The 57,671-nt window shown below is 48.0% G+C and carries 57 protein-coding genes (1 of these 57 running past the window's edge); 18 read left to right on the top strand and 39 right to left on the bottom strand.

The genetic code is table 11. From position 1 onward, the window contains the following. The 5 genes in view from HMPREF1534_RS04675 to HMPREF1534_RS04690 are tightly spaced (at most 32 nt apart) and all read left to right on the top strand, a layout consistent with a single transcriptional unit that may run on beyond the window. Positions 1–98 carry the 3' end of a DUF4121 family protein gene (locus HMPREF1534_RS04675; protein ID WP_005942842.1) on the top strand. The gene continues 724 nt to the left of window position 1, outside the view, so only the last 98 of its 822 coding nucleotides appear in the window; the start codon falls outside the window, past its left edge; it ends in the stop codon at positions 96–98. Continuing rightward, entirely contained in the window at positions 85–825 is a 741-nt protein-coding gene (locus HMPREF1534_RS04680) for an N-6 DNA methylase (protein WP_005840917.1), read from the top strand. Before HMPREF1534_RS04675 ends, HMPREF1534_RS04680 begins: the two co-directional genes overlap by 14 nt. A gap of 32 nt (positions 826–857) precedes the next feature. After that, a complete protein-coding gene (locus HMPREF1534_RS04685; protein ID WP_005636598.1) occupies positions 858–2,093 on the top strand; it encodes a hypothetical protein in 1,236 nt (411 codons plus the stop codon). A gap of 12 nt (positions 2,094–2,105) precedes the next feature. Beyond that, positions 2,106–2,987 carry a hypothetical protein gene (locus HMPREF1534_RS0119230; RefSeq protein ID WP_005828711.1) on the top strand — a complete coding sequence of 294 codons (882 nt, stop codon included), beginning with the start codon at positions 2,106–2,108 and terminating at the stop codon, positions 2,985–2,987. Positions 2,988–3,015: 28 nt separating this feature from the next. Beyond that, complete coding sequence (locus HMPREF1534_RS04690) at positions 3,016–4,170, top strand: hypothetical protein (protein ID WP_005828713.1); 1,155 nt, start codon at positions 3,016–3,018, stop codon at positions 4,168–4,170. A gap of 68 nt (positions 4,171–4,238) precedes the next feature. Here HMPREF1534_RS04690 and HMPREF1534_RS04695 read toward each other — a convergent pair whose 3' ends face one another. The 13 genes from HMPREF1534_RS04695 to HMPREF1534_RS0119225 form a co-directional block, all read right to left on the bottom strand. After that, positions 4,239–4,718, bottom strand: a complete 480-nt coding sequence (locus HMPREF1534_RS04695) for a glycoside hydrolase family protein (RefSeq protein WP_005828716.1) — start codon at positions 4,716–4,718, stop codon at positions 4,239–4,241. Then, entirely contained in the window at positions 4,715–5,176 is a 462-nt protein-coding gene (locus HMPREF1534_RS04700; RefSeq protein ID WP_005828717.1) for a DUF3872 domain-containing protein, read from the bottom strand. The genes HMPREF1534_RS04695 and HMPREF1534_RS04700 overlap by 4 nt, the downstream gene beginning before the upstream one ends. A gap of 21 nt (positions 5,177–5,197) precedes the next feature. After that, the gene (locus HMPREF1534_RS04705; RefSeq protein ID WP_005828719.1) at positions 5,198–5,785 is read right to left on the bottom strand and encodes a conjugal transfer protein TraO; all 588 of its coding nucleotides are present in this window, start codon (positions 5,783–5,785) and stop codon (positions 5,198–5,200) included. Continuing rightward, positions 5,782–6,696, bottom strand: a complete 915-nt coding sequence (gene traN, locus HMPREF1534_RS04710) for a conjugative transposon protein TraN (RefSeq protein ID WP_005828721.1) — start codon at positions 6,694–6,696, stop codon at positions 5,782–5,784. Before traN ends, HMPREF1534_RS04705 begins: the two co-directional genes overlap by 4 nt. Positions 6,697–6,745: 49 nt before the next feature. Then, on the bottom strand, positions 6,746–8,053 hold the full coding sequence (gene traM / locus HMPREF1534_RS04715; protein WP_005828723.1) for a conjugative transposon protein TraM: 1,308 nt from the start codon (positions 8,051–8,053) through the stop codon (positions 6,746–6,748). Further along, complete coding sequence (locus HMPREF1534_RS19960; RefSeq protein ID WP_005828724.1) at positions 8,004–8,303, bottom strand: TraL conjugative transposon family protein; 300 nt, start codon at positions 8,301–8,303, stop codon at positions 8,004–8,006. Before HMPREF1534_RS19960 ends, traM begins: the two co-directional genes overlap by 50 nt. Beyond that, the gene (gene traK / locus HMPREF1534_RS04720) at positions 8,300–8,923 is read right to left on the bottom strand and encodes a conjugative transposon protein TraK (RefSeq protein ID WP_005942832.1); all 624 of its coding nucleotides are present in this window, start codon (positions 8,921–8,923) and stop codon (positions 8,300–8,302) included. Before traK ends, HMPREF1534_RS19960 begins: the two co-directional genes overlap by 4 nt. Positions 8,924–9,045: 122 nt before the next feature. After that, on the bottom strand, positions 9,046–10,059 hold the full coding sequence (gene traJ / locus HMPREF1534_RS04725) for a conjugative transposon protein TraJ (protein ID WP_005656893.1): 1,014 nt from the start codon (positions 10,057–10,059) through the stop codon (positions 9,046–9,048). Positions 10,060–10,061: 2 nt separating this feature from the next. Beyond that, positions 10,062–10,691: a DUF4141 domain-containing protein gene (locus HMPREF1534_RS04730; protein ID WP_005656895.1), complete on the bottom strand. Its 630-nt coding sequence runs from the start codon at positions 10,689–10,691 to the stop codon at positions 10,062–10,064. Continuing rightward, entirely contained in the window at positions 10,688–11,044 is a 357-nt protein-coding gene (locus HMPREF1534_RS04735; protein ID WP_005636939.1) for a DUF3876 domain-containing protein, read from the bottom strand. Before HMPREF1534_RS04735 ends, HMPREF1534_RS04730 begins: the two co-directional genes overlap by 4 nt. Then, positions 11,041–13,575, bottom strand: a complete 2,535-nt coding sequence (locus HMPREF1534_RS04740; RefSeq protein WP_005828729.1) for a TraG family conjugative transposon ATPase — start codon at positions 13,573–13,575, stop codon at positions 11,041–11,043. Before HMPREF1534_RS04740 ends, HMPREF1534_RS04735 begins: the two co-directional genes overlap by 4 nt. Next, positions 13,572–13,898 carry a DUF4133 domain-containing protein gene (locus tag HMPREF1534_RS04745; RefSeq protein ID WP_005656899.1) on the bottom strand — a complete coding sequence of 109 codons (327 nt, stop codon included), beginning with the start codon at positions 13,896–13,898 and terminating at the stop codon, positions 13,572–13,574. Before HMPREF1534_RS04745 ends, HMPREF1534_RS04740 begins: the two co-directional genes overlap by 4 nt. Positions 13,899–13,903: 5 nt before the next feature. Then, complete coding sequence (locus HMPREF1534_RS0119225) at positions 13,904–14,290, bottom strand: DUF4134 domain-containing protein (protein ID WP_074668503.1); 387 nt, start codon at positions 14,288–14,290, stop codon at positions 13,904–13,906. 556 nt (positions 14,291–14,846) lie between these two features. Between HMPREF1534_RS0119225 and HMPREF1534_RS04750 the strand changes: the two genes are divergently transcribed. Together HMPREF1534_RS04750 and HMPREF1534_RS04755 are read left to right on the top strand one after the other, a co-directional pair. Beyond that, positions 14,847–15,857, top strand: coding sequence for a hypothetical protein (locus HMPREF1534_RS04750; RefSeq protein WP_005828735.1), 1,011 nt, complete (start codon positions 14,847–14,849; stop codon positions 15,855–15,857). Between the two features lie 32 nt (positions 15,858–15,889). Continuing rightward, positions 15,890–17,029 (top strand): AbiH family protein, encoded by a 1,140-nt coding sequence (locus HMPREF1534_RS04755; RefSeq protein WP_005828737.1) that lies wholly within the window; start codon positions 15,890–15,892, stop codon positions 17,027–17,029. A 466-nt stretch (positions 17,030–17,495) separates the two neighbouring features. Here HMPREF1534_RS04755 and HMPREF1534_RS04760 read toward each other — a convergent pair whose 3' ends face one another. Genes HMPREF1534_RS04760 through HMPREF1534_RS04770 form a run of 3 tightly spaced genes read right to left on the bottom strand, consistent with a single transcriptional unit; the run spans position 17,496 to position 19,404 of the window. After that, entirely contained in the window at positions 17,496–18,164 is a 669-nt protein-coding gene (locus tag HMPREF1534_RS04760; RefSeq protein WP_005828739.1) for a DUF4122 family protein, read from the bottom strand. Further along, positions 18,152–18,601 (bottom strand): DUF3408 domain-containing protein, encoded by a 450-nt coding sequence (locus HMPREF1534_RS04765; protein WP_005828741.1) that lies wholly within the window; start codon positions 18,599–18,601, stop codon positions 18,152–18,154. Before HMPREF1534_RS04765 ends, HMPREF1534_RS04760 begins: the two co-directional genes overlap by 13 nt. An 8-nt stretch (positions 18,602–18,609) precedes the next feature. Beyond that, a complete protein-coding gene (locus tag HMPREF1534_RS04770; RefSeq protein WP_005828742.1) occupies positions 18,610–19,404 on the bottom strand; it encodes a ParA family protein in 795 nt (264 codons plus the stop codon). 166 nt (positions 19,405–19,570) lie between these two features. On the opposite strand from HMPREF1534_RS04770, the gene HMPREF1534_RS19945 reads away from it, so the two are divergent. The 4 genes from HMPREF1534_RS19945 to mobC all read left to right on the top strand — a co-directional run bounded on the left by HMPREF1534_RS19945 (position 19,571) and on the right by mobC (position 23,847). Then, positions 19,571–19,780, top strand: a complete 210-nt coding sequence (locus tag HMPREF1534_RS19945; protein ID WP_005828745.1) for a hypothetical protein — start codon at positions 19,571–19,573, stop codon at positions 19,778–19,780. A 351-nt stretch (positions 19,781–20,131) separates the two neighbouring features. Next, positions 20,132–20,554: a conjugal transfer protein MobA gene (gene mobA, locus HMPREF1534_RS04775; RefSeq protein WP_005942826.1), complete on the top strand. Its 423-nt coding sequence runs from the start codon at positions 20,132–20,134 to the stop codon at positions 20,552–20,554. Next, on the top strand, positions 20,539–21,786 hold the full coding sequence (gene mobB / locus HMPREF1534_RS04780; RefSeq protein ID WP_008778751.1) for a conjugal transfer protein MobB: 1,248 nt from the start codon (positions 20,539–20,541) through the stop codon (positions 21,784–21,786). The genes mobA and mobB overlap by 16 nt, the downstream gene beginning before the upstream one ends. Before the next feature lie 36 nt (positions 21,787–21,822). Next, positions 21,823–23,847 carry a conjugal transfer protein MobC gene (mobC, locus tag HMPREF1534_RS04785; protein ID WP_005942820.1) on the top strand — a complete coding sequence of 675 codons (2,025 nt, stop codon included), beginning with the start codon at positions 21,823–21,825 and terminating at the stop codon, positions 23,845–23,847. A 118-nt stretch (positions 23,848–23,965) separates the two neighbouring features. On the opposite strand, the gene HMPREF1534_RS04790 is transcribed toward mobC, so the two are convergent. From HMPREF1534_RS04790 to HMPREF1534_RS04905, 23 genes are all read right to left on the bottom strand, one after another. Next, positions 23,966–24,532, bottom strand: coding sequence for a hypothetical protein (locus HMPREF1534_RS04790; protein WP_005942818.1), 567 nt, complete (start codon positions 24,530–24,532; stop codon positions 23,966–23,968). Positions 24,533–24,593: 61 nt separating this feature from the next. Continuing rightward, positions 24,594–26,582, bottom strand: coding sequence for a DUF4209 domain-containing protein (locus tag HMPREF1534_RS04795; protein WP_005942815.1), 1,989 nt, complete (start codon positions 26,580–26,582; stop codon positions 24,594–24,596). A 19-nt stretch (positions 26,583–26,601) separates the two neighbouring features. Next, entirely contained in the window at positions 26,602–26,967 is a 366-nt protein-coding gene (locus HMPREF1534_RS04800) for a hypothetical protein (RefSeq protein ID WP_005942813.1), read from the bottom strand. Between the two features lie 6 nt (positions 26,968–26,973). Further along, positions 26,974–27,864 carry a hypothetical protein gene (locus HMPREF1534_RS04805; RefSeq protein ID WP_005942810.1) on the bottom strand — a complete coding sequence of 297 codons (891 nt, stop codon included), beginning with the start codon at positions 27,862–27,864 and terminating at the stop codon, positions 26,974–26,976. A 7-nt stretch (positions 27,865–27,871) separates the two neighbouring features. Next, a complete protein-coding gene (locus HMPREF1534_RS04810) occupies positions 27,872–28,393 on the bottom strand; it encodes a DUF7691 family protein (protein WP_005942808.1) in 522 nt (173 codons plus the stop codon). 24 nt (positions 28,394–28,417) lie between these two features. Continuing rightward, positions 28,418–29,119, bottom strand: coding sequence for a PoNe immunity protein domain-containing protein (locus HMPREF1534_RS04815; protein WP_008778754.1), 702 nt, complete (start codon positions 29,117–29,119; stop codon positions 28,418–28,420). Positions 29,120–29,140: 21 nt separating this feature from the next. Further along, entirely contained in the window at positions 29,141–30,289 is a 1,149-nt protein-coding gene (gene tssD / locus HMPREF1534_RS04820; RefSeq protein WP_005942804.1) for a type VI secretion system tube protein TssD, read from the bottom strand. Positions 30,290–30,313: 24 nt separating this feature from the next. Continuing rightward, positions 30,314–32,806, bottom strand: a complete 2,493-nt coding sequence (gene tssR / locus HMPREF1534_RS04825) for a type VI secretion system protein TssR domain-containing protein (RefSeq protein ID WP_005942802.1) — start codon at positions 32,804–32,806, stop codon at positions 30,314–30,316. An 8-nt stretch (positions 32,807–32,814) separates the two neighbouring features. Further along, positions 32,815–33,720, bottom strand: coding sequence for a PKD domain-containing protein (locus HMPREF1534_RS04830; RefSeq protein WP_005942801.1), 906 nt, complete (start codon positions 33,718–33,720; stop codon positions 32,815–32,817). 1 nt (position 33,721) lies between these two features. Beyond that, the gene (locus HMPREF1534_RS04835) at positions 33,722–34,237 is read right to left on the bottom strand and encodes a type VI secretion system transmembrane protein TssO (protein WP_005942799.1); all 516 of its coding nucleotides are present in this window, start codon (positions 34,235–34,237) and stop codon (positions 33,722–33,724) included. 12 nt (positions 34,238–34,249) lie between these two features. Further along, on the bottom strand, positions 34,250–34,753 hold the full coding sequence (locus HMPREF1534_RS04840) for a type VI secretion system TssO (RefSeq protein ID WP_005942797.1): 504 nt from the start codon (positions 34,751–34,753) through the stop codon (positions 34,250–34,252). Between the two features lie 18 nt (positions 34,754–34,771). Next, positions 34,772–35,734, bottom strand: a complete 963-nt coding sequence (locus HMPREF1534_RS04845) for a type VI secretion system baseplate subunit TssG (RefSeq protein ID WP_005942796.1) — start codon at positions 35,732–35,734, stop codon at positions 34,772–34,774. Positions 35,735–35,754: 20 nt separating this feature from the next. Beyond that, entirely contained in the window at positions 35,755–36,915 is a 1,161-nt protein-coding gene (locus tag HMPREF1534_RS04850) for a hypothetical protein (protein ID WP_005942794.1), read from the bottom strand. Between the two features lie 11 nt (positions 36,916–36,926). Continuing rightward, entirely contained in the window at positions 36,927–37,805 is an 879-nt protein-coding gene (locus tag HMPREF1534_RS04855) for a TssN family type VI secretion system protein (RefSeq protein ID WP_005942792.1), read from the bottom strand. Positions 37,806–37,816: 11 nt separating this feature from the next. Next, on the bottom strand, positions 37,817–39,661 hold the full coding sequence (locus HMPREF1534_RS04860; protein ID WP_005942790.1) for a type VI secretion system baseplate subunit TssF: 1,845 nt from the start codon (positions 39,659–39,661) through the stop codon (positions 37,817–37,819). A gap of 7 nt (positions 39,662–39,668) precedes the next feature. Continuing rightward, positions 39,669–40,133 (bottom strand): GPW/gp25 family protein, encoded by a 465-nt coding sequence (locus HMPREF1534_RS04865; RefSeq protein WP_005942788.1) that lies wholly within the window; start codon positions 40,131–40,133, stop codon positions 39,669–39,671. Continuing rightward, positions 40,124–40,564, bottom strand: a complete 441-nt coding sequence (tssD, locus tag HMPREF1534_RS04870) for a type VI secretion system tube protein TssD (protein ID WP_008778759.1) — start codon at positions 40,562–40,564, stop codon at positions 40,124–40,126. Before tssD (HMPREF1534_RS04870) ends, HMPREF1534_RS04865 begins: the two co-directional genes overlap by 10 nt. Before the next feature lie 2 nt (positions 40,565–40,566). Next, positions 40,567–40,965, bottom strand: coding sequence for a type VI secretion system tube protein TssD (gene tssD, locus HMPREF1534_RS04875; protein ID WP_005942784.1), 399 nt, complete (start codon positions 40,963–40,965; stop codon positions 40,567–40,569). Positions 40,966–40,979: 14 nt separating this feature from the next. Continuing rightward, positions 40,980–41,273, bottom strand: coding sequence for a hypothetical protein (locus tag HMPREF1534_RS04880; protein WP_005942783.1), 294 nt, complete (start codon positions 41,271–41,273; stop codon positions 40,980–40,982). A 610-nt stretch (positions 41,274–41,883) separates the two neighbouring features. Then, the gene (locus HMPREF1534_RS04890) at positions 41,884–42,876 is read right to left on the bottom strand and encodes a hypothetical protein (RefSeq protein ID WP_005942780.1); all 993 of its coding nucleotides are present in this window, start codon (positions 42,874–42,876) and stop codon (positions 41,884–41,886) included. Positions 42,877–42,901: 25 nt separating this feature from the next. Continuing rightward, on the bottom strand, positions 42,902–43,312 hold the full coding sequence (gene tssD, locus HMPREF1534_RS04895; RefSeq protein WP_005942778.1) for a type VI secretion system tube protein TssD: 411 nt from the start codon (positions 43,310–43,312) through the stop codon (positions 42,902–42,904). 13 nt (positions 43,313–43,325) lie between these two features. Beyond that, entirely contained in the window at positions 43,326–43,748 is a 423-nt protein-coding gene (tssD, locus tag HMPREF1534_RS04900) for a type VI secretion system tube protein TssD (protein ID WP_005942775.1), read from the bottom strand. Positions 43,749–43,759: 11 nt separating this feature from the next. After that, positions 43,760–46,237, bottom strand: coding sequence for an ATP-dependent Clp protease ATP-binding subunit (locus HMPREF1534_RS04905; RefSeq protein WP_005942771.1), 2,478 nt, complete (start codon positions 46,235–46,237; stop codon positions 43,760–43,762). A 362-nt stretch (positions 46,238–46,599) separates the two neighbouring features. Between HMPREF1534_RS04905 and HMPREF1534_RS04910 the strand changes: the two genes are divergently transcribed. The 7 genes from HMPREF1534_RS04910 to HMPREF1534_RS04940 all read left to right on the top strand — a co-directional run. Further along, on the top strand, positions 46,600–48,042 hold the full coding sequence (locus tag HMPREF1534_RS04910) for an IS4 family transposase (protein WP_005936442.1): 1,443 nt from the start codon (positions 46,600–46,602) through the stop codon (positions 48,040–48,042). Positions 48,043–48,096: 54 nt separating this feature from the next. Next, on the top strand, positions 48,097–48,495 hold the full coding sequence (gene tssD, locus HMPREF1534_RS04915; protein WP_005942768.1) for a type VI secretion system tube protein TssD: 399 nt from the start codon (positions 48,097–48,099) through the stop codon (positions 48,493–48,495). A 117-nt stretch (positions 48,496–48,612) separates the two neighbouring features. After that, positions 48,613–50,421: a type VI secretion system Vgr family protein gene (locus HMPREF1534_RS04920; protein ID WP_005942765.1), complete on the top strand. Its 1,809-nt coding sequence runs from the start codon at positions 48,613–48,615 to the stop codon at positions 50,419–50,421. A gap of 11 nt (positions 50,422–50,432) precedes the next feature. Next, positions 50,433–51,791, top strand: a complete 1,359-nt coding sequence (locus HMPREF1534_RS04925; protein ID WP_005942763.1) for a hypothetical protein — start codon at positions 50,433–50,435, stop codon at positions 51,789–51,791. A 45-nt stretch (positions 51,792–51,836) separates the two neighbouring features. After that, the gene (locus HMPREF1534_RS04930) at positions 51,837–52,310 is read left to right on the top strand and encodes a hypothetical protein (protein ID WP_005942760.1); all 474 of its coding nucleotides are present in this window, start codon (positions 51,837–51,839) and stop codon (positions 52,308–52,310) included. Continuing rightward, positions 52,307–53,683, top strand: coding sequence for a DUF5458 family protein (locus tag HMPREF1534_RS04935; protein WP_005942757.1), 1,377 nt, complete (start codon positions 52,307–52,309; stop codon positions 53,681–53,683). The genes HMPREF1534_RS04930 and HMPREF1534_RS04935 overlap by 4 nt, the downstream gene beginning before the upstream one ends. Positions 53,684–53,766: 83 nt before the next feature. Then, on the top strand, positions 53,767–57,671 hold a 3,905-nt coding region (locus HMPREF1534_RS04940), incomplete at its 3' end, for a DUF6531 domain-containing protein (protein WP_005942753.1).

Here is a 57,671-nt window from a genome sequence, read left to right as displayed (position 1 = left end):
TCTTTTTCCTTGGCGTCTCCCCCGTCAAGATACGGACAGACCATAACGGACATACAGTAACCTTCTATAAAAAAACAGAACAATATGACACGCTATGAGACATCCCCAGAAGTCCGGCCACTTGAAAAGACAATCTGTGAGTTTGCAGGCTTGAACGGGTACGATCCGATGAACGTGTTCACAGATTTCCTGCGTTACGTCATACACGGATTCTCACCGGGCGCTCCTCCGCTGAAAGACTGGAGGTACAAGCGGCAGCAGAATGCCGCATTCATGAAAATGTTTGCGGAATGGGTGCGGCTCATGCAGAAGCAGCTGGAGGCCGCATCCTGGTATGACGCGTTAGGAGACCTTTCCATGGCGCTCAGTTCCAGAAAGGGACAACAGGCGCAAGGGCAGTTCTTCACTCCCGTACATATCTGCGACCTGATGGTAATGTGTACGGAAACGGACGGAAAAAAGACCGGGCAGAGGATAAACGACCCTACCTGCGGAAGTGGGCGTCTCCTGCTGGCATATCATGTACGCCACCTGGGTAATTATCTTGTCGCGGAAGATGTCAACCGTACCTGTTGCCTGATGACCATATGCAATATGCTCATTCACGGCTGCGTGGGGGAAGTCATCCACCATGACAGCCTCTGCACCGAAAACTTCATGGACGGCTGGATGGTAAACCATACACTGACCCAGACGGGCATTCCTTCCATTCGCCGGATGAGCGAGGAGGAATATCGGACAAGCAGGAACATGTCCGTTGACCTGCTCAGAAAGCGGAAAGAGAAATTGCGCCAAATGCAGCCGGACAAGAAACAATTGCCATAAAAACATGGCAGAATTTATAAACAATAAAACGAATGATTATGAAACTGAATGTTAGCAATGAATTGAAATCCCGCCTGGTGCATGCGGCGGAAAACGGAAGTGTGATAGCCAAAGACATCCTTTCGGAAGTAAAAAAGAACGTACCGGTGGAAGAGATCATACGCGGTACCTACAACTGCTTCTCCACCAAGCGCAAGCGGACGGAAGCGGGCACGTTCAAGAAAATCCGAATCGTGTTCACGGCCTGCAGCAAGGATCTGGCCCATCCCAGTTTCCCGGACCGGAACAACCCGCAGGCACCCTGGTTCCCGGAGAACCGGACAGACCTGGAACCCTCCACGTTTGTGGAACTGTTCAAGAACCTGCCCAAGTACTCACCCGACGAAATCAATTATTTCTGTAGTTCTCTCTCATTGGACAGCAAAGTCACGGTCAGGCTGCATGAAAGCATGAACGACTTCATGGAAGCCTATCTGGAAAGCAACTACAGCCCCATCTCCGACAGTGACACATCCAGCCTGCACAGTTCCTGTATGCGGTATGAGGACAAGGCACGCAACGCCGCTGACTTCTATACCAACTTCGCCGGCGCTAAAATCCTTGTGGCAAGGGACGAGAGCAACAACATACTCGGACGGGCTGTCGTATGGAACGAGGTAACATTGTGGAAATCAATAAACACACCGATTGCCGCCTCCCTGCTGGACCGCATCTATTCCTCACACGCATTCGTCGCCGAACTGATCCGCAAGCAGGCGCAGGAGGCGGGCATCCTGTTGCGACGCAGATACAACGATTATACACATACAACGGATTTCACCGTACTGAATCCCATTGAGGGGCAGGAATGGGCGGCCGGAGACAATATACAGGTTTCATTGACGGTGAAAGTGCCCGCCTGCAGGTGGCACAAGAAAGGGGTGCCTTACCTCGACACGTTCTACAGCCTCCATCTGACGGACGGTAACCTGGAACTGAGAAATACGGAGGGCGACACGAGCATAGCCACCTGCCGGAGCACGGAAGGGCGCGCAAACAGGAGAAAATATGTATGTCCCAAATGCGGAAAGATACATTCCTTTCCGGATACGGCATTCTGCAAGAATTGTCAGGACATGTTCTATATATCCACCGTATTCGGAAAAGTACTGAAAGGCACGTCCGCGGAATACAAGGGAAAGAAATATCCGTCCTTCCTCTTCAAGAAGGGACGTCCCGTACCGGAGTTCAGACGGTACCTGCAAATCGAAAAGTTGTTCATCTCCTGAAAAGTCAGTATCATGGAAAAATTAATGGCTCTTTACAACATCTCCTCCCCCTCCGGCAAGGAGGGGAAGATGGCCGGGTTCATCATCGGGGAACTCAGGCGGATGGGTATTCCTTTCCGGCAAGACCGGCACGGAAACATCTACGCGGTCAAAGGCAACCGGAAAAGCTACCCCTGTGTCGTGGCGCACATGGACGAGGTACACCGGCGCAAGACAGGCACCTATGCAGCCCATCTTGTGGCGGACTCGATGATTGTCGGCTATGACCGCAAGCGTAAACGGATGGCCGGAATCGGCGCGGATGACAAGAACGGCATCTGGATCTGCCTGAAATGCCTGGAGGATTTCAAGGCGGTGAAATGCGCCTTCTTCGTACAGGAGGAGATAGGATGCATAGGCAGCGGCCATGCCGACATGTCCTTCTTTTCCGACTGCCGTTTCGTCATCCAGTGCGACCGGAAAGGGAACGGGGACATGGTGACACAAATCAACGGAATGAGGCTCTGCTCCAATGAGTTCATTTCGGCAGTAGATCCCCGGAGGTACGGTTACAAGCCTGCACAGGGGCTGGCTACGGATGTGGCGGCATTGAAAAGGAACGGGCTGGAAGTATCCTGCGTCAATCTCTCCTGCGGATATTATGAACCTCATACGGACAACGAGTACACCATCCTGGCGGATCTTTGCAAGTGCTACCGGTTTGTCCGGCACATCATCTGTTGCCATAAGGAAACCAGCACGCATATACCGGAAACGGAAAGAAAACCCTTCCCCGGATATTATGAACTGTTCGGAACGGCCGGATATAGCGAAAAGGATTATATCCGTCTGTCAGAAGAGTACAGATCTGAATTTACTAAAACAAGCAGGACAAGCCATAAGAACAAATTGTAATTTATCAACGACTTTAAAAACAAGAAATATGGAAGCAACAGTCATGCCGGCCACTGCACCGGTACAGAAACAGCAGGGACTCAACCAGGTAGTCATCAACAAGGTACGGCGAATGATAGAAGGCAGGCAGGGGGATGTCATGGACACCATCAACCGTCTGCTCAGTGAGGGACGGATCGCGCAGGATTTCATCGCTCCCATCGGGGTAAGCCAACGTAGCAAGGAACGCCCCGTTATCTCTTTCAAAGCGGAAGGAAGGGTACAGATGGCAATGCCCGAAGGGAACTTCAACCTGCACGGCAACGCCATAAGCCAGATTTCGGAGAAGATGGGCATTCCCGCCAAATACCTGCGCGAGCTTTCCGCCGGGGATGTTTGGCAGAAACAGTTGTGCGCCACCATCCTGAACGAGCATTCGGGATGGACCGAGCGTACACGGGTACTGATACGGGCGGTAGGAATGGAAGTCCGGGGCGTATTGTCGGACTCCTACCGTCGGCTGAACTCGGTGGATATCCTGACCGCTTTCATCCGTGAGGCGGGAGGACAGGGGGCGGTCGTGTCCGATGCCTATATGAACGACACGAAAGTATGGTGTGAGACAATCCTGCCCACTCCGATAGAGATACCCACCCGTAAGAACGGAACGGTCATCATCTTCGCAGGAGCACGCTTCTCCACATCCGACTATGGCAACGGATCGGTGGACATGCGGTCGTTCCTGCTCAACGGGGCGTGCCTGAACGGGATGGTCAGGGAGTCCGTCATGCGGCAGATACACCTTGGAGGCCGACTGCCGGAATCCCTGTCCCTCTCCCAAAAGACCTACGAACTGGACACGCAGACCACCGTATCGGCTGTTTCCGACCTGACCAAAGGACTGTACAGCAAAGACACCATCATGCAGAAGGCCATCGAAATTCAAGGAGCATCGGAAATTGACGTGGATTTCGACAAGGAACTGAAGAATCTGGTGCAGAAAGGAGCCTTGTTGAAAAACGAAGGACGCGAGGTGGAAAAACTGCTGATGAACAACAATCCTGACGACGGAGTGACAGGCGGGGCCACGCTCTGGAAACTGACACAGGGAATCACCGCCTTTGCAAGGGAACAGCAGCCGGAACGCTGCCGGGAACTGCATGAAATATCGGGGCAGCTGATGAACCGGGTAAAGGTAAATTAAGAGTGGCTAAGACTAAAGCCGTGAACGGCGATGGCAAGCGTCCGTTCACGGCTTTGCATAATTTCAATCTACGGTATATAGAACAGTTCAAACTCCTCTTTTCTTCTTCTCTCTATGCCTGGAATGACTTTCCCCCGATAACAGCGGAACGATACATATTCCCTGTAAATATCCCGGTTGCCGCTGTCCAGTTTCTGAATCAGTCTGCTTTTAGGTATTTTGCCGTTTCCGATCAGACGGTAACAGCCTACATTAAAGCCTAACAGACTTAAAAGAAGCGAGTCTTTTCCATATTTACGGAATACGTTCAGGCACCGTTCAAGGTCGCATCTCAAAAGTGAGTCCGCCTGTGCCTCACTCAGGTTCTCGGTCAGCTTCTCATGGGGGAGCAGGCGGTGTCCGTAACCGATGTAAGGCATTTTCCCCCGGTGCCAGCCTTCCCACCGCTTGATGCAGGCTACCGCCTTATCCTTGTCAGACGGGGGATTTTCCGCCTTGCCATACAGAACAAGTGACAGAAAAATCATAATAACCGGTATTCTTTTCATGCGGCCTCCGTATTATTGTCTTCCTCCTCCGCATCCTTTCCATTGAAATCATATGTCAACTGTTGCAGATTTCCCCAATTGTCTTCAAAATAGAGGTCTATGGTCTGTGATTCCTTGCCGCTCTGCGAGGTATAGTAAAGACGGAATTTCCATTCGTTCAGCAAATAACGGTCATTGGGTTTCAGTACCGTTCCGTCCTCCATCTTCAGACTGCCCTTTCCGTCGGGCTGGAAATACCTCAGCGTATAGACAGTTCCGGAAAAGTTTCCTTCCGGCTTGATTTCCAGACGGATTTCCACCGTCTCACCGTTTACGATTTCGTCCGCCACCGGCATGGACTCCACCGTGAACGGGTATTCTTGTCTGATATCCAGCTCATTGTCACAGGCGACAAGGGCAAGAAAGGAAAATACCATGCAACAGGCTGTCATCATAAAATCAAGGATTCTTCTTTTCATGGGTATATGTTCTTTTTAAGGTTAGAAAATGTATTTGACTCCGGCTCCATACTGGAAATGGCAGCGGCCGGAAGCGCCACCCCATACAAAACGTTCACGCAGGCGTATCAGCAGGGCTATCCTGTCCGACAGGTATCCCTCCGCTTCCAGTGTCACCGCGCCTCCATAGATGAAGGACTCATACTTGCGCAAGGAAGCTCCGTCATCCAACAGGCGGTTTCCGTTGTTCACGGCCTCGTAGCCCAGCAAGGCGGAAGCGCCGAGGTTCAGAAAGAAAGACTTGCCGGATGTGGAAAGGATTGTATGATAATAACCGCCTTCCCCTGTATATTGCGACAGTGGGACATACGTGTTCCGGTAAGGGTTATTACGTTGTAGCATCTCACAGCCAAACACCCACTGGTTCCCTTTCTTTGTGTAAGTGGCAACAGCCAGCGAAAAGGCGTAGCCCGCATCATGGCGGTCTGCCCGGCTGTAAAAGCCGTCGGCCATTTCAGCGGTAAAGCGGACGGATTTCATCCCCGGCAGCCGGCGCTGGGCTTCCGCCTGCCCCGTAAAGAGGGCAAGCAGGAGGATAATAAAGATGAAGTTTCTTTTCATGGCACTCATCTTACTTTCAGTTCATTGACAGTCTCGGCGCGTACAAGGTCTTCGTTCTCCACCTCAAACGACTGATGGCGGCCACCCTGTTTCTCGTACATCTCCACGACCAGCTTCTTGCCGTCGGGGATGGTGAACTTGGGCAGGGCGAACACCGTCCGCTCGTTCTTCTTCCCGTCCACACGGGTCACATAGTTGAAGGCACGCAGCGGATAGATAACCTGCTCCTGCATGGCGGTACGCTTCACGATTTTCTTGTCTACAATCTTGAAAGTTACGAAGTCCACATCGAAAGGCACGTGCGTGGCGTTCTTCACCTCGGTATGGAAATAGAGCAGCTCGCCGTGTGCGTAAAGCCCCTTGAGCAGGTATTGAACCCCGAACCGCTTGCTGCCGATGTGCTTGACCTTGCGTTTGTCCTGCCCATACACGGATTTCATGATCAGCCGTACCAGACGGGGCGACTCCCCGGCGAGTTCCTGCAAGTAGATTTCCATCGCATTGTTCGGACGGTTAACCGACTCCCCGTCATGGATGAAGTCGCACATCTCCACGTTCAGCAGCAACGGCTCGTCGGCATACTTGACGTTGAATGTGTAAAAGTTGCCGTCCTCGGTTATCACGCTCATATTGGTTTCACTGCGGAAATGTTTCCGGGTCGCCTTCACACGGATGACGTTTTCCGCACCGTCCGCCTTGCCCGCTATCAGGTTGGGGGAACCCAAATCCACGTATCTTACGGGAGAGGGGAAAATTATATGTACAGTCTTGTCATACGTGATTTCCAGACCATGCGGGGGAATCATTTGGCTGAAGCCGATCTTGCGGCTCAATCCCTCGTAATAATCCCCGCTGCCTTGCTGCGCGTATGCAGCCACTGCGCCCATAATCAGGGCAAACATCATCAGAATCTTCTTCATGTGCGTTCTTGATTGGTTGGTGAATAAATGGTTGGTTTCTTTTCTCTTTTCATTTTTCGGGAGAGTGCAGCAACAGCCGGTGTCCGGCTTTTAGGGTGATTTTCACCGCACGCATTTTCTTTTCCACATATTGCGACACGCCCTGTATTACCCCCTTGCCCACGTCCGAGGCAATCTGCGCCCCGGCATCCGTCGAGATGTTGATGCTGCTCCCCATTGAGGCGCCCATACCCGCGGCTATCTCACGCGCCGCATCATACTCCATCGAGTTCGGCACGAGGATTCCCCGCTGTCCGTCGGCATCATATACCTCCAGTTCCACAGGAAACAGCGTGCCCTTGTATTCCACCGTCTCTACAAGGATGTCCATCCGCTCCCCCTGGATGCGTGTACCGCCGGTCAATACCATCCCTTGGGGAATGAGCCGGTCGTCCACCGCCATCGGCTCCAGTAACCGGATGCGCAACACCTGCCCGTCCGATACGGTCTGCGTGCCGTGTACACAGGCGGCGATGGTATTCCTGCCGGAAGGGAGTGTCCTGCCTATAGGGGTGTGGAAACCGGTATTCCTCTCTCCCGCAAATTCGGCGATGAAATCCTCATTGCCCATAGGTTGTGCAAGCGATGACACCACCTGATTCCGTACCTGTTTCACCGGGCGGACGGCTGTCCTGTCTTTCCGGTCGCTCCGGCCATTCACGGCAGCCGGGGCATCCGGTTGCTTCCCGTTGTACCGGGCGGCCAGCTCGTAAGACTTTTCCAGCAGTGCCATCTTTTCTTCCAGGGTCTGTCCTTCCGGCTGTCCTTCCGCCGGTCTCTTTTCTTTTTCCAGTTCCTCTATACGGCGGAGCAGATCGGCATTTTGTTGGTTTTCATTCCGAGTATATACAGCACCCAGCGAGCGGTTCATATTCCGGTAGGCTTCCGCAGAGGAATGGACGGAGCCGGGGGATTTCCCCGTTTCCGGTTCCGGCGGAAGTTCCGTGTTGGCTTTTCCTGCGGTAAGGCCGGCAGTATCCTGACTGTCCTTGTTGAGCAGCTTGGACATCTCCTGGAAGGTTCCCCTGCGCCATTTTTCCTTTTTAGCCAGTGCTTCCTGCTCGTAGGCGCTTACCTTGTCGCCCTCCATTTCCGAATCTTTCGGCGAGGGCATCTCTACGTTGAATCCCTTGCCCTTTTCCTTTTCCGCCTTCTCCTTTTCCGACGGGCTGAATACCAGCAGGAGAAATCCGGCGCACAGCAGGCAGAAGAACGGATAGACAATATACCTCGCGCGTCGGCGCTTCTCTTCGGGAGTCAGCGGCTTGTCACTCGACAGCCCCAGCCGTTCCCTGATTTTCTGAAAGTCCATTTTCATGTTTCTGGATGTTTGAATGAATGGTTGTTGTTTCCGGCCGTAACATGACGGGCCGGATATGCCCGGTTTTCATGTCGCCCTTCCGTTCCCCCAAACGGGACACGGAAGAGACAACCGAGTACAGGCAGGCTGCCGTGAACAGAAGCGAGACGACACTTGTCAAGACAATGCGCTGCTTCCCGGTCAGCCGGCGGCAGAACAGCCAGATACGGCTGTCCGCACGTTTTAAGACGGCAGGTTTCCCTCTCATCGTTCCACACTCCTTATATCCCTGTTCTCCAGTATGGTGAACTGCTCGATGATGAACCCGTTGGGATTGTCGTCCGAACGCCCCGTATTCTGGAGCGAACAGGAGGTGACAAGGCTTCGCTCGGTCACGTTGCTCTCACGGATGATCAGCTGCCGGGCATATGTACGCGCCTTGTAGGGATAGGCGGCAAAGTCGCACACCACGCTGTCCACGTGTACCACCTGGTTGATGTTGCCCGAAATCAGCCGGTTGTAATATCCCTTTTCGGCAAAGTCCACATAGTAGTGATAGGCGCTCTTGTCCACCAGCTGCAGGGCACGGCCTATATTGTGCTCGATCGCGTCCTTCTGCGGGGAGAGCGAGAAGAACAGCTCGTGAAAACGCCGGACGTGTTCCCGCGCCTCGGCGGGGCGGTTCTGTGAAAGATCCTGCGAGAGGGCGAGCATCAGCGACTTGCCCTTATCCAGCACATAGATCTTTTCCCGTTGCTTCTCGGCGAAACGGTACGAGCTCCACAACGCATAGCCGGTAATGAGCGCACAGCAGCCGGTAAAGACAGCCAGCATCAACCGGATACGCCTGAAGCTGCTCTCAATGTTGGTCAATGACTTGAATTCCATTTAGCGAATGATTGGTTTGAATGAATAAATAAATGTTCCGGTATGACCGGGCGGCTCCTTCCGACAAGTCGCCAACCCGGTAATCCAAGTTGCCGACTCACGGAAACGGGTTGCCATAGAGCCTATTTGCCCCGCAGCCTTCCCCCGATATTCCCCAGTACGGCACCGCCCGTCCCGGCAGCGAAACCGCCCGCTTTCGTGGCCGTGCGGTTCAGGTTACGGCTGAAGTTTCCGGCTCCGCCCGCCTGTACGATCCAGCCCGCCACCGTCGGGACGGTGAAGTACCCGATAATCCCTATCAGCATGAATATGATATAGACGCTATTTGAGTTGTCTATCGAGTAGTCGGGGTTGTTCTGTAATTCCAGAATGTCATTTTGGAGCATCAGCACCTGGAGCTTGGCGAGCAGGGTGCTGAACAGGTCGCTGACCGGAAGCCAAAGGTAGACGGATATGTACCTCGTGAACCACTGCCCGAGCGTGGACTGGAAACCGTCCCATACGCTGAAGGCGAACGCCACCGGTCCCAGTATGGAGAGCACGACAAGGAAAAAGGTCCTCACGGTGTCTATCAGCAGCGATGCCGCCGCGAATATCAGTTCCAGCAGGCTGCGGAAGGCGTCACGGATTTTCTTCTCCAGATTGTACATCCCCACCTCCACGTACATGCCCAGGCGGGAGGCGGTATCTATGGTTGACCAGCCCAGCTCGTCCAGCTGACGGTCGAATTCCTCGTCGCTCACCAGGTAGGCGGTTTCGGGATTGCGCAGCATGGCCTCCCTTTCCAGTTCCTCCTTCTGCGCCCTGTACTGTTCCATATCCAGCGTCTGCCCCTCAAGCATCTTGTGCGTACCCTGTACTATCGGGCTGAGCACGGTGTTCAGCGTGCCGAGCACCAGCGTGGGGAAAAGCAGGATGCAGATGCCGATGGCGAAGGGACGCAGCAGGGGATAGACATCTATCGGTTCGGCACGGGCCATCGACTGCCACACGCGGACGGCGACATAGAACAGGGCACCCAGCCCGGCAAGTCCCTTTCCCACGTCCATCATGTCCTTGCAAAGGGGCTGCATATCGTCATACAGGGTCGCCAGTATGGTATGCAGGTTGGCAAAATCTATCGACAACGGCATCATGGCTACCAGTATTTGGAGGTTTCATTCCCGTAAAGCCGCATCACCCGGTCCAGGTCGTTCTTCTTTCTGGCACGGAGATAGCTCACGGCGATGTTCTTGTTCGTGTAATAGCTCACCAGGTTGCGGTAGCGGCGCATCTCATAGTAGCAGCGGTCCACCACGTCCATGCGGTCCTTGTCGGTCATGGAGAGCGTGCTCACGTTGATGACCTGCCTGAGATCCTGCAGCACGCCGTTGCTCTCCTCCAGCAGGCGGGTGTAGCCGAAGGCGATGGCGTCCAGCTCGCGGGGCGAGAAGTTCCCGTCGTTCATCATCTTGCCGAAGTTCGTTACATAGATGTCGGACACGTCGCCCACCATCAGGATGATGTCGCGCACCTTGCGGGCGTCCTGTATCAGGTCGTTCACCGCCTTTAACTGGTCGTAATACTTCTTGGCCTGCTCGTAAATCTTCACCGTCTCCGCAAAGCTGTCGGCCGTATTGACCGCCGTTTTCGAGGTATGGGCGATGTTGTCCGACATGTTGATGATGCTTTGGGCAAGGTTGCCGGGATCGGTCACCACCCACTGGGCATTGGCGCCGGTGCCGCACAGGGCGAGTACCGTTCCGATCAGGAGTGACTTCGCTTTCATGGGCGTTCCTCCTTCCGCACATAGTCACCGTTCGGGGAGAAGGTCAGCACGTCGGCGGCCTCGTTGTAGGAGATGTCGATGCGGTGCCCCGTGTTGATGAACAGGTTCCCGTTCTCCTCAACCAGCAGGTAGGTCTGAGGCCTGAGACGGCGCATCTTTCCGCTACGGGCGAACACCGTCACCTTGTAGGCTTCCCCTTCCTTATATACCAGCACGTCCGGCTTGCCTTCCACGCTGCTCCACGAGCCGCAGAGCTTGTCACGGTCGGTGCCGCTCTCCGAGCAGCCTTGCAATACCATGGCGGCCATACCGATCAGGCACACCGCCAGTCTCATAAGGGATTTGTTTCTCATTGTTCTCTTTTTGGGGTTGATACTTGTCTTTGTTCCTCTCGTTTTCTCTCTGCCATCCGGCGGATGGCAAGTTCCAGGTTGCCGTCCAGCTCCTCGGCAAGCCGTTGCACTTCCAGTTTCTCGGACTCTTCCGTCGTGAACGTGAAATACTCTTCCGCGCTCACTTCCGTAGCATAGACCGCCGAACGGGTGCCGCCAAGCCCTATCCAGACTTCACGGTAAAAACGTCCGGGATGGTTCGCCTGGTTGATGGAGAGTATCTGGCTTTTCTCTTTCTCCGTCAGGCCGAGCAGCCGCTGGATATGCTCGAACTTGTTCATGTATTTCCGCTGGTCCAGAAGGATCTTGCAGTCGGAGTTGTTGATGATGGCCTCCTTCACAATCGGGGAGCTGATGATGTCGTCCACCTCCTGGGTCACCACAACGGCCTCACCGAAATATTTACGGACGGTCTTGAACAAATATTGGATATAGCCGCTCATGTTGGCGGACATAAGGGCTTTCCAACACTCCTCTATCAATATTACCTTGCGGATTCCTTTCAGACGGCGCATCTTGGCGATGAAGGTCTCCATGATGATCAGCGTCACCACAGGCAGCAGCACCTTGTTGCCGCTGATGTTGTCCAGCTCGAACACGATGAACCGCCTGTTTGTCAGGTCCAGTTCCCTGTCGGAGTTCAGCAGGAAGTCGTAGTCGCCACCCTTGTAGAAAGGCTCCAGCACGTTCAGGAAACCGTCGATGTCGAAATCCTTCTCGCGTACCTTCTTTTCCGCTATCATCCGGCGGTAGTCACCGTCCACGAACTCGTAGAAGCCGTTGAAGTCCGGCCTTGCCTCCCGATTCCCGGTAATTTTACGGATATAGGCGTTCACCGCTCCCGAGAGCGCCACCTCTTCCGAACGTTTCGGCGCCTCGTCCTCCCGTTTCCACAAGGTCAGTATCAGAGTCTTGATGCTCTCGCGCTTTTCCACATCGAACTGTCCGGAATCGGTGTAGAACGGGTTGAAGGATATCGGATTGTCCTCCTCATACGTGATGTAGATGCCGTCCCCGCCGCGTGTGCGGTCGTGGATCATCCGGCACAACCCCTGATAGCTGTTGCCCGTGTCCACCAGCAGGATATGCGCTCCCTGCTCGTAATAGTTGCGCACCAGATGGTTGGTGAAAAAGGACTTGCCGCTGCCGCTTGGTCCCAGGATAAATTTGTTGCGGTTGGTGATGATGCCCCGTTTCATCGGAAGGTCGGAAATGTCCACGTGCACCGGAATGCCGTTCTGCCGGTCCGCCATGCGGATGCCGAACGGACTGGGAGAACTTCTGTAATTGGTCTCCCCGGCAAAGAGGCAGACCGCCTGCTCCAGGAACGTGTAGAATGACTCTTCGGCAGGAAAGTCGCCCGCATTGCCCGGAATGCCCGCCCAGTAAAGCACCGGGGTGTCGACGGTGTTGTAACGGGGGGTGCATTCCATCATGGCAAGCTGGCTGCCCGTGTCGTTCCTGATACGGCGGAACTCCTCCGCATCCTCCGCCCAGGCGATGACATTGCAGTGGCATCTGACGGGAAGCACTCCCTTGGTATGCGCCTCGTCCAGATACATCTCCGTCCATTCCTGGTTCACGGCATTGCTCCGGCTGTACCGTGACAGAGAGAGCATGTTGCGCGAGTTCTTCTCCATCATCTGCAGGATTTCCTGCGCGTTGTCGATGAACACGTACTGCGAGTAGATGTGGTTGCAGGAGAGCAGCAGCCCCACGGGTGCGGCGAAGGAAAGGCGGCAGTCGCTCCTGTCGGTGGACATACGCTCGTAGCGCATGTCGGTGGAGAGCTTGCCCGGCAGGTCTTCCGTATCCGAAAGTGTGTGCAGGCAGAGCCGCTTGTCCCCGATACGCATCCGTCCGGGCTTGAGGCAGATGTCCTGCAGCACGGCGGTCCCGTCCTCCATCGAGAGGGAGAGGTATTTCTCCACCAGCCCGGGATGTTCCTTCGTGCCGGTAATCTCCTCCGTTTCCAGGCGGCGCAGCCGGATATGGGCGGAGTCGTTCACGATATGCTCGAACTGCTCCACCGCTTCCAGAAAGCGGGCCGCCATGTCCTTGTCGGTAATCTCCCTGGGCAGCAGGAATCCCCGGCAGAGGGTGCTGAAGTCACTTTGCCGGCGGTTGCGCTCACGGGTGGTCTTTGTCAGATACAGGTAACAGCGGTGGTTCAGGTACGGCCTCTCGTTGAAGTGCCGCTCATAGCTGCGCGAGAGGAAGCTCTGTTCCTCCCCGCCGTTTTGGGGACGGTAGCTCTCCTTCGTGAACCAGTCCTGCTTGCAGACGATGCTGTGCTCGGGCAGTACCCTGGCGGCCTTTATCCAGGTGGAGTGCATGGCCTCATACTCTTCCGCCGTCACCGTGTACAGCTCGGGAAGCTCCACCTCGAAGGCCACGGTCAGGTCGGCGTCCTTGCTCACGATGCAGCCGTTCTCCACCGAGAGCAGGGGGAACTTGCGTTCCAGCGTTTCCGCTTTCAATACATTTCTCATGATTGTCGTTTTTTTCTTTTTGCAAATAATCTGAAAACTCTCTTGCGGTGGATCAGGTAGCGCGGATGGCGTTTCTCCGCCAGCAGCTTCATAAGACCGTGTTCGCCGTAGCGGGCGTTCAGCCGGAACACCGCCCATGCCAGCAGACCGCCGGATACGGTCCCGAAAGGGATGCATATCCATTGGTCCACGCCTGCCAGGTAAAGGATGACTACCGCCAGGAGCACCGTCACCAGACCGCCCGCGAAGACGAACAGGTATTGTGACTTGAGCCCCTTGAACTCGACGGGATTGCCCGCCCCCTTGTTTACAGAATACTCCATACCGCTTAGAGGAAGAAGGAACGCAGGATGGTGGCGGCTACAATCAGAAAGATGCAGGCAAAGAACCAGCTGGCGGCGGTTTTCGAGGTGTCGGGATCACCGCTGGAGAACTTGCCGTAGGTCTTGATGCCGCCCACCAGGCCGAGCACCGCACCGATGGCATAGCACAGTTTGGTGGCGGGATCGAAATACGAGGTCATGAGGCTGGTCGCCTCGTTGATACCGGCAAGGCCCTGGCCTTGGCCCTGCGCGAAAGCACCGGCGGCAATCGCCGCGCACATCACTGAAAAAAGGATTCTTCTCTTCATTGTCGAATCGTTTGGGTAAGACATAAATTTGAATTCGACGGCGAAGATAAAAAGGGATAATACGCTGTTATTCAGAGGTGTCATCAGATGTCGCCAGATGTCATCAGATGTCATCCAACAAGTGCTTTTGCGCGTCTCTACAGAGATTTTCAACACTGTTTTACGTCATTGCGGAGACGCTTACCTCAAGCATAATACATGATTAATTGATGATTTTGGCACAAACATGGATTGTTCAAACGGTTACATGTTTTTCTGTACCATTTATATAATTGCCATACAAAAGCCAGCAAATTCCATAAAGTTGATTTCTTGTCAAAAACGACTATTATTGATATTGGATTAAAATAGCTATATTTGCATATCAAACGCAGTTTTATGGCCAATGTAAACAGGTTAAAAATAGTATATCATGTAGTAGTGTATAAAGAGAGTAACAATATCACACCTTGATAAGGCATTTTTAAGTAATATATCTGTTTATATTCAAGAACAGCCAAACAGAGAACAATAACTTTCATACTTATAAGTATGAACAATGAAATTATTGTGCCTGAAACAAAACGAACAAAATATGAGGCCGTAAAATAAAGCATGATGCAACAATTGCTTACGGGCAAAATATTTAATCAGTTAGTGTATGAAGAAAAAACTTAAAGATTTGTATTGCCAACGCCCTCATGTCGTGATAGTTGGAGCTGGTGCTTCAAGAGCGGTCATGGGAAAATCTTGCCCGACGATGAATGAAGCCATTGAACAGGTTGGGTTAGATAGGATCCTTGAAGGATTTATGTTAGAAACGAAAAGCAAGAATCTTGAAGATATATATAGTGAGCTGTTTAGACGTGGTGATGAGTGTAAAAACGCACGGATAGCAATGGAAAAAAAACTTTATGAATATTTTTCAAATGTGCAGCTTCCATCCTTCTTGACCATCTACGACCTTTTGATTCTTTCGCTCACAGAAAAAGACTGCATTGTATCCTTCAACTGGGATAGTCTGCTTATCCAAGCATATAACAGAGTGGCAAAGATTACCTGGAACAGACCAAAGATTCTGTTCTTGCATGGAAATGTGGGGGCTGGTGTGTGCAAAGACTGTATGACCTTTGGTCTTATACAAAACTATTGCAGAAAGTGTGGCAAACCATACAACGCTGTTCCTTTGCTGTATCCTGTAGAACAAAAGGATTACAACAGCGACAGCTTTATCCGTGACCAATGGAGTGTTGCAAAGTACTACATATCGAAAGCAGGCAAGGTAACAATCTTTGGGTATAGCGCACTTTCTTCTGATAAGGAGGCAAGTGAAATACTTAAAGCTGCGTTCTCTAAACATGATGGTGTTCATAGATTGGATGCAGTGGAAATAATTGAACGTCCCGGATTCAACGCGAATGAAATATCAGAAACTTGGCAGTATTTCTTTTCATTGACCAATTACCATTCTGACATTGTGGACTCCTTTTATAATAGCTACTTGGCGCAGGCACCTCGCCGTACCTTGCAATACCAATACCAACAATTCATTAGAGGATGGTGGGGACAACCAAAGATACACTTCTCAAAACAAGATACTTTTGAGTCGGTGGAAACGCTTTTAAAGCCACTTCTTGTAAATGAAGAGCAAGGAGATTATTCTATAATTTAAGTCAATAACACTAACATCATCATTACAACCGAATGAATAGACTTGTTATCATAGGAAACGGATTTGACATGGCACATGGCTTTAAAACAAGTTATATGGATTTTATCAACTGGTATTGGGACCAACGAGTGTATACTTTTTCCGGTAATACTACAAATGTATCAGAAGATTGCCTTTGCCGTTTGGTTATCAAAGATAATGTAGGCATTAATTGCTGGAATGTTTTTGTCTTCAACAACTCATGTTTTTTTAAGGATATCTATCGTAAAGAAAGATACTCAGGAAGCGAAGTTATTCAGTATATCAAGGACCAACCAAACATTTTTTCTATTGAATGTTGCCCTTTTTTTAAAACTATTCTGCAATCAATAGAAACCAAAGGATGGGTGGATATTGAAAACGACTATTACCAACTGTTGAAAGTTGGCATGGATAGCCCTGGTTGTAATTATACAATCAGTGAGTTGAATGAACAATTTGCATTCCTTCAAGAAAAATTAATTGAATACCTCCATACAATAGAAACAGACAATGTAAGGAATGACCTTCAAAATGCAATAATTGACTTCTTTGATCCTGCTGATTTCTCAACAGAAGGAAAAAAGAAAGCTCTGGATAACATTGGGCTGGATATATCCAGCCTTGCAGATGTTGAATACAATTATGGAGAACGCGATAAACTTATCCCTAAACGTATCATGTTGCTGAGTTTCAACTATACAAAAACAGCTAAGATGTATGGTAACTTTAATATTACCCACAATTATATTCATGGCGAATTAGAAAAACCTGAAAATATAATTTTTGGCTATGGGGATGAACTTGACAAAAGTTACCAGTCTATTCTTGATATGAATGACAATGAGTTACTTAGATATGTCAAATCCGTTAAATATTTAGAAACAAGACATTATCATGATTTGCTCGAATTTCTTTTAGCTGCACCTTTTCAAGTTTTGATAATGGGGCATTCTTGCGGAAATTCAGACCGAACATTACTAAATACCGTCTTTGAACATGAAAACTGTGTTTCCATAAAGCCGTTTTATCATAAATGGGAAGATGGCAGAGATAATTACTTGGAACTTGTTCAAAATATTTCCCGAAACTTTACTAATATGAAGTTATTCAGAGATAGAGTTGTGAACAAGGAGCAATGCAAAACCATGTAATGGAACACTAAATTTAAATGTGATTTTTTCTATGATATCTTGTTATGCACATAAAGTACGACAAAAATATTGTGCAAAAGGAAGCAGGGAAACGGATTTTCATCCATTAGAAAAAGTAAGGAGCTGGCTTGGTAAGCAGCTCCTTACTTTTTTATAGTCGTTTATAGGTCTCTTATAAAGAAATTTCATTTAATAAATTGAGTTATAGTTTTTCCTGTCAGCAAATCAGGATAATTTCATTCTTTTACTTTTGAATCGTAAGCAACAGTGAGGAAGTATCCGATTTTCTGAGTTGTCCCCGTGATTTCTATGTTTTGAGTGTTTGTTCCTTTCTATGACCCTTAACAAAAGACAAACTTCAACCTTTTTCATAGATTATAGAAAAATACAAAGTTGGGTACATAATGAATATCCTATATATAATATTCAACAATATGGAATTTTGTGGCATAATAGCATATTACTTTCAGACCAGCTTCCTCCAGTCTGCGACAGGTTTGGAAACGTTCCTCTCTTTTTTTAAAGGCAGAGCATTCCCTTCCTCATCCACATACCTTTCCATCAGCTCCTCTATCAGTTTCTTGTTCTCCACCTGGGAGGAGAACAGCTCGAACATGTCCGTTTCCCGGATGGCACGCAGTGTCATGGCGGCCCGGTATGATTTGTCCTCATCCGAACCGGCACCGTCCAGATTAAGCAGCACGTCACCTACATTGAGCAGGTCGGCAGGAGTGACTGCCGGAACAATGGCTTCCGCCTCGGGAGAACGGCTGTCCAGCTCCTCCTGTTCGTCTTTCAGCATTCTCATCTCCTCCAAAGGCAGTTTGCATTCCACTTCATCTTCCGGAATATCCTCATCCTTGCCGATAAGGTCGCTTCCCATTTCCAGTTGCTGGCTCATGTAAGGGGCAACGGTCTTTCCGGCATTCTCATCCAGATAGACAAAACGGGTGGCCCCCATCACATCTGCCGCATTTTCCGGATTCCGGTGGTGGCCCTTCTCCATTTCCGGTTTCTTACGGGGAGTATAAAGCAGATCGCATATCTTACCTATTCTCTTTTTCTGCTCCCATACCTTATATAATAGATAAGCGGTACAGCCGAGCCGTATTGACAAATAAACTATTTCTTCCATTCTATCGGTTTTTGTGTGGCTTCCTGATTATATATCTCATTGATGATGTCCTGGTACCTTTCCAGATGGTCTGACAGGACGCTGCTTAGAAACATCGGGACGGACATGTCCGGCGCAATGACCGGCAGCACCCTGGCAACCGCCCTATACAGGGAATCGTGGATATAGGTCTGCCTTCTGGTACCCGTCAGCTTTGCTTCCAGAAAACGCAGCCGGTATTCATCGGCACCTGATGCCTCATCCGGAAATTTTCTTGTTTGCTGTTTTGGGGAATCGGCAGAGGTTTTCTTCTCCTGTCTCTCCCGGGAAAGGGAGGGCTTTATTTCCGGAGTCTCAGCCGGAGCTGCTGTTTCCTCCAATGCCGTGACATCCCCCGCCATCATACGCTTCAGGGCATCCTCGTCCACCCGGTAATCCGTTCTTCTCTTGGTAGCCATGATGATTCCTATTTAAGTTTCAGTATGGTTTCCATCTCCGCAACCAGCAGATCCAGATTGCTGCCTTTCAGTGCGGCGGCTGATGGAGGGAACAAGGTGCTGCGGAACAGGGACCCCTTCATCCCGGAATCTTTGTTGTAGCGTTCCGCACTGGGAATGACGGTCTCCAGCACCGGCAGTTTCAGAGAGCGGAAAATTTCGGTATAGCCGTTATACAGCCCTTTGGACACCCGTTTGTCCATCCGGTTCCAGAACATATGGATGCCACGCAAGGGTACGTCCGCATGCCGGTGCATGTATTCCCTGATGGCAAGGACAAAAGACATGCTGCTCCGCATTACCATCCTTTCCTGTGTAATCGGAGTGAATACATAGTCCATATTGATTACGGACTGGAAGACACCGGGCACATTCACGGTACCGGGGAGGTCAAAAAGGACAAGGTCATAGTCCAGCTCCGACTTTTCGAGAAAGCGGCCGGCCGTCTCCCTGGCTTCCTCCGGGGTGGAGTTCAGGATGCTGTAGGCTTTCCTGCCGCTTGTTCCGAACTGTTCCACCAGCAGGTTTTGCAGATGCACGTTCTTTTCAATGTTCCCCACTTCCCAGTCCCGCATGGCACTGATGCTGTGCTGTGGATAATCACAATCCACCACAAGTACGTTATATCCGTTCAGGTAATGGAAATAACTGGCGAGCAACACGGTGAACGTGGATTTTCCCACACCGCCTTTCTGATTGCTCAAAGCGACAAATAAAGGTTCTCTCTTCATAGGCTTGAATTTAGAGTGTATGACTTGTTTCATATCTGTCTGGATTTTTTCGTTTCATCACACGGCAATGCATCCGTTGGTATATGGCAATGACGCATTGCTTGCCTGTTTGCATGAATACATTGCATACCATATCGCATCAGTGTAATGCCGGTTGCCGGAGGGTGTTGCCGTATAAGGTGCATTGCATTCATGCAATATGGAGTTCAATGTACCCCATACTGCATTGCACGGATGCAATGTGTCCCGTCATGCAGGACTGCCATGCGGCATATATGGCATTGCGCATACATGGATGATACCGCATTCGCGTCATGCACCACCTGTGGCAGGCAAGCAATACACCTTACAGGACAATGTTCCAATGTATGCCCTCATGCACTGTGCCAAAAGTAGCGGCTATTTTTGAAACTTCCGCCAACATTTCCCCTACCTGACATCAGATGTCGTCAGATGTCATCAAATGTCATATCAAGCACTGTTTACCAATCGGTTATCACTGTCTAATTTTGCAAAACCGGAATCAGACAATGGAAAGGAACTGACTTCGCCGGACCACAGCACGCCGTGAACGTCGCGCAGCAATCCGACGAAGGAGGATTCTCTGTTCAAGCGAACAGAGCAAGTTGTGTCCTTGTCCGACAAAAAGTCTTTTGTCCGACAAGAACCAACTTGCCCGCCCCTTCCCGGGGCGGGGGAATCCGCTCCAAAGTCGCGGATTCCGGAAGAGAAAAAAGTACAAACCAAAAATCTCATGTGCATGGAGAGAACAACAGGGACAAGGACGGGCAGAAAGCCCAAGAGTGATCCGGCGGACCGCAAGTACAGCTTCCGCCTGAACGCCGAGGAGAACACAAGATTTGAAAAGTTGCTGGCGGATTCGGGAGCCGGAGACCGCACGCTGTTCATCAAAAAATCCATCTTTTCGGGACAGATTAAAGTCGTGAGAATCGACAAGGCTACAATGGACTATTACATCAAACTGACCGAGTTTCACAAACAGTTTCAGGCTGTCGGAAACAACTACAACCAGGTCGTCCGCGCCTTAAAGAACAATTTCGGGGAGAAACGGGCGATGGCATTGCTCTACAGGCTGGAGAAACTGAGCGTCGAACTGATGCTTGTCTGTAAAAAAGTCATGGCGCTAACCCAGGAATACGAGCGGAAATGGTTGCAAAAATAAGTCATGGCATGAACCTTTACGGGGCACTCGCCTACAACCACGACAAGGTGGCGGCGGGTACCGCCGAGATTCTTTCGGGCAGCCGTATGATTTCCGACAGGCTTGGATTGCCAAGCGAGGACATACGCCTGGCGTTGCTCTCTTTCGAGAACTACCTGCTGGCAAACCGCAACACGGAGAAGCCCGTCCTGCATATCTCCCTTTCCCCGGCACCGGAAGACCGTCTGAGCCACACACAGCTGGAAGAACTGGCGGCAAGATATATGGAAAAGATGGGGTATGGCGACCAGCCATACATTGTCTACAAACATGCCGATACCCACAATGCACACATCCATATCGTCAGTGTCTGTGTGGACGGACAGGGGAAAAAGATCAGCGATGCCTACGAGTACCGCCGTTCCATGACCGCCTGCCGGGAACTGGAAGCGGATTTCGGCCTGCGCAACGGGGCGGACACGGAAAGGCGGAATCCGAAAGCGGAGCTGAGGAAGGTGGACGCTTCCTTGGGGGATGTCCGCCATCAGGTAGGCAATACCCTTAAAGCCGTATTGGAAAGCTACCGTTTCCAAACCTTCGGGGAATACAATGCGCTGCTTTCCACGCTCAACATCGAGGCGAAACAGGTCAGGGGAGAATACAACGGTACACCATATACCGGTATTGTCTATTCGGCCACGGATGATACAGGCAAGGTGGTCAGCCCGCCGTTCAAGAGCTCCCGATTTGGGAAACGCTTCGGAAATGAACAGTTGGAAAAGCGGATGCTGATGAACCTGAAAGACCTCAAGGACGGGAAATGGGCACCGTCCATACAGGCGGACATCGTTCGTGCCTTGCGGCAGGCGGATTCACGGAAACGGTTTGTGGAACTGCTCGGGCAAAGGCGTATTGATGTGGTTTTCCGCGAGAATGAGCGGGGACGTATCTATGGTGTCACCTTTATTGACCACAACCGTCGGGAGGTGTTCAACGGCTCACGCATGGGCAAGGAGTTTTCCGCCAATGTGTTCAACGACTATTTCAAATGGCTGGAAAACATACCCGAAAAGGAACGGGGTGGACATTCCGCTACAGAGCTTTGGCAGCATCACCGTCACGAATCCTCTAGCACGCTCGAACTGGCGGCAGGCATTCTTTCTATGGAAACCAATCCGCGGGATTACGAGGAGGAAGCCTTTGCACGCCGCATGAAGAAAAAGAAGAAGGCCGGACGCAAGCGTGGCATTTAGACAAAACAAGTATCAACCCATTTATATACAATCCTTATGCAACAGGAAGACGATTTGAGGGCCCTCGCTAAGATAATGGAATTCGGCAGGGCTGTGAGTATTTTTCTTTTGGTGGTGCACGTCTATGTGTACTGCTATCCGAGCATGACCGCATGGCATCTGAATCTTGCGGTCATAGACAAGATTCTGGTAAACTTCAACAATACGACGGGTATTTTCAACTGTATTCTCTGGACCAAGCTGTTGGCAGTGACTTTACTGGCAATATCCTGCCTAGGAACACATGGAGTTAAAGGTGAAAAAATTACCTGGCCCAAAATCTACGCGGCACTGGTAGCCGGATGCGTGCTGTTTTTTCTGAACTGGTGGCTGCTTGACCTGTCCCTGCCGCACATGATAAGCACCATACTGTACGTTGTAACACTTACCGCAGGTTACCTCGGTCTACTGATGGCGGGATTGTGGATGAGCCGGCTTTACAGGCATAACCTGATGGGTGATGTGTTCAATATCGAAAATGAATCCTTCCAGCAGGAAACCCGGTTGTTGGAGAACGAGTATTCCGTCAACCTGCCCACCAGCTTCCGCTTTCAGGGAAAACAGCATGACGGATGGATCAACGTGGTAAATCCCTTTCGTGCCACCATCGTGCTTGGCACGCCCGGATCGGGCAAGTCGTATGCCGTGGTAAACAATTACATACGCCAGATGATTTCCAAAGGATACAGTTGTTATATCTACGATTACAAGTTCGACGACCTCTCCACCATCGCTTACAATACGTTGTTGAACAACATGGACAAGTACAAGGTCAAGCCCCGGTTCTATGTCATCAATTTCGACGATCCGCGCAGGTCACACCGCTGCAATCCCATCAATCCGAAATTCATGACGGATATCTCCGATGCGTATGAGGCGAGTTATACGATAATGCTCAACCTCAATCGCACCTGGATTGAAAAGCAGGGGGATTTCTTTGTGGAGTCACCCATCATTCTGCTTGCCGCAATCATCTGGTACCTAAAAATTTACAAAAACGGTATTTATTGTTCCTTTCCGCATGCGGTGGAACTGCTTAACAAGCCTTATTCGGATTTGTTTACCATCCTGACCTCGTATCCGGAGCTGGAAAACTACCTTTCCCCCTTCATGGATGCCTGGAAAGGGGGCGCCCAGGACCAGCTCCAGGGCCAGATCGCTTCGGCAAAAATTCCCCTTACGCGCATGATTTCCCCACAGTTGTATTGGGTGATGACAGGTAATGATTTTTCGTTAGACATAAACAACCCGAAAGAGCCCAAGCTGCTTTGCGTGGGTAACAATCCGGACAGGCAGAACATCTACTCGGCGGCACTTGGACTATACAATTCCCGCATCGTCAAACTCATCAACAAGAAAGGACAGCTTAAGAGCACTGTCATCATTGACGAGCTGCCGACCATCTATTTCCGTGGATTGGACAACCTCATCGCTACCGCCCGAAGCAACAAGGTGGCGGTCTGTCTCGGCTTTCAGGATTTTAGCCAGTTGAACCGCGATTACGGTGAAAAAGAGTCGAAGGTCATCCAAAACACGGTAGGCAATATTTTCAGCGGTCAGGTGGTTGGAGAAACCGCGAAGACGCTTTCCGAACGTTTCGGCAAAGTGCTCCAGCAGCGGCAGTCTGTCTCCATCAACCGCCAGGATGTATCCACCTCCATTAGCACACAACTTGACTCGCTCATCCCGGCTTCCAAGATTGCCAACCTGTCCCAGGGTACATTTGTCGGAGCCGTTTCCGACAATTTTGGCGAAAAGATAGACCAGAAAATATTCCATGCTGAAATCATTGTGGACCATGCCAAAGTCGGCACGGAGGAAAAGGCTTACCGGAAAATCCCTGTCATCAATGAATTTAAGGACAAGGATGAAAACGATATCATGATGCAGCAGATACAGCGCAACTACGACCAGATTAAATTGGATGCTCAGGCAATCATTAATGAGGAAATGAACCGAATCAAAAATGATCCGGAGTTATGTGAACGGTTGGGGTTAAAAGATGATACCTCACACAAGTAAAATCTGTCTAATTCAAAATAAACATAACATCTGAAAAGATTATTCTCCTTTAAGTACTGTTGTTCTTCTTTTCAGATGTTAGTATACCTTCCTTTATGACAATGATATTAGGATATTTCTAAGGTTTATTAATATTCCTGATGCGATTTTCTCGATCAATCAATTTATTAATATCAATATCTTGAATATTAATTATGGTTATAAGTCCAAACATAGAAATGCTTTCGTTACGTACAAACTCATTCAATTTCTTAGCCTCTTGATAAACTTTATCTATCCAATGATACGACGCTATTGTCTCATAATATTTACTCCCCAATAAGCCGTTCTCTCTGAATTTAACATTGGCTTCAAGAGTATAACGAACCCCCACGGATATATCATCCAACTTTTCATCAAGGATAAAATTGGCAATATCTTGAAAATTCGCCGTGTCAACTTTTGACAAGAGATTGCTTAAATTGTGAGTCCGAATAATTTTATACGTTGATTTTTCATCAGAGTCACTTCTCAAAAAAATCAAAGATTTCAAACTGCACTCAAAAGAAAATAATAAATCCACCAATATTTTACTACGTGTACTTATATTTGTAAACACATTTATTAAAGCCCTATATCGTGCTAAATAGCCAGAACTATCTGTCAAGAAAAAATCTGATATTTCTTTTCTTAAATCATCGTCCATAATCAAAATATTAAATCAGTTAATCCGTATTAATAAATTGCACTTTATTCCTTTTTCGATTTTAACTTTCACGTTGTTCTATAAACACATATTTGCTCAATTTAAGAATTAAGCAGAACAAGACAACAACTTTGTCTAACGAATAATCTTCGATTTGAAGTAAAGAATGTGCTACCTCATTTCTCAAATTCCAGCCTATTTTCTCTGACATTACATATTTGAGCATGGTAAGATGATCTTTGACAAAACTAGAAGGGCTCTCTGGAGTTCCCTTAAGATCTGCAATAATATCATCAAAAAGTTTTTCCATTATGACATCTCCATCTTTTGAACGTCTCTTAGCAAAAGTGGGTATTTTAAGTTTCTCAATAAAAAATCTCAAAAGACCTTCAATCTTAAGTGTTAAGCTATCTATAATAGTGACATAATCAGGGATATAACTTCCTTCAGCTTGTTTAAGTTCATCAAAGATTCTCTTTAATCCAGGTTTAACAGTATCTAAAGGAACAACACAAACCTTTTTACCATTATAGTTTCTCTCAATAGGTTCATTTAACCATGTTTTTTCCAAATAGTTTAAAACTGAATCGTATGATAACTTTTGAGAGTCAATGGCTGCCATAAATAATTTAAGCATTTTTAATGTACCAATTTTGAAAAAGAAACTATATGTAGACCAAAATTTCCCTTCTGCCGGTGTATATGTTTTAACGGTGTTGCCATATCTGTCTATACTTGACAAAGGAAGGATATCTATAAGTCCATTATCCGTTGCATCAGATAAAGTTTGGATAGAATCGTCTGTTTCATACCAAGGAGTCTCTGCAAATTGATCTAACAATTCATCTACAGAACAAGTCTCTATAGTCTGTTTTACAGCTTTGTCAATTGCCTTTATATAATCATCTGGAATTGGAATGGAAGTTTCTGTCAATTGGAAAGTATTTCTCTTTTCAGAGTATAACTCTTCCATCTCTTTTATTTTTCCATTGTCCTTTATTTTAAGATAAATATCCAAAGCTAATTTTATAAAATGCATTGAAGCTATATCTTCCTGCCTGCTTTTGGCAATCTGTTCATATACCTCAGCTCTCTGTTTTAAAGAATCTTCTATTGAAAGATTTATTTTTTGTTTTAACTTATCCGTAAATTCAATAGCATCTGCGGCCATATAAAGATTATCTTTTTCTATCAAGCTGATAGCATATTTATTACGCTCTATAACTTTTTCAAAGTCTATGTATTTTTTACAAATGCTATAATGCTCTAACATGAACCTTGAATAATTTAAAGGAACATGTTTTGTGTTATCATTTACACTCCAATGTTGCTGTATATCAAAAACTTGTTCAATGATTGCCTTTTGACAATCTTCAAACTTACTATTTATTGCAATTTGTAAAGCCAATTCCAAACGATTAAGAACATATCCCAATTTGAAATATTCTCCTTTTTGAGCTTCACCATAATATTCTTGAGCTAAGGAGATTAATTCGTTGCATAACTGAAGCTTGAAACTGTTATTTTTCGACCAGTCTGTTTTTTGTCCGAAATATACCATCAAACCATATTCGGTTTTTGCATAGAGATTATTCGTTTTTTTATAACGCTGCTCAAAGAACTCGAAATTTTCTTTAGTAAGATTTCTAACATCAGGCCAATAAAAAGGTATTTTGTTTCCATTTGCCATATCTTGTGTTCCTGCCATTTGCCACGATAATCCTTTAATTGTCCCCTTTGTTTCATCATCTTGAAACTCAAAAGACTTTCTTATTAAAAAAACTTGTCGATCTAATTCTGCTTGCAAAGCAACATTAATCATATCTTTTTCACAAAGTTCACTTATTACTTTTTGAAATTCATTATTAATTGTAGATGAGTCCTTATTCTTATAATTTACAGAATCAAAATTCTTTAAGAACTCTTCATATATACCATATTCACTCTTATTTTCCATCTTTCCAGTATTTAATTGTTTTTTTTGAGAATACTTCCGTGGAGAACGCATAAATCGCTTTCCTTTCTTTGTTCTACTGTCACCTTTTCCCATATTAACATTTACAATGTTATCATCCAAATTTCACAACAACCTCCACAACCTCTCCACGTTCCCTCCACACATCCAACACCCGTGCAGGAATCCCATGGTTGAAGCAGCATTGGATAAACTCCATCCCGATAAACACTCCTGTATTGTATTCCCCGACATTATCTCCGTCATTTTTGCAGAAGGTTACGGTTCCTTTCATCTCCTCATTCCTTCTCTTGCGGTATTGCGCCTCCTTTTCAAACATCATAAAGACTTCTCCTCTGACAATCTGCACCTGTTGGCCTCCGGTTTGTAGGAATTGCAGGTAGCTCTCCAGCAGGTCTTCCGGGCATCCGCTATGGGATAGCATGTTTCTTATCCCTTGTATCTGAATCGAATTTTCCATTGCTTTTTATTTGGCTATGATTATCTTTTTATCCTTGATGACAAGTGTGTCTTTCCCGCCATGATTCGTCAGGCTTACATCCTTCAAGTCAATGCGGCTGTTGGAGATGGAGAACTCCTGATGAATCGTATCATTCCGCAGGAAGTGGATGTCCTGCTTGTACAGGTTCGGAATGGAAAAGAACAAAGTGATTATCCCGATAAAGCACAGCACCATCAATACCGTAAAGGTTACAAACCAGCGTTGGTATTTACGGTCTTCCACAACCTTTACTTCAATAGGAAATGGAGATTCCTGATAGCTCACCCGTTTCTGTTTCCATGTTACTCTGCAACGTAGGTTCGAGAACTCATGCAGACTGAACAGTTCCGGCAGTTCCTGTAAGAAATGCAGGTATTGTTTGGTTTCCATCAGCACTTCCAGCTCCACGGTTACGCGGATGACACTGCGTTTCATTATCTTGGGTTTCCCCGATGCGCCTGCGGGCTTGGCGACATTGATGGGACGGATGTCCGATGCTCCGTTATCCATGCTCATGGCAAGCTCCATTCCGGTGTTTCCTAAAGAGGGGGCATCTGTAGGATGGGTTCCAAAAGATGAAGAACTTTCTGCACCTTCATATTCCGCTATCAGGTCTGCTATTTCGCGCACTTCAGTTACTGCCACATTCTTTGCCTCTGCATTGGCAAAGGTTTCCACTTTGGTCTTGACCATATCGGTCAGAAAGGCTTTTATCTTGTCTTCGCTTTTCTTATGGATAAGGTAGCTGGGATACTTCTTCGTGAAGTTCCGGGCTACGTTTTCCATATAGTCCATTGCATAATCATAATTACGATCAATAGTCAGAAAAAATACAATGGATAGACTAAACAGGTTGGATGTTTGAAAATCATTCATACATTTTTCAATAAACAGTAATTATCAAATCTTTCCGGGCTTCAATGGCTTCATCAAAAATAAAATTCAAATCATCCATTTCTTCTTCATAATCATAATCACCAATGCCGTTTCCTGCTTCCAATGCAGTATATTGCTGTTTCTTGATTTCCAATTCTGACATCGGAATGCTTATGATATAAGGAAAATCATCACTGAGTGGAATAGGTATGAAGCTACTCTGTTCGTCCAGTTGCCACAAGTTCTCGGCATTATAGATGATTCGTCCATAATATTCACAGACTTTTTCATATACATATCCATACATGAATGCCATGTGGGGAGAACGTTTCTCTCCGTTTACAATGTCAGCAAGTACACTGTAAGCATCTTCTGACGGACTTATTTCACTTTCAAAGTAATTATTTAAGCTGTCTAACTTCTCCTTCAGCGAAGAAGACAATTGGTTCAACAAATCCATATCATGCGAACCGTAAACGGCTTTTACTTTATTTGCATCTACCAAATAAGCATGAACATAATAACTCATATCAGTCTTGTTTTTAGTTGTTACTTACTTTTGACCATCTGCCCAATGAACCATATCGTATGGATAATATGGATGTCCTTTCAAAATACTATCATCAAGCCCCAATACTTTAACCAAAGCACCACTTTCAAAGCACCAATATCCATCATGGTTAATTCCGTATTTGTGATCATTATACCAAGATAAATCTGAATGTCCTCGATACCATTCTTTTTTGAGATATTTTTCCAAACGTTTCACTGCTTCTATTTTATCTTGTTTAGCTAATTCTGTTACAGCAATAACCGCTTGATAGGGTAACGGATATAAAACAGTGCCAGTTGTTTGTGTCCAATCAGGAAATCTATATCTAATTAAAGTATCATAGATATAATCTTTTACATCATTATCTTTTATCAATTGGACTAATTTTTGCATAGTATTATCATCATATTCCAACATGATACCAATTGATAACATCCATAACATTTCAATATAAAATCCTTTTTCAGTCCAAAAACGTGGCATGATTCTAATAATTTCCATATAATTACCTTTCAAATCTTCAAGGTTCTTTCCTACAGAAAACTGCACTAACAAAGAACGAAGTCTAAAATTGAACAAAGAATCATATCCGATATGTTTACCAGAACGATGCAGTTGCTCATAATATAAAATTTCTTCATTATACAACTTTAGTTGTGATAAATATTGTTCTTCTGTAAAAAGTTTGTCTCTTATTTCCATATACATTTAATATTATAGTTATTATGGCCAAATCTCAGAAATGAAATCAGAAGTTTTTGATTTAATAGACTCATTTCCTTGAACTCTAATTTTTTTAGTTACAACTTTACCATTTTCAAAAATACGAGAAACAATCCTATCCACCTCTTCATTATCTAGTGCACGCCTAATTTTTCTTGATAATTCTATAGATATAATTCCTTTTTTTTCTAATCTAAGAATTTTATCTTTAATCCATATTATTCCCATCTGAGGACCTTTTTGGGTTTGACTAAGCATTGAGGTTTCATACTTAGTTTCATCAATAACAAATTTAGGCAATGGTGTCAAATTCTCATAAATTCCATCGATGCCTTTCCTAATTTTAGAATCCAAGCTGTTAGGTGCATCATCACCGATTCTCTTCAAATTATATCGTCTGCCATTTACACCTTTCTTTAAACTCTCACTAGTCAACAAATTAAGGCAGGATTTCATCTCTCCATAATTACCCTTTTGCTTATTGCTCGGTTCGTCTTTGTTACCACTTTGCAACAAAAATTTAAACCGTTCTTCCTCTTTTTCTAATATTTGTTTCATCTGCTTCACTTGGGCATTGACAACAGCCAGTTCTGCATCTGATATTTTTAAAGAAGAATTTGCTGTAAAGTTAGTATTCTCTTGAAAAACTTCATTCTTTTCTATTTCGTTTTTGACAAAATTTTCTGCACTACTTTGGACTGCGGGGGCGCTCTCTTTCCACACCTTCTCCCTAACCTCCAGATTATTCCTTTTGATAATCCCCGGTGACAGATACAGCACCATCATCATCGGAGAGTCTCCAGCACTCATATACTCCTCTATTTTCACACAGAAGCAGTCCCAAAACCGGAAAATGTCCGCAATCTCTACTTCGTTGTAGATGAAATGGATCTCCCCGTTGTGCATGGCTCCTTCGTTCAGCCAGTCATAGAAGAACTGTTCGTCGCCCTTGCATTCAAACGCGAGCGTGATCAGATCTCCCTCGACCGGCAGACATTCCCTATTGCCGATTTCCTCGCAGACCTGGATGTGGAGTTGCATGATTTTTCTCAGATTCGGGTCATCATAGTGCCGGACGTGGCATCGATAGTTATAATAGAGTATCGGCACCTCCCTTCCTCTTATTTTCAGAATAGTTTCATAAATCATGATAATACAGTTTCAGGTGAATGACTAAGGTAATAAATCACGGCTGATCCAGTAGTACGTCTGCCCGTTGGATTGGAACGACTTGCCGGCAGCCTCATCCAGCAATTCTTTCTTTTCCTTGAAATATTCAATCAGCATGTCCAGTTCCACATCCGTAATCATTTTCTTTTTCCGCAAGTCCTTGACACGGTAAACCTCAAAGAAAGGATAGTCTGCCGGACAGGAGGTAAACCTTTGCAATACCTCTGACAGGGGCATTCTCAGGAAAGTCTTTCTCCCCACCCTGCAATACCTGTCCCTGTTGCGCTCTGAAAGGAAATGTCTGACCAGTTTTCTTCTTACATGTCGGGTTGAGGCATATTCCGGCACGTTCAAGCTGTCCGTCTTGATGCGCACGGTCGATTCTTCGGTGTCTGTCTGTAGATAGTCGTCCGGACAGTCGCAAATATCCGCTTTCGCCCACTTTTTCTTTTTGACCGCCTCGTATTTGTAGTCCACAATCAGTTTGGCGGGTGCTTCCACATATTTTCTCAACCGTTTGAACTCCTCTTCATTGGCAAGTAGGTAATAGTTCAGTGTGGAGGACAACGAGTCCGGCAATGCGACAGGTTGCGCAGGCAGGCTCCAGGCGGGTTCGATACCCGGAAGTACGGACAGTATGGGTTGCACATCCGACTGGCGGATATGGTAATAATCTGTCATTGTCGAGTCCGTCCTATATCGGTGTGTACCCACTTCATCGAATGCCCTTGCCAGGCTGTTGCTCAACAGGGTATTGTCAAACTTCACTTGCAGCAGCATGGAGTCCACGGCGGCGGTCAGTCCTTCCAATTCCAGCGATTCGTTTTTTTGCGGAAACACCAGCCATCCCTGCGTCATGCTCCGGTTGGGAAAATCCAGGCAATAGATATTATGGTTCACCTCCGCGTATTCGCTTTCATTCCTGATTTGCTCGGGATATACAATCAGCTCCCGTTTCTTCCGGCTGATGCGTGGTGCCGAGCAGTCTATCATGTTCCCGATTTGCAGCACGAAGTTGTTGAAGTTGTCCGGCTCTCCTCCATAGAGCTGGAAACCAAGCAGACGGCAGTTGTTCTTTACCAATTTGTTCACCAAGGTGGAGTCCGCCCACTCGCTGTTGAATCCTTTGTCTCCGATAACAACCAGAATATTGGTCTCATCCGGACATTTGTTGAATTGTTCCACCCCGATTTGAAGGCCGGACCAGCTGCCGAACCGCCCGTATGTGGGTTTCAGTTGCCCGGCATTGCGTGCCTTGGCGGAAAGGAAGTCAAGCAATTCCATGTAGTCGGGAGTCAGCTTGCAGATAGGGTCCTCCCGGTTGTCCGGTTCGTTGAAGGTAAGCACGGCGCCGAACTTGAAAGAAAAGCTCTCGTCATTTGCCAGTTGCGACTGTAATCCCTGGATGGCATTCACCACGGCAGGAAACCGCTGGATGGTGCTCTCTTTCCCTTCAAGGACGAACATGAGATTTATTTTTCGCAGGTCCTCCTCAATCTTGTGTTTGAATGTGCCGTAATATATCGGATGCCCGTTGACGTTCAGCACATAGCTCTCCCGTTTGTCTATGACCGGCATCGGCACATGCGTTCTGAAACAGAACGCCGTATCATTGTGCCGGTAGGACAACACCGGGCTGTACCGGATGGTGGGTTGGTTATCGGCGAATTGCAGTTTTTGTCGCATCTCATCGGATGACAGATGTAAGGTGTCCTTCCGTTCCCGGTCTTTGAAAACAAGCGTGCTGTCCGGCAGCGAGGCTATGTCTATATGGAGCTGCTGTTCGGGAGCGGTCAGCAACCTCCCGTCCATCCATCCGATGGCGGTCTGCCCGATACTGTCTGCATCAAGTTGCGGTTTGTTCGCCACGAGGACACATCCTTTGTCCGCAACTGTTTGATAAGGATACACGATACCGTAGAATGGGATTTTGCCCGCTTCTTGCGTCAGGTCGGGATTTTTAAACAGCTTTACGGAATCGTTGGAAAAATAGGTATCGGGATCGGCAAACGCCAGGGTGTCGGTCAGCATGACCACCTGCTTGTTCTTGAATCCTGTAACAACATCGGTAAAGCCGCTCCGGGTCAGCAACAGGTCGTTCTGGTTGATCCACCCGCAATACCTGGCCTGCTTCCACTCTTTCAGCCTCCCGTTTTTCAGGATGGCGGGGTCGTACCGGATCAGCCGGAGCCAGTCACCTTTTCGTTTGATGACTAAAAACGCGTCCATATATTCCACCGCCTGCATCTCGTTCTTTCCGCTCGGACTCAGATAGGTCGTTCCGGCTTCACGGGCAAAAACGATCCACGGGGTATGCCTGAACAGTGTCTGGCTGCGTGGAACCTTCACTCCTTCCACGGAATAGTTCCGCATATACTCACGGGGGACATTCTTTATCCGGGTAAAACGGTGTACAGGTCCGCAGGATATCATACAGGCGATACATCCGCAAATCCATCCTCCTTTAACAAGTGCCGATATATAGTTCTTTTTCATGCCTCATTCTATTTTTTTGATTCGGAAAAGCGTTCGTGCTGGGTTACCATCAACTGCATCACACATTCGTTGTTCAGGTTGTCTCCCATATCGACGAACACCTCGTCTATAAGGGTTTTCCTGCGTGCTATGATTTTCAGTCCTTGGCAATAGGAATAGAAATCATTCTTCTTGCTGTTGTTGACAGTTACCGCTATGTCCGGATTTCCGCAAAGGTATTTTTTCAGGATATAATTGTAATGGGTATTGAACGGCTTGCCGTCCACGATGGCCTGCAAGTGTTCACGGATGTCATTACCGATAATGACAAGCACGTCCGTCGAGTCGTTCTCCGTATATTGGGGAAGGATTTCAATGGTGTGCCTGACCGGATATTGGGTATTCTCCGTAGTCAGCAGAACCTCGTATATGCCGGGTTCTGTATAGGCGTAGAGCGGGTTCTGCTCCCGCGAATCGACAATTCCGGACTCTCCGAACTGCCAGCGCCATTCTTTCGACGGACCGTATCCTTTGAAAGATACGATTTCTCCTTGGAAGGCGGTTGCAGGTGCTTTCATCCTGACAAGTTCGTCGCTTCCGTAATCATCCCGGCTCTTGTGTACTGTGATGATCTGTTTCCTTTCCAGTCCTCCGTCCACCTGAAGGCGTACTTGGTAGCGTCCGGGTTCCTTGAACACATATTCTCCGCTTCGTTCGTGTGATATGTCCCCGTTGCCGAACTCCCAAAGCCAGGAACGTGCGTTGCGGGTGCTGTCCGCGTAATGGACGGCTTCTCCGGTTTCCACCTCTATGGGGGTCAGTGTCATCCGTATGGTACGGTTGGAAAAGAACAGCCGGATCAGTATGGCGACAAGAACGCATAGCAGCATGGCTGCGATTACGAACAGAATCTTTCTGGTATAGATTTTTCCCATGTCATTTTCCATTTTTAGTGCCAGAGCGCAGGTCTTCCTCTTTTTTCCGCAAGCCGATCTCGCACTCTTCCAGATTGGCTTTGAACAGGCTTATGTTTTGTTCGATGCTCCATAGCTGTTTCTTGTCGGACAGCCACATGGCATAAAAGTCGGCAATATGCATGAACAGCTTGTAACGCTTGTCCCAGTTGTTTCTTTCGTATGTGTTCCGCAAGTTGTTTATCAGATAATGGATATCGTCCTCCTCATATTGGGCATAAACGCCCGGTTCAAACGCCTCGATCTTACGGAACAGGGAGTCTGTCGGAAGCTGGCATTCCGCCTGCTCCTGTTGGAATTCCTTAATGCGGTTCATTTTGATTTTCACGAACTCTTTCTGTTCAAATATCTTAAAATCCGAATTCCACATGAATATCGCCAGACAACACGCTACGGTCGTCAGGAAAAAGAACAGGAATACATAGGCATGCCCCATGAAGATTTCCCGTTTGTTCATTGTCTTTCTGTTGTTATCCATAAATTTACAGTTTTATTTATGATTGTTGTTGGGACCGACATTCAGGTTACGCCGTGTCTTCCAGTTATCCTGAATACATTGCATCAGGTCTTTCTTCACCATCTCTTCCTGGATATTCAGCAGACGGATGGAGTCCTTTACTCCGAGGAAGATGTTGATGTTTCCCAAAAGTTGCCTGTAGAGCCTGCAATCCTTGGCATCCATGCCCTGGACATATTTGAGCAGGTTCATCTTGCGTGTACTGACAACGCTTTGCAGGAGCATGTCGTTGATCTGGGGGGAAGTGTTCATCAGTTTCATGTACTGGTAGACGGAATCCACGCTGTTCGACAGGGACAGCTCCTTGGCATAGATGTGGTCATACTCCAGTGCCTGTTCCGTAATCCGCTTTACTTCTATGCCGGAGGTCTTCAGGAAACAGGCAAAGATGGTTACCGCAAGGATGATGCAGCACGTCAGATAGCCTGCGAACCTCAAATAGGCTTTCCTTACTTCTGTGTTGTTTTTCGGTTTCATATAGAATAATTTTTGTGTTTATAAATAAGTGCTGATGCCCAGATAGGCGCCTTGTTCGTCTGGGGTCCCCAGTCTGAACCGGGCATCTTCCTGTTGGATGATGTAGCGGATCTGTATCTCCTTGTCCGAAGGGAGGAACAGCTCCGCCAGCGCATTCAATATTTGGCTGTCGATGGCACCGGGGAAGAAACTTTCCATCCGCCGGGCGGGCAGGGGGCCGATTTCCATCAGCATCCGGAAAGTACCGTCGGCAAAACTGTTTCCCAGAACCATATTGTCTCCCAGGATACAGCTTCCCAATTTGGGAATAAGGCCGGTATCCGCTTCCACTACGCACTTGTCTCCTTTCCTGAGATGGACGGGCACACCCGTCAGGATGGTCATGCACTCGCCGATCTTGGAGGGACTGGCCGTAATCTGCTCCATATAGGCAAGCATATGGACAAGCATGACCGCCAAATGGGTTGGCAGCAGTTCCAGCACGGGCCATTGTCCGGAAAAGATACTCACGAAATCCGGATGCACGTTCATCTCGTCTATGCGGCGTTCCTTGTTTTGGAAAGTGACCAGCATATGGTCCAGGGAGATTTCAAAAGGCTTGAAGAAACGGCGGGCGAAGAACTCCTCCTCCCGGTGGACACGGATTTCATCCAGCACCTGCTCCTTCGATATCTTTTCGGACTGGTAAAGGTTCTTGTGGAATATGCCTTCGGGCAGTGCGTCATAAAGACTCCGCCTGTTCACATAAAGATACAGGTAGTCCGTCAGGTCGTAATGGGAATATTCAGAGTGGATGTCATGAATGTCTTTCGAGAATCCGCGCCGTATATCCCCCTTTCTGGAAATGAGGGTACGTTCCGCGTCATATCCGGCTTCTTTCAGCCCGCTGGCAACCACTTCCGCCTTGAAGTCCGTATCCGGCAGGTTGAACGAATGGGGATGTTCGTCAAAACATACGATTTTATCTGTTTCTTCTGTCATGGCTGTTCGTTTATGAGGGATTAATCCAAGATGTTCCAGCGTGATTCGCTGGACTCTTTCGGTTGTCTGGAACGTTCGGCGACCACGATGTTCTCTTTGTGCTTTCCGATATACTCCAGACGGCTGAGAGTGGTCCACAGGTCATTGAACAGGTATAGGAAACGTTCTGCCGTAACCATCAGCTGGCGGATATTGTGGTGGTTGTACAGCAGACCGCTGTTTTCCCTCAGCAGACCTTCGTAAGCGCCTGGGGTGATGCCGTTCCACTCGTTGAAATATTTCAGCAAGTCCTCTTTCTCTTCCTTGTCCATAAAACTCAGGCATACATACAGATGATGCGCCAACGTGGAGAACACGTTCAAAAAGCGCAGCGGCGAGTAATACTGCCCCTCATTGCGGAAAGAGAAATAGATGTCGGATATGAACAGCATGACATGGCGGCACAGCATACCGATGTTGGTGGCAAGGTCGGTTTGTTTCTCCGCATTCTCCACCTTGGCAAGGATGTCAAACGAGGCTTTCTCGATGGAATCGACAAGCTGGCCGAATTTGGTATAATAGCCTTTCAGGTCCGGATGACTGGACATGCTCGTGCATGGAGGGATGAAGTTTCCGTCCACCTCGCAACGGTTCCCGTTCTTACGCAGGCGGCCGATCAGCAGGAAGTGTCTTCCTAACTCGCTTCCGTCTGTCTGTCCGGTCGATAACACGCTCAATGCGTATTTGGGCAGGGCATTGGGCTGGCGGGGGCTTATCTCTTTCTCGTCCGGAATGCCCGATGGCAGATGCTCGAAAGGGTCTGCCATCAGTATGACATCCCAGCGTCGGTCCTTTTCTTCCGTTTCATCCATGGAAATATGAAAACTGGCGGTCAGCTCGTCATCGTCACCGGCATCGTAATCTATCAGGTAGCCTCCGGCCGTAAGGGCATGGCAACGTTTCAGACGGACTTCCAAAGTGCCGGTAACAAGTTCCGTAATGCTGAAATCACCGGAAACGGATTCTCCTTTTCTGAACGGCAGGAGTCCGTAGGTGTTGCGGTTCAGATAAAATGACTGGTATTCGCACAACCGGTCCGTAAAGTGGTCTTCCTGTTGCGTGAAATGCCCTTTGTTGACAGGCATTCCGTCCGCCCAGTTTACCAGCGGGTATTTTTTCTTTTGGCTCTGTTTTCCTATCATGACGTCTCTATTTAAAATTCATTATACTTTACAAGTTCGTTCGCCACACGCTTGGCAATGATTACATCGTGCTGTTTCAGCCTGTTGTCGGCAAGCGTGAGGTCCGGGTCTATATAGAACCGCCTTTTGAAAAAGGAGGGTTTGGTATAGAATACCCATTCGTAATATGCGCCACCCTCGTTCTTGTACACGATGGGAGAGGATGGCGATTTGAGGTTGCAGTCGTCGATCATGCGCTGGAACCATTGTCCGAAGATGACATCCTCGGATGCCTTGCCGGTAATACGTTCCGATGCCGGATCATCCACCTTGCGGAATATCTCCACATCCATCACGATGCTCCGTTTGCGGTTGATGCGCAGGGTGTCCGAGTCATATTCCTCCGAATACTTCCAGACTTTATAGATTTCAATGGGTATGTCAAAATAGCTGTTCACCGTTTGGGTATACAGGAGCGGGAATACAAAAGGCAGCAGGCAGGTGGAGGCCCAGACTCCATACTGGAGTTCGTTGCAGAGGTTGAAGACCACGGAGAACAGTCCGGCTCCCAATAGCGTGACCGTAACCGTCAGCAGGCATTGGATGCCGAATGATGGCATCTCCTTGCCCGAGGCGAATACCTTGCGCAGGATGAACCGGTTATAATGTCCGGCAGTCCAGTACAGGACAACCAGCAGGATATAGACATAGGGCATGAAGCTATAGTCCATGAACCCGCACAGGGCGGGCAGGGCAAGAATCATGCCGCACAACAGCAGATATACGATCAGTTTTCTATTGTTGAGCAGTTTGTTCTTGCGTGCGATAAAATAGGCCGCGATTCCGAAAATCACGGTTAGCAGCGGCATCAGCAGGTACGATGAAATGAGATGTTGGGTAACTGGGTTCATAAGTATGATATTTATGCTTTATTGTATTCTATGAATATCCGGTAGTTGAATGTGTCCGGCGAACAGGCCGAGAGTTTGGTACGCAGGTTGTCTTTTATCTGTTTTTCCTGCGAAGGCTCATCCAGTTTCGTTCCAAGAATCAGATGGACCTCTTTGGTACGCACCAGCCCTTCATGGGGCATCGGGCTGATCTCCACTCCGTTCCGGATTTCTGTCCGCACCAATAGCTCACCGAGTTCCTTCTTGCAGAAACTGGCTATGTCGTTTTGTGTCAGGATTCGGCCGTGCGAGATGAAACCGTATTTGTAGATGTCGATCTGTTCCCTGTTTTTGGGGGCTTGTTTTCCACCGTAGGTGGTGCTGACCAGCGCGAGTGTCTTCGAGTCCAGATAAGTGGTGGCATTGGGTGACAGGTTCACACCGGCCTGTATCCGGTTGCCCACCTCGCAGTTGGTGGTCCAGTATTTGACGGTAATCTGTCCCTTGCCGGACAACTGGTCGATCATCAGATAATAGGGAGTCTCCCTGGACTCGTTCATGCTGTCGGCTGTCTGCTTCATTTGTGCCATCAGTTGCTCCATCTGGGTGGTAAGTGCCTGTAGCTTGATGCTTGAAACGGCATGGAAGGCATGGGTCTCGTCATCGAGCAGGTCTGACAGGTAGCCGAGCAGTTCCTTGGCGGAACGGGAATCGAAACGTTCGCATCCGCCTTTGCGGATGGAGTAGGTTCCATTGCTTTCCGTAGAATCCTTTTCGGGATAGAGAAGTTCATGATAAGTCTTCCCGTCGGAGTCTTTCACGCTGTGTACGGACAGCAGGGACTCATGGTTGCCTGTGCGTAATGGCACCACCCTGAAGGTGTCCTCAAGGGGAGTTGTTTGTTCATGCAGTGTCTTGTTCTCGACAGGTACGATATTGATGCCGGCATGCAGCTCTTCCAGGACTTCCGGCGTGAAATGGGCGGGAAACTGTATCTTCACCCAGACCAGCTTGTCCTGCATTTTCTCAAGGACGGCTTCTTTGAAGCAGGAGCGCAGGATGTCCGGAAGGTTTTTCTTCCAGGAACTGTCAAATGGAAAGGATTGCGATACCTTCAAGAAATGTTTGCTGTAAATATCCATGACTTCCCTGTCTATGACGGACATCACATCGTAGTTTTGGAAAAAGGCACGGGTCGGCTCTTCCGGTATGGTTGTCCTTTCATGGATGCCTCGTTCCATCACAACCGGCTTCCCCTCTACGGACCATTCCGTACAGGGGAGCAGGAGCAGATATTCATAGCTCTCCATGAGGTTTGGGAAATCCAGATAGAAGGAAAAGTCCTCAAGGTCGGAAATGGATTCATCCACCGCCACCCCTAACCAGACGGTACGTGGAGGCATCCTTGTTTCCGTACGGGCAATCATGGTCTTTTCCAAGGTTGGGGCTATCCGGTAGAGAAGGTCGTCGCAGACCATATATTTCACATCGGCTTTGTGCAGAAGGGTATCGCAGGCAGGATAAAACGACACGCTTCCGGTCGATAGTTTTCGGGTAAGGGAATCGCTCTCGTAATACATGCCTGACTCCCTGGTTATCTGATAGCATGGCTCTATGGGATAGGCGTGTACGATGCCGTGTGCGGGAAAAGGTGAGGTCAGTATGCCCGGAGTAAGGATTCGGGCGGTCTTTTCCAGCAGCCTGGTCTCGATGGCGGTAAAATCCTCTCCCAACATATATACCTCGTTGGACAAGGCTTCCAGCAGGAGCTTGACAACCGGGTCGAAGTTCTCCGCCTTTTTTATTCCCCAGAAAGCCGCGGCGTATTTCAGCATACGGTTTCTGATTTGCTCTTTATTGTATTTTTCTGTACTCATACGCCTCTTATCGGGTTGAAATGGGTCCTAAATAAATCACATAATAGAAACAGCGTTTTTCTCCGGTATGCACCAAGGTTCCATATACATATACCTGTACACGTTTCTTTACGGCGGGAGCGTCGAACACATTGTCCTGCCGGGTGGTGTCATCAATGATGACCCGGACATTCACACCCGTAAGCCGCTTCTCATGCTGGGTGATCGCCTTGGTGATGTATTCCGAGAATTGCCCTTCCCAACGGGTGTGTGAAACGATGCTCTCAAAGTCGAGGAAAAAAATCTCACAGCCGAACTCCTTGTCAAAGGCATGTTCGCCGGGAGCCGTGCTGATAAGCAGCTCGATAAACTGGTCGATGGACTCGATTTCCGAACAAGATACGAGACGGCTGTTTTCCACATCCTCGCTGAGCAAGGCGCCAAAATCCAGGGGCAATTTGCAAAACTTTGTTTCCATGCTTGTCAGTGCCATTCGTTTTCAAATTCTTCGTTCGTAAATCTCATCGTCCTTGCCGCAAACAGAAGGACGATGCTGCCGGAATGGGATATACGGTCAACCTTGCGTTGCAGGCGGATGCAGTTCCCTTCCACAAAGCGCAAGGCAAATGTCGCCTGTTGGTCAGGTTGGTCCTTTTGGTAGATTCGTATTTCGCCGTCCTCACGGGAGTCGCTGTATGCGGCCCATCTCAACAGTTCGTTACCCGGCATACCGGTAAGGGTACAGGTGACGAATCCGCCGTATGCCTCACCTTCAGGCAACCCGTCACGGTCTGTATTCCGCTTGAATTGCAGGTCGAACTCTTCAATGCTGTATGTCTCATGGCAGACGGACAGCCGCATCACGTAGCGGTCATCCGGCATTGAGGATTTTTTGTTTTTGAACAATGAAGTGAACCAGTTCATGATTATAAGTTTAAGTGACACGAATCGCCGGTCTCCATTTCCCGGAAGTGGATGAATAGTGAGGTACGGCTCTCTTTGGTTGTTGAATGTACGTTGAACTCAAGGCATTTTGCTCCCTTGAAACGGATGATCTCTTTGGGAGTACCGGGCAGGCCGGAAGTGTTCATCACCTCTCCGTCCTTCAGGATTCTTGAATTGAACATCCATTCCAAGAGTTCCTCCGTTGGAAATCCGGCAATACTCACCCGTATTTTGCCGCCGTATGTCTTTCCGGTTACTTGCCCGCTATAGGTGGTCTGTTTCCGGAAGTCATACTCGTAGCCCAGCAGATCGTATGCCTGCACTTCTTCATGCTCCGAGGGTTCGGCTGTCCAGAACTTGATATACGATTGTACACTCATATCCTTATACTTTTTTATTCTTCTTCACTCGTCAGATTGGTTTGCAACATGGCAGTCAGGATCCGTTCCTCGTTCATGCGTGATTCCACAAACAGTACCGTGTCCTGAGTGTCTAAATGTTTGCGCACGTAGGCTCGCAGGTAGGCTTTGAAAGCCTGCACCTTCGTCCGGTATTCCTCCAAAGGGAGGGCGAAGATGTCTTGCGTTCCTACCCGTTCCAGTCCGTATTTCTCCAGTTCTTCTTCAAATGACTTTTCTAATTGCTCATTAGCTATGATATAAATCACTAATACTTTATATTGTCTCATAATAATCTATTTAAATATTAACGATATATAGAATAAAGTTTAGGATATTGATATTCAGAGTCCTTATTACTTATCCTGTATGAACTTTAATTTTATTAACAACGAATCATAATCCAAACCAATATACATTGCACTATCAAAGAGAATAAATAAATTCCATAATATAGTGTATGTTTTTTTTCTGTATTAAACTTTACAAAAAAAAGCTCGTACTTACTTTTTTTAAACAAAAACAAATAGTTTGTAATATACATAACCATACATATAATCACAAAAAATATACTTAATACCAACATATTATTGAATGCCAATTGAATAACATTCACCTTAGTTGTTTTATAAATAAGCCAAAATAAAAAACTTAAAAAACAAAGTGTATGGGCACAAATATAAGAAGTTGAAAATATAATAATCCCAGAGTCTATACCTCGTTCATCTACTTCTCGTTTATTCAAAAATGACACAATATTGTTAATATATTCATTAAGTCGTGATCTAACTTTTTTGTTTTGCAACCAATATATTGGATTTAGCAATCTATTAAAAAGATAGAACAACAATGTATATGTACAATAAAACATTATATTCCAATATAGATTAAGCAATGTTTTCATCTTATTATTAAAGAATTTGAAATGTCGATAATAATATCTTCTCCCAACTCACCACCCAAATACCCTCCTATAGTACTTCCGATAAAACCTCCAATAGCAGCACCGGCACCAATTCCAATACCAGCAGTAAATAGTCCAGCAACAGTAGCTCCTAAAAACATTCCTATTTTTGTACCTAAATATAAACCAGCAGCCCCTCCAGCCATACCACCACCAATTTTTAAAATTGTATTTTGAGTATTATCCCCGAATCCTTTATCTTTAACCAAAGCGTACCCTATTTCAAGAGCATTTAATCCATATTCAATAGGTTTTATTACATTTCCTATTTTCTCCCCTATACGAAAAAGTGAATAGGTCTTAACATATTGATTACCATAGAAGACATATCCAGATTGTTTTTCAAAATACAGTTTCAAATTTTTATTTGAAATTCTAGTTTTTCCTGTTTTTGTCAAACTTTCCGCAAAAATGTCAACATATCCATATATATCCTTTGAGTAATCTATAAGATTGTCAAGTAAAATATTAGTATCTTTAGTTCCTAAAAGTTTCACTAACTCTATTGATGAACGATCAATATGATTATAGTTATTAAAATCATAATCATATTTTCCATTTATATTCTTGCTCTTTACTTCTACTCTAATATTGAAATAAGTATCGGATTCATCAGTAGATATGATAATTTCAGAATCCTTTTTAGGTATCGTCAATGGACCTTCCGGTATATTTAAGACGTACATATCTCCCTTTTCTGAAACCAATTTATCACGAATATCATCAGGTGTCAAATGAAGGCTCTTGATAATAGCCAACAAAGAAGTGTCTATTTGTTGAACTTTTATTGGATTGTATATATATGATGAATTTTCTAATATGGCCATCTCCAATGGAATGTTTTCAACATATGCATACCCACACCCTATGACAAATCCTTCATAAGGATACCCTTGGATACAGCAGACCTTAAAGTCATCTAATTCCATATATGTTGTTCTATAATTTCCCATATTACACCCATCTATTATCGAAATCAACACCTTGGACTGTTAATGTTTCTGGAGAAATCGTTAATGTCGTAGATAATCCCTGCCCAAAACTGATACTTCTATGTAACCTTGCACAATACGCATTCGTAAACGCCACCTCAAATATCACCCCGGACGTACCGGTCTTGAACAGAACTGCCCCGTTCTTTTTCACCCACGGTTTCACAGCCCATCCGTAGATGTTGCTTTTCACCGTCTGCGAAAGGGTTATCATGATTCGTCCCCCTCGCACTTCGCCTTCCGGTTGGTTCTTTAGGTTATCTACTGGCTGGTGAAAACCTATTTTGAACTGTTCCACTGCATATTCGTCGCCGTCAACGCTGAATATGACATTCACGTTGCTGTCCACTTGCGGAAAATTAAAAAGTCCCATAACGCTGCTGTTTTTAAAACACCCACTGATTTTCAAATACTTCTGTACCGAATGCCAGCTTCTGTGCCTGTACGGTCAGTTTGGTCGCAATATAGCTTTTGCCCTGCCGGATATAGCTGATTTCCATATCCACACAAGTCGCTTGCTCAAAGAGTATCTTTTCGAGTGTGGAGCCTTGGTTGTCATGAACTACGATGGCTCCGCTCTGGTATTTACGGGCATCCAGCATCCACTGGATCATGTCACGGTTGGGAAGATGAGGGTAGGTCACATAGAACGTGCCGCCTTTTACCTCGGTCTGTGCCTGTCCTTTGATGTCTATCCCTTGGGCAAATCCGAATTCGCAGCCGATGAGCTGGTAGCTGTCCTTGTACATGTCGGTCAGTGAGGAGGCAGCCAGGTTGCCTATCTTTAAGAATACGGTATATCCAAACATACGATACTTGATTATTGGTGAATATTCCAGGTTAATTCATTCTGTTCGTCCAGACCTACCTCCAGACTTTTTCCTTTGCCCAACTCCTCGTTGATGATAAGCCGTGAAATCGGTCTGCGCAGGTAGTTACGGATGACCCCGGCAACTTGGCGGGCACCGTATTTGGGAGTGAAGCCTTTGTGGGCGAGCATTTTCCGGGCATCATCGCTGATGGTGATGCCGATACCCTGCTTGTCCAGAAGTTTTCTGACTCCGTTGAACTGTATATCGAATATTTTTAGGAGTATCTCTTCACGGATGGGGAAGAACGGAACGATTTCAGACAGGCGTGCCAGAAACTCCGGACGGAAATACTGTCCCATTACCTCCATGATCTGGGTGGTGGGCGGAACATTCCCGGATTCAAGTTGCCTGGTCAGCCATTCACTGCCCACGTTGGAGGTAAACAGCACGATGGAGTTGGAGAAATCCCCCTCTTTGCCTAAACGGTCATGCAACTTCCCCTCGTCCATGATTTGCAGGAAAATGTCATATACGGACGGATGCGCTTTCTCTATCTCGTCAAAGAGGACTACGGCGTATGGCTGTTGGCGTATTTTATTGACTAACATACCGCCTTCCTCATAGCCCACATATCCCGGAGGTGCTCCGTAAAGCAGGGCTGCGGAATGTTCCTCCTTGAATTCGGACATGTCAAAGCGGATCATGGATTTCTCGTCATTGAACAGGGCTTCCGCCAGTGCTTTGGCGAGTTCGGTCTTGCCGGTACCGGTCGGTCCCAACAGGAAGAAGGAGCCGATGGGCTGTCCCGGTTTGTTCATGCCGCTACGGGATTCAAGGATGGCGTCCGTCAGCGTTTTCAAAGCCTGATCCTGTCCGACGACGCGTCGCCGCAGATACTCTTCCATATTGAGTAGCCGTTCTTTCTCCTGTGATTGTATCTTGCCGATAGGAATGCCTGTCTTGCTGGCGACAACGGCGGCCACCTCGTAGACGCCTACCTCCTCTATTTTCTTTTCGGCAAATTGAAAGATGGCGTTCAATGCGTTTCGCAGATAAGCGGCGAGTTCTTCATACTCCTGTAATTCATGGATATCCGCCTCGTCAGGGATGACACCTAAAAGGATAGGGCTTAATTTGTTGTGCATCAGGAAAAGCAGCGTTTTCAGCTCTTCCGTCTTTTCATGGCTCTCTTTCTCTCCCTTTTCTATCTCATCCAATCTGGACAGCAAAGCCTCCGTGTCCTTTTTCCCTGTTTCATTGACCATCTTGATGGCGGAAAGCGTCATATCCAGCAGACCGATGGCGGAGTCCGGCAGACGGCGGTCTTTCACGTACCGCTTGGCAAGACGTACACATTCGGCTACGGCATCGTCGCAGATCCTTACCTGATGGTAGTCCACATATTGTTTCTGCACGGAGTGCAGCATCTGGATGGCGGACTTTATGTCCGGCTCGCTTATCTGCACGGTTTCGAAACGGCGGCTGAAAGCATGGTCCGGCTCAATGATCTTGCGGTATTCGTCAATGGTGGTGGCGCCGATGACGGTCAGGTCGCCGTGCGACAGTTCGGGTTTCAAGACATTTCCCGCACCGGAATTTCCTTGCCGGTTGTCCAGCAGTACGTGGATTTCGTCAATAAACAGGATGGCATTGTCAATATTCCGCAATTCTTTCAGGATGTTTTTCAGGCGGTCCTCAATCTCTCCTTTATAGGTGGCTCCGGCGATCAGGGAGGCGTTGTCTAACTCGAAGACACGGGCTTCAGCCAGGAACGAAGGCACCTTATGGTTGACAATATCCCAGGCTAACCCGTAAACCAGTGCTGTTTTTCCCACACCGGCATCGCCGACTATCAGGACATTGGACTTGCTCCGGCTTCCCAGTATCTCCATGACCATACGGTTCTCACGGTCGCGGTTGATGACCGGATGCAGCCTGTTTGCCGCAGCCGCGGTAAGGTCCACGCAATACTTTGCCAGAAAAGAGGACGAGGCGGAGGCCGGAACATAGGCATCCGCCGTGGCGGCAGGAGAACATACCGGCTGTCCGTTTCCTATATATATGGAATGGATATCCTTTTCCAGAATGGGGAAAGACCTGAGCTGGTCACTGGAAAAAGCGACACCGGGCTTTGTCAGTGCCAATAGCACGCAGATGGGATTGATGTCGAACAGCCCGAACTGGATTCGTGCGTCATCGGCGGCTCGGAAAACGGAGTCGATCTGCTCCGATGGCTTGATCTCGGACAACCGGGTGGATTTCGGGCATTGCTCGATGTACACGTCCGCCCACTCCTCCAGATAGCCTAAATCCTTACCTATACTTATTATAAAATCTCGTAGCCCTACATCCTTATGAAGTAGAGCCTTCAACAAATGCGAGGGAGTATAACACTCGTTCGCATTTTCACGAGCCACTGCAAGTGCTATGTTAAGCGCAATTTTTACAGAATCATCAAGATTAATGAAACCAACTCCTGTATCCATAATCATTAAGATTTAAAAATTGCGCAGGAGAACATTGCAAATATAAGGCAAAAAAAATAATCCAGCTATTTTTGACCGTTGTTTTTTTATGCTTGTGAGCATGTTTCCAACAAAAACAAGAAAAAATCCTCGAAAGTTCTTTGTAGTTTTCAGAAAATGCCATATATTGGGCGCAGAAATTGAAGGACAAAGACAGGGTAACAACAGACCGCCTCTGACCGGATATTTCAAAATCAATTTATTGTTTAACTCAAGTTTCGCAAGTACTCAAATAATGTAATAAAAAAAGGCTAAAGAGTTTGATAATTCAATGATTATCACTATATTAATGTCGCCAAACAAACATATAGCACCCTTTAGCCATGAACAAAAATAGACATATTATCGGTGAACTCCAAGAGTTTTTTGCAAACAATGACTCCAGCAAGGCAATAAACAGCATATCAACCATTATGAACAGCATAAGGATACAAAGCAAAGTTATCGGGTCAGTTAAGAATCCGAATTGCAAATTCACCTGTCTTCAGGTGTTACAACTGCTTGTTCTGTTCCCGTTCTTTTCAATTAAGAATGCTGCCAACTATTCGTCTTCTGCCCTGGGTAAGATATTTGTCTGCCACAAAGATATGTTCTATCGTTTCATGAACGACGGCAACATCAATTGGCGACGTATAATCTACTCGGTTTTCAGGCAGTTGTATTCACGTGTGAAACGCAGAACGACATTGAAGTCGGACATCAGATGCGTCATCATCGATGATACAGACCTTCCGAAGACCGGATTCAAGACCGAGAAGATTGGCAAGGTATTCTCTCATACCCAAATGAAGCCTATACTTGGATTCAAGGCAATGTTCCTCTGCTTTACGGATGGTGTATCCCAGTTTCTCCTTGACTTTTCTCTCCATGGAGAGGAGGGAAAACGAAGCGATAAGCCACAGGGGTTATTCAAGAAACAGACGGAGGCTCGCTATTGTAAGGAACACTCAGGGGATGAGCGTATTGCCAGGCGTAGCGCTGAGTATTTTGCAAGTAAGATTGAGACGGCCATCAGCATGCTCAAGCGCTCAATCATAGAGGGTGTACGTTTCGATTATCTTCTTGTTGACAGTTGGTTTACCTGCTCTGAACTTTTGAAGTTCGTGGTCTCAAGGCACTTTGGATGCCACCTTATCGGAATGATAAAGATGGGCAAGACAAAGTATGAGACAGATCTTGGAAACAAGACAGCGCCTGAACTTATCAAGGCTCTCCAAAAATCCAAGAACGTAAAGTATAGCCGCTCAATCGGTTACTACACAGCAACTGTCTCTGCTAAAATCTCCAGCATTAAGGTCTGCCTGTTCTTCTACAGAAGAGGCAAGAACGGCAATTGGAATGCTCTGCTTACCTCGGATTTGAAACTTGATGCGAAAGAAGCCTTCAGACTTTACTCAAGAAGATGGGTTATCGAAGTGGCTCACAAAGAGATGAAGCAAAATCTTAAACTCGGAAAGAACCAGTGCAGAGACTTCGCCGGACAGATTGCAGGCATATCATTGTGCGTACTGCAATACAATATTCTCAGTTATGTCAAACGCTATGAGTCATACGAAACTATCGGAGGACTCTTTGCTGAAATTTCAAAGAACTCTGTTGAACTTTCAGTAGCAGAAAAAATCTGGCTGCTGATTGTAGAAGTTATAAACGTCATTGCCGAGGTACTTAACTGTGATGCAATGGTTCTGACTGAACAAGTAATATCAAACGATAAACAAATCAAAGCTGTGAAGCAGGCTTTCGACAGGCTGACACCAGCCGCCTGAGGAGCTACACTTTACTTGCGAAACTTAAGTTGTTTAATTTAAAACTTTGAGACTATGGCATTTAAAGCGTCATTTAAGTTCTCGGACTCAAGAGAGTTTGATGTATTGAACTGGAGAGTCAAGTTCAATCGTGATGTGGACCCCAAAGGTCGTCCGGCATCTGACATTTATGGTGGCACAATCTATGTGGAAGTCGAATCGACTCCCGATACCATTGTGCTGGATAAAATGTTCAAGCAGTACCAGCCTGTAAACGGAAACATCGTCTTCAAGAAAGCGGATGAGGATGCCAAAATGAAGGAACTGGTGTTCGAAAACGGTTACGTGGTAGAGTATGAGGAGGCACTGAATGTGGCTAACGCCTATCCGATGACAGTCAAGTTCGCCATTTCCGCACAGACCGTGAAAATGGACGAGGCTACGTTTACACAGGATTGGCCGGAAAACAACTAACGGTTGTTTCCTAATCAAAGTTTTAAGGTGCCGGAATATACCAATTCCGGTTATTTCGGCACCAAAAAACATACCGACTGGTCGGTTTAATAATTGAAATTCATAGTTTAAGATAGTATGGGAGCAAGTTTTCTGAATTTGGTGGCTACTAAAGTGACCGTGAAAGGAGAAGAGCAGAAGTTCGTTTCATTGTGTCTCCGTCAGGGTTTTAACCGGCATCACACCTTTACCGTGGTGGTGAATTATCTGTCGCCTAACAATACGTTCCAACAAACCCCGGAAAAATTCATCGGTTACATCGGGGAGACCGCCAGCATTTCGTTTGCCCACAAGCAGACGGGTGAAAGTTATGATTTCGAGGGTGTCATCACTCGGGTGGAAATGGTTGGAAGCATGGGTGAGACAGGCGGAGTGGCCATTCATGGAGCAAGCCCTACGATACTCTATGAGAACAACAGGACACTCGACTCATGGATGGACCAGTCCCTTTCCACCATAATAAAGGAGGCGACACAGGAATATGGAAAGGTCAACCTGGTTTCCAACCCCAAGTATGCGACGCCTATACCTTATATGGCGCAGTATAATGAGAGCGTCTTTGACTTCATGAACCGCCTCTCGGCACTCTATGGGGAGTGGTTCTATTATGATGGGACAAAAGTGTATTTCGGAAAGCCGGAGAAGGACAATACGGAGAAAATCGTTTACGACATGGATCTGGAAGAAGTGCGTTTGGTTGCCAACCTGATACCGGGAAAATCTGCAAGATACGATTATGTAGCGCAGGAGAACAAACAGCATAATGCAGATACGCCCGCCAAACCGGATGGTATGAACGATCTTCAGTCCATTGCGCACGGTTGCTCCGAAAAGGCATACGCCGCAAAAACAACCTCGGCAGCCAATCCTCATATAACGGACAAGGCAGGATTGGACGAGCAGATGAAAGTCGTCAGAAACGAATCTGGAGCCAATCTGTTGAATATAAAGGGTATAGGAAAGACTTGTCGGATCAGGATCGGCGAAATCATTGATGTCTCTTTCCCTGACAGGATGGGTCTGTCTCCTTTAGGAAAGTTCCGCATTGTCGAAGTCGTGCACGAGGTACGCCGTGACGGACACTATACGAACTCCTTCGTCGGTATTCCGGACGGTACGGTACATATCCCTGTCCCCGATGTGAGGCTTCCGCTGGCGTTGCCGGAACTGGCTACGGTAAGGAAGAACGATGATGAGAAGGGGCAGGGACGCGTGAAAGTAGCTTTCGACTGGCAGAAGAATGATAAGACAACCAATTGGATCAGGATGCAGAGTCCGAATGCGGGAGTAAGCGATGCGGTTCCCAAAAATCGCGGATGGGTATTTGTCCCGGAAGTCGGAGACCAGGTCATGGTCGGCTATGAGCACGGCAATCCGGATCGCCCTTATGTAACGGGAGCTATGTTCCATTCCGCTTCGGGAAAAGGTGGCGATGAGAACAACAAGACCAAAAGCATCATCACACGCAGCGGTAACGCCATCGTTTTCGATGATGAGACGGGAAGTATCGTCATTACTGACCGGACGGGAAAGCAGCTGATTCTGCTGGACGGCACGGATGCCATTACCGTCATGGCGAAAAAAAGCGTTACCATTACCAACGAGGATGAATCGGTCATCATAATGGACGAAAAGTCGATAGGCTTGCAGGCGGATACCATTTCCATTGAAGGCAGGAAAAGCGTGACGTTGTTGTCCGGCAACGAGAACATGGTACTCAGCAGCGAGAAGAATATAATCAGTGGAAGCGGTACCAATATAAAAATGGAAGCGGCCAAAGAATATGACCTGACCACCCGGACTGGGACGCTCAACGGTACGAACCTCGTAATAGAAGGCACGGCGGATGTGGCGGTTTCGGGAGGAATGGTAAAAATCAATTCGTAATCCGGTTGGTTATGGGAGCATCTGCATCTGTTATACAGGAATATTACAAAGCGGTCGATTACTGGGCGGATATAGCCGGTAACAGGGACTGGAAACTGTCTGTATGGATTGTCGGTCAGAATGATGTGGACCTGGTGGACAGGTTTCTGGAAATAGAACGTTCTCCGGTAGGACGGTTCGACGATATATTCTTTCGTTTTGATACTCCGTATAAGGGGGATGACGAGGAATACGCCGAACAGCTCTGGCAGGAATATGCGGGTTGGTTCTCGGAAAAGGTTGAGGAGAAGTATGATATTCTCAGGGCTCTGCGGCACGACGGGCTGTTGAGGGAAGAATATACCCCCGATGTGTCGGTTGAACATACGGCGGGCAACTTGTGGAGAGAGATGTTGCGTTTCAAGGCATGTATCTCCCGGTTGGATGATGCCTTTTTCTGTCTGTACTTTCCTCCGGAACAGGAAAGGGGGTGCTCCCGGACAGGATGGTTCGGCAATGTGCTGAAAGAGGGCGTCCCGCAGGGAATCCGGATGACAACCATTGATTTGAGAGGGAACAGGAATGTCAGGCTGGACGAGTCCCGGGAGGTGGTTTGCATACGCCCCCGGTTCGATATGGCGGCGGCATTGCATAACCGGATGGCACGGTCGGATAGCGGTAATGACCTGATTGCGCCTGAAAACCGGTTCAAGCAGCAGGTGACGGTTGTCATGGATTGTACACAAAAGCAGGATTGGAAATTATTGGACAGGGAAATCCGAAAACTATTGGATATTTCCAAAGAAATGAAGGATACGAATATCCGGACTTCTGCTCTGTTCATAGCGTCTGAGGCGTGTTACGCGATCCGGGAATACAGGCATAGCATGAAGTACAGTGATGCGACCATCAAAGAGGCGGAGAAGGCGATGGAAAGTGGCGAAGCGGCAGGATACAGTTATTGGAAAATGGCCGTATCCATGAAAGCGGCGATTCTGACAGCCGGGAAAAAACGGGAGGAGGCGGTTGCCTTGTATGAAGGGATGGCACGGAAAGCCATCACGCAAAAAGACCCTTATTATGTCATGGAAGGCTACCGCATGTGTGGTTTCCTGCGCTACGAGGTTGGGAAGATGGAACAGGCTTTCGAGTATTTTTTGCTCGCCCTGTCCGGGGGGAGTTACCTTTCCGGGGAAATCAGGCGGAGTTCCACGTTCACTTACGCGGCACATCTGGCTCTTCACACAGGAAGACAGGTACGTTCCCCGCTTGATGTCTCGATTTTGGAAGGACAGCTCCGGGAGTGGCTCGGGGACGACTGGAAGGAATTGGTGGACAATCCGGACATGCAGCTGGCGAAGGCCAGAAGAAAAGGGGGTATTTTCAATTGACAGAGATTTAATTAACATATATTTTTAATTTAAAATTGAATAAGTATGGACCTTGGAAATTATGGAATCGGCGGAAACGAGGTGAAGATTGACGCTTCCGAAGGTATTGCGGAAATTCCACAAAACCGAACGTTATTGGTGGAACAGTTGACAAAAGACGAACCGGTGGCTCCCGAAGTGATCGCAGGCTTGACCAACATCGACGAAGTGTTTGCACATTTCCGGCCGGAAATAGATATCGAGTTCTCGGATGCGGAGGGGGCTCCCGTAGAGGAAAATTTCCGTTTTCAAAATGTCGGCGATTTTTCTGTCAAGAAGATGACGGAACAGAGTCCTTTCTTGTCCGGGCTGAATGCGGAGAAACAGTTTGCGGACAGGATGGAGAAGTCATTGCGCTCCAACAAGGTGTTGCAACGGGTACTGGAAAATCCGGAGACACGCGGGGCTTTCGTCAATGCGATTTCCGCCATTCTGGACGATTTGAAGAACAACGAGAAGTCTAATCCTGCTAATGAATGATAGTTATGAGCGAACAGAATACACAAAGAGAAGCTGCCGTACAGCAGCAACAGGCTGTGGCGCAGTCCAGAAATCTGAATGCAGAATTGCAGGTTCTGGCTAAGTTTGGAGGTTTTAATGTCCTGGAATCTTCCGTGGACGGCATACAGAACCTGAACCCGGAACGTAAGGCGCGGCGGAACATATTCCTTTCCGATCCTGAACGGGCGGGTGAGCGCAAGGAACTGAAAAAACGGCTGGAAATGTGGCTGGATATGCTGGAGGGTAACAAATCCATCAGCGAGATGGTGGAATTGTGCCAGAAGAAATCGGCGGCGGTATCCGGTCTGCTTTCCCAAAACCAGTTGAAGGCGGTAGAGGAGGTCAAGCAGTTGGAGAAGTCTTACCGCACGGTCATGCTCTTCTACAAGAATACGGATTCCGACAAGATCAAGAACATCTCCATCGTGAACGCTTCGATGGACCAGCTTACCGATTTGGACAATTCTTTCTTCATTGATGCCATTGCGAACGAGCTTCGTGCGAACTATGACCGGTTGGACTTGCGTACCAACTACTCTCTTTTGGTTATTCCCGGGTATTTGGGTTCCAACAAGGTGATTGAAAAATGGGCAAAGATAGCACATGACAACAAGGTAATGATTTACACCGATTTCGCTGATTTGGAAAAGCCGGATGACGTTATAGAAATGTTCTTTGACTCCAACCTTTCGGGAGGCGATGTGTACAAGTCCAATGTATGTATGACCTGCAATTACCTGGTGGGACGCGGACGTTATGCGGAACTGGGTGAAACGGAAGATTTGTTGATTCCTCCTTCTGCGGCGTTGGCGGGCAGTGTGTACAAGACGGTAATGGCACAGGTTACCGCCGGAAAGAAGTACGGTTCCATGAGTGAGGTGGACGGGGTTGCATTCAACCTGAAAAAGAGTGAGATCTCTGAAATCGAGAAGATTGGCCTGATTCCGATGGTGAAGGAGTACGGCAAGGTGATGGCTTTCTCTGCCAAGACTCTGTTCAATGGGGATAACCTGGGATTGCAGACCTATTCCGTGGTCCGTGTGTTCGACTGGGTGACGAAAGTGCTGATGGACTTCCTCAACCGCCGTGCCTTTGAAAACTGGAACAGCAAGGCGGAAAGGGATTTGCGTGGTCAGATCAGCAAGTTCCTGGACAGCATACAGGGACCCGGACGCTTGATTGAGAAGTTCAAGATTCTTCGTTTCGAGCGTGACCCGAAGCAGAAAGACCGCATTTTCCTCGACATTCACCTGACTCCTTATTTCCCGGCAAAGAGTTTTGTCATCAAGCTGGAAGGTACAAAAGGGGATGACGAGAACGACTGGAACAGCGATTATGCGCAGGATGCATAGATAAAGTCCTTTCTTAGACGGCCGGAGTGTTCCGGTTGGTGACTCCGGCTGTTTCCTTTTTTACATTCTAAAAATTTCTCACCATGTCAGATGTGTTCAAGAATATAGCTGACGCTACCGGCGATAGTAGTGTCAGACGGGGCTTTGCCGACCTTTTTGCAGACTCCAAGGCGGCTTTGGACGAGATTCAGGCAGGTTTGGGCGGAATGCTTCCTTCCATGCCGGGTATGCCTGTCGCCAAGTTCGGCGATCTGTCCATAGGGATAGACATGCATCCTACCGTTACCCCTCCCTCCCCCATCATGCCTGTACCTCACGTGGGTAAGGTGTACGACCTTATGGCGGACATCATGGCAGGCATAGCGGCGGCTATTCCGCCTGTGACCGGCGGAGTGGCGGGAGTGGCATGCAGCATCCTCAAGAGCATGGCCCCGTCGGTAAAGGTACACAACCAGTGGATTGCGCAGGCGGGTATCGGCATTGTGCATCTGCCTGCGTTCGTGCTGCATCCGGCTCCGTTGGTCAGCGGAATGTCCGAGTCGGAAATGTGGATGGGTAGTTCCACAGTCCTGGCGGACGGTGCGCCCTGTTCCACCCTCACACATCCGGCGCTCTCCTGCAATATCGTAGGAGTACCCACAATTCCCCGCAAGGGAAAGCCCAAGAAGGTGAGCAAGGCTTTGCTTGCTCCCACTTCCATGCTCTCTACCATCACATCGGTAGGCAAGCCTGTGCTTGTGGGCGGACCGCCTACCATTGACATATTCGCGTTGGCAATGAAGTTCGGGCTGAAGGGCTTGGGTAAAATGTGGAAGAAGATAGGTGACCAATTCCAGAACCTGATTGACAGACTGAGAAAGAACGGTATGAACAAACTGGCGGACATCCTCCAGCCCATAAAATGCAAGACATTCGGCGAACCGGTGGATGCTGCCACAGGCAGGGTATATCACACCAACGTGGATTTCGAGCTGCCCGGTCCCATCCCTATCGTTTGGGAACGCACCTATTACAGCGATGCCGCCGTGGACGGTCCGTTGGGGTATAACTGGCATCATAGCTACAATCTGGGAATACGGCAGTTGGAGGAAGGAGCCTTTCTGTTCCGCCATGCTGACGGACGGGAGTCTTTCCTGCCCGTACTGAAACCCGGAGATTCCTATTTTGACCGTAAGGAACAGTTGTCCTGGACGCTTGACGCTCGGGGTTATCAGCTTACAGACATCCGGGGACTGCAATACCGCTTTGACGGTCCTGAAAACCGTTTCGGCTACCGCATGGTGTCGGACATTTCCACGAAGGACGGGTTCCGGGTCCGCTTCGAATATGCTTCGGGGGGAAGGCTGGCAGGAATTATATCCTCACGGGGAGAATTCCTGAAAGTGGAGACCGACGAGTCGGGACGGGTACTCTGCGTATCTGTGGATCAGGACGGTGAGGAGGTGAAGCTGGTCCGCTATCGTTATGATGACCGGGGCGACATGGTGGAAACCATCGATGCGCTGGATGTCAGCAAGCATTTCATCTATTCCGGTGGGCACCTGCTGGTACAGCTTACCAACCAAGGGGGTATGTCCTTCCATTGGGAATATGAAGGTAAGGGGGAGAATGCCCGCTGTGTGCATACATGGGGCGATGGAGGCGTGATGGAATATTTCATCCGTTACGGCAAGGGATATACCCATATCCGCAACGGGGAAAATGCCGAAACCGAATATTATTACGGTGAGGACAAACTCATCTATAAGATAGTGGATGCCAACGGAGGAATTACCCGTCACCAATACAACAGCTTTCAGGAACTGGAGGTCACGGTCAATCCCGAAGGCTATACCCATAAGACCGCCTACAATGAGTTCGGCCGGCCGGTGCGGATAACGGACGAAAACGAGGAGGACACCTTCTTGGACTATGACAAAAACCGCAATTTGGTTTCACTCCGCACACCGGGAGGCAAAAGGCTTTCATGGGACTATGATGAACAGGATCGGGTCATCAGCCGTACCACGTTGAGCGGAGAAACAGTGAAATATGCCTACGAGGGAGGCGTGTTGCGAACCATAACGGACGGACTGGGGCGTGTCTATACGCTCACATTCAACGGACGTTACGATTTGGAGCTGCTACAGTTCCCCAACGGGCTGTTCCGTCGGTGGGAATATGACGGCAGGGGCAGGCTCATACAGGCGGTGGACGTCAAAGGCAATGCCACCCGTTATGCCTACGACCGCGCGGACAACCTGATACGGCTGGAGGAACCGGATGGCAACGTGCACCGGTTTGAGTACGATGCCATGGGGAACATGGTACATGCCAAGGACAACATCCGTGAGGTAAAGTTTACCTACGGGGCGTTGGGGGTATTGAAAAGCCGTGAGCAGGACAGGCACTGGATTACGTTCGGCTACAACAGTGAGTTGCAGCTCCGCCGCATCGGCAACGAGGCGGGCGACAACTATTTCTTCGAGCTGGACGGACTGGGGCAAGTCGTTACGGAAATAGGTTTCGACGGCTTGCGGCGTGAGTACGAGCGCGATGGTGCGGGACGTGTTACCCGTGTGAATCGCCCCGGGGACAAATGGACGGAATACTTGTATGACGGACTGGACAACATACTGAAGGAGGAACAGTATGACGGAGAGATATCTCTTTACACGTACGACAAGGACGGCATGCTCATTAAGGCGAAGAACAGCGAGAACCTGCTGGAGTTCACCCGTGACAGGAAGACGGGACTGGTTACAGAGGAAAGGCAGGGAGAATACACCGTCAGCCGCACCTATGACAGCGAAGGCAACTGTACCCGCATCACCAGCAGTCTGGGAGCGGACATCCGTCATACCTATGACCGGGAAGGCAACCTGCAGACCATGCAGGCAGGTGAAAGCTGGCAGGCATCCTGGGTACGCGACAATACGGGGCTGGAGGTGCAGCGCACCTTCTCCGGTGGCGTAACAGTCTGCACCGAGCGCGACGGTTTCGGGCGCGAGGTGCGCAAGTCGGTCCGGTCGGGAGGCATCGAGCGTGGAGCATACCGCTATGAGTGGGGGATTGCCAACCGACTGCTTTCCAAGGAGAACGAGCTGACGGGAACGGTCATGCGCTACGACTACGACCGTTTCGACTTCCTTATCCGGCAGGAAATTACCCAAGGTTCGGAAACGGACGTGATTTATCGTGTGCCGGACTTCGTGGGCAACCTCTTCGGAACCCCGGACAGGAAGGACCGCAAATACGGTGCCGGTGGAAAACTTTTGGAAGACCCGGATTGTTTCTACCACTACGACGACGAGGGGAACCTCATTTTCCGTGAGTTCAAATGGTTGCAGGAAACGGGCGTAAGGTACGATCGCAAGCGCATGGAGAAGGAACGTAGCATCCACTGCCTGGCTACAGGCATGGGATGGCTCTACGAGTGGGCGTCCAACGGTATGCTGAAGAAAGTGATACGCCCGGACGGCAGGCCGGTGGAGTTCCGCTACGATGCGTTGGGACGACGCACAGCTAAGCAGTATTTCGAAAAGGTCACACGCTGGGTGTGGGATGGAAACGTGCCTTTACATGAGTGGAGCTATAAAACCATTGACTTACAATCAGACGAAAAGGGAAACACCCTTCCAAAAGAACCGGTAGAAGATATTACTACCTGGGTGTTCGAGGCAGGTACGTTTGTACCTACGGCAAAGATACAGGAGAGCAAGCAGTATTCCATTGTGTCCGACTACTTGGGTACACCCATCCAGATGTACGACGGACAGGGAAATAAGACTTGGGACTGCACGCTGGACATTTACGGAAAAGTGCTTGCCGTTGATAAGGGAGCGGAGTTTGATTGTCCGTTCAGATTCCAGGGACAGTATGAGGATATTGAGACTGGATTGTATTATAATAGATTCAGGTACTACTCGCCGAAGATGGGGATGTATATTTCTTCTGACCCGATTGGATTGGCGGGTGGTAATCCTACGCTATACGGATATGTTTTCGA

The organism is Phocaeicola massiliensis B84634 = Timone 84634 = DSM 17679 = JCM 13223, from assembly GCF_000382445.1.
Classification (GTDB): Bacteria; Bacteroidota; Bacteroidia; order Bacteroidales; family Bacteroidaceae; genus Phocaeicola; species Phocaeicola massiliensis.
The sequence above is the reverse complement of the archived record's forward strand: the minus strand, read 5'-3'. Positions and strand labels throughout refer to the sequence as shown.

Coding starts and splice junctions, on each gene's coding strand:
- HMPREF1534_RS04680 (WP_005840917.1), top strand. CDS start 85: ATGACACGCTATGAGACATCCCCAGAAGTCCGGCCACTTGAAAAGACA.
- HMPREF1534_RS04685 (WP_005636598.1), top strand. CDS start 858: ATGATTATGAAACTGAATGTTAGCAATGAATTGAAATCCCGCCTGGTG.
- HMPREF1534_RS0119230 (WP_005828711.1), top strand. CDS start 2,106: ATGGAAAAATTAATGGCTCTTTACAACATCTCCTCCCCCTCCGGCAAG.
- HMPREF1534_RS04690 (WP_005828713.1), top strand. CDS start 3,016: ATGGAAGCAACAGTCATGCCGGCCACTGCACCGGTACAGAAACAGCAG.
- HMPREF1534_RS04695 (WP_005828716.1), bottom strand. CDS start 4,718: ATGAAAAGAATACCGGTTATTATGATTTTTCTGTCACTTGTTCTGTAT.
- HMPREF1534_RS04700 (WP_005828717.1), bottom strand. CDS start 5,176: ATGAAAAGAAGAATCCTTGATTTTATGATGACAGCCTGTTGCATGGTA.
- HMPREF1534_RS04705 (WP_005828719.1), bottom strand. CDS start 5,785: ATGAGTGCCATGAAAAGAAACTTCATCTTTATTATCCTCCTGCTTGCC.
- traN (WP_005828721.1), bottom strand. CDS start 6,696: ATGAAGAAGATTCTGATGATGTTTGCCCTGATTATGGGCGCAGTGGCT.
- traM (WP_005828723.1), bottom strand. CDS start 8,053: ATGAAAATGGACTTTCAGAAAATCAGGGAACGGCTGGGGCTGTCGAGT.
- HMPREF1534_RS19960 (WP_005828724.1), bottom strand. CDS start 8,303: ATGAGAGGGAAACCTGCCGTCTTAAAACGTGCGGACAGCCGTATCTGG.
- traK (WP_005942832.1), bottom strand. CDS start 8,923: ATGGAATTCAAGTCATTGACCAACATTGAGAGCAGCTTCAGGCGTATC.
- traJ (WP_005656893.1), bottom strand. CDS start 10,059: ATGATGCCGTTGTCGATAGATTTTGCCAACCTGCATACCATACTGGCG.
- HMPREF1534_RS04730 (WP_005656895.1), bottom strand. CDS start 10,691: ATGAAAGCGAAGTCACTCCTGATCGGAACGGTACTCGCCCTGTGCGGC.
- HMPREF1534_RS04735 (WP_005636939.1), bottom strand. CDS start 11,044: ATGAGAAACAAATCCCTTATGAGACTGGCGGTGTGCCTGATCGGTATG.
- HMPREF1534_RS04740 (WP_005828729.1), bottom strand. CDS start 13,575: ATGAGAAATGTATTGAAAGCGGAAACGCTGGAACGCAAGTTCCCCCTG.
- HMPREF1534_RS04745 (WP_005656899.1), bottom strand. CDS start 13,898: ATGGAGTATTCTGTAAACAAGGGGGCGGGCAATCCCGTCGAGTTCAAG.
- HMPREF1534_RS0119225 (WP_074668503.1), bottom strand. CDS start 14,290: ATGACACCTCTGAATAACAGCGTATTATCCCTTTTTATCTTCGCCGTC.
- HMPREF1534_RS04750 (WP_005828735.1), top strand. CDS start 14,847: ATGAAGAAAAAACTTAAAGATTTGTATTGCCAACGCCCTCATGTCGTG.
- HMPREF1534_RS04755 (WP_005828737.1), top strand. CDS start 15,890: ATGAATAGACTTGTTATCATAGGAAACGGATTTGACATGGCACATGGC.
- HMPREF1534_RS04760 (WP_005828739.1), bottom strand. CDS start 18,164: ATGGAAGAAATAGTTTATTTGTCAATACGGCTCGGCTGTACCGCTTAT.
- HMPREF1534_RS04765 (WP_005828741.1), bottom strand. CDS start 18,601: ATGGCTACCAAGAGAAGAACGGATTACCGGGTGGACGAGGATGCCCTG.
- HMPREF1534_RS04770 (WP_005828742.1), bottom strand. CDS start 19,404: ATGAAACAAGTCATACACTCTAAATTCAAGCCTATGAAGAGAGAACCT.
- HMPREF1534_RS19945 (WP_005828745.1), top strand. CDS start 19,571: ATGGAGTTCAATGTACCCCATACTGCATTGCACGGATGCAATGTGTCC.
- mobA (WP_005942826.1), top strand. CDS start 20,132: ATGGAGAGAACAACAGGGACAAGGACGGGCAGAAAGCCCAAGAGTGAT.
- mobB (WP_008778751.1), top strand. CDS start 20,539: ATGGTTGCAAAAATAAGTCATGGCATGAACCTTTACGGGGCACTCGCC.
- mobC (WP_005942820.1), top strand. CDS start 21,823: ATGCAACAGGAAGACGATTTGAGGGCCCTCGCTAAGATAATGGAATTC.
- HMPREF1534_RS04790 (WP_005942818.1), bottom strand. CDS start 24,532: ATGGACGATGATTTAAGAAAAGAAATATCAGATTTTTTCTTGACAGAT.
- HMPREF1534_RS04795 (WP_005942815.1), bottom strand. CDS start 26,582: ATGGGAAAAGGTGACAGTAGAACAAAGAAAGGAAAGCGATTTATGCGT.
- HMPREF1534_RS04800 (WP_005942813.1), bottom strand. CDS start 26,967: ATGGAAAATTCGATTCAGATACAAGGGATAAGAAACATGCTATCCCAT.
- HMPREF1534_RS04805 (WP_005942810.1), bottom strand. CDS start 27,864: ATGAATGATTTTCAAACATCCAACCTGTTTAGTCTATCCATTGTATTT.
- HMPREF1534_RS04810 (WP_005942808.1), bottom strand. CDS start 28,393: ATGAGTTATTATGTTCATGCTTATTTGGTAGATGCAAATAAAGTAAAA.
- HMPREF1534_RS04815 (WP_008778754.1), bottom strand. CDS start 29,119: ATGGAAATAAGAGACAAACTTTTTACAGAAGAACAATATTTATCACAA.
- tssD (WP_005942804.1), bottom strand. CDS start 30,289: ATGATTTATGAAACTATTCTGAAAATAAGAGGAAGGGAGGTGCCGATA.
- tssR (WP_005942802.1), bottom strand. CDS start 32,806: ATGAAAAAGAACTATATATCGGCACTTGTTAAAGGAGGATGGATTTGC.
- HMPREF1534_RS04830 (WP_005942801.1), bottom strand. CDS start 33,720: ATGGGAAAAATCTATACCAGAAAGATTCTGTTCGTAATCGCAGCCATG.
- HMPREF1534_RS04835 (WP_005942799.1), bottom strand. CDS start 34,237: ATGGATAACAACAGAAAGACAATGAACAAACGGGAAATCTTCATGGGG.
- HMPREF1534_RS04840 (WP_005942797.1), bottom strand. CDS start 34,753: ATGAAACCGAAAAACAACACAGAAGTAAGGAAAGCCTATTTGAGGTTC.
- HMPREF1534_RS04845 (WP_005942796.1), bottom strand. CDS start 35,734: ATGACAGAAGAAACAGATAAAATCGTATGTTTTGACGAACATCCCCAT.
- HMPREF1534_RS04850 (WP_005942794.1), bottom strand. CDS start 36,915: ATGATAGGAAAACAGAGCCAAAAGAAAAAATACCCGCTGGTAAACTGG.
- HMPREF1534_RS04855 (WP_005942792.1), bottom strand. CDS start 37,805: ATGAACCCAGTTACCCAACATCTCATTTCATCGTACCTGCTGATGCCG.
- HMPREF1534_RS04860 (WP_005942790.1), bottom strand. CDS start 39,661: ATGAGTACAGAAAAATACAATAAAGAGCAAATCAGAAACCGTATGCTG.
- HMPREF1534_RS04865 (WP_005942788.1), bottom strand. CDS start 40,133: ATGGCACTGACAAGCATGGAAACAAAGTTTTGCAAATTGCCCCTGGAT.
- tssD (WP_008778759.1), bottom strand. CDS start 40,564: ATGAACTGGTTCACTTCATTGTTCAAAAACAAAAAATCCTCAATGCCG.
- tssD (WP_005942784.1), bottom strand. CDS start 40,965: ATGAGTGTACAATCGTATATCAAGTTCTGGACAGCCGAACCCTCGGAG.
- HMPREF1534_RS04880 (WP_005942783.1), bottom strand. CDS start 41,273: ATGAGACAATATAAAGTATTAGTGATTTATATCATAGCTAATGAGCAA.
- HMPREF1534_RS04890 (WP_005942780.1), bottom strand. CDS start 42,876: ATGGAATTAGATGACTTTAAGGTCTGCTGTATCCAAGGGTATCCTTAT.
- tssD (WP_005942778.1), bottom strand. CDS start 43,312: ATGGGACTTTTTAATTTTCCGCAAGTGGACAGCAACGTGAATGTCATA.
- tssD (WP_005942775.1), bottom strand. CDS start 43,748: ATGTTTGGATATACCGTATTCTTAAAGATAGGCAACCTGGCTGCCTCC.
- HMPREF1534_RS04905 (WP_005942771.1), bottom strand. CDS start 46,237: ATGGATACAGGAGTTGGTTTCATTAATCTTGATGATTCTGTAAAAATT.
- HMPREF1534_RS04910 (WP_005936442.1), top strand. CDS start 46,600: ATGAACAAAAATAGACATATTATCGGTGAACTCCAAGAGTTTTTTGCA.
- tssD (WP_005942768.1), top strand. CDS start 48,097: ATGGCATTTAAAGCGTCATTTAAGTTCTCGGACTCAAGAGAGTTTGAT.
- HMPREF1534_RS04920 (WP_005942765.1), top strand. CDS start 48,613: ATGGGAGCAAGTTTTCTGAATTTGGTGGCTACTAAAGTGACCGTGAAA.
- HMPREF1534_RS04925 (WP_005942763.1), top strand. CDS start 50,433: ATGGGAGCATCTGCATCTGTTATACAGGAATATTACAAAGCGGTCGAT.
- HMPREF1534_RS04930 (WP_005942760.1), top strand. CDS start 51,837: ATGGACCTTGGAAATTATGGAATCGGCGGAAACGAGGTGAAGATTGAC.
- HMPREF1534_RS04935 (WP_005942757.1), top strand. CDS start 52,307: ATGATAGTTATGAGCGAACAGAATACACAAAGAGAAGCTGCCGTACAG.